Source organism: Salmonella sp. 32031103-2018-00083-FB-01-SM-01, from assembly GCF_017571995.1.
GTDB classification, from domain to species: Bacteria; Pseudomonadota; Gammaproteobacteria; order Enterobacterales; family Enterobacteriaceae; genus Salmonella; species Salmonella enterica.
Genome location: NZ_JAGEQL010000002.1, coordinates 1 through 57,671, shown reverse-complemented (window position 1 = coordinate 57,671; position 57,671 = coordinate 1). Strand labels below are relative to the sequence as shown.

The following is a 57,671-nucleotide window of genomic DNA, read 5'->3' as shown; positions in this document are numbered from 1 at the left end:
GGTGAAACCAACTTTTGGGGCAGTACGGCGGTCAGCATCGATCGGCTGGCGATGTATAAAGAAGCGGATGTGATCTGCTTCGATCACGGGAATAGCACCGATATGAACGCGCTGATGGCAACGCCGCTGTGGCAGGCCATGCCGTTTGTCCGCGCCGGGCGCTTTCACCGGGTGCCCGCCGTTTGGTTCTATGGCGCGACCCTCTCCACGATGCATTTTGTCCGCATCCTGGATAACGTGTTGGGAGGCAAAGCGTGAGCAGAAAACGTGAAATGCCGGATGGCGGCTTCGCCTTATCCGACCTACGGTTCGGGTGCTTTGTAGGCCGGATAAGGCGAAGCCGCCATCCGGCGTTGCTGTTATTGGCGCTGTTTGTTGCCGCCTGCTGGCTGACATGGGGTAACTTCTCCGTTGCGCTACCGCGCAGTCAGTGGCAACAGGCTATCTGGTCACCGGATATCGACATCATTGAGCAGATGATTTTTCATTACAGCCTGCTGCCAAGACTGGCGATTTCGCTGCTGGTGGGCGCGGGGCTTGGGCTGGTAGGCGTCCTGTTCCAGCAAGTATTGCGTAACCCGCTGGCGGAACCGACCACGCTGGGCGTGGCGACCGGCGCGCAATTGGGGATCACGGTGACTACGCTATGGGCGATTCCCGGCGCGCTGGCGACGCAGTTTGCCGCCCTGACGGGAGCCTGTATCGTCGGCGCGCTGGTGTTCGGCGTGGCGTGGGGCAAACGTCTGTCGCCAGTGACCCTGATCCTCGCCGGGCTGGTGGTTAGCCTCTATTGTGGCGCCATCAACCAGTTACTGGTGATTTTCCACCACGATCAGTTGCAAAGCATGTTTTTATGGAGCACCGGAACGCTGACGCAAACCGACTGGAGCGGCGTGCAGCGTCTGTGGCCGCAGTTGCTGGGCGGTGTGATGCTCACATTATTGTTGCTACGTCCTATGACGCTGATGGGGCTGGATGACGGCGTTGCGCGTAATCTGGGTCTGGCGCTGTCGTTAGCGCGTCTGGCGGCGCTGTCGCTGGCGATTGTGTTGAGCGCGCTGCTAGTCAACGCGGTGGGCATTATCGGTTTTATCGGCCTGTTTGCGCCGCTGCTGGCGAAAATGCTTGGCGCAAGACGTCTGCTGGCGCGCCTGATGCTGGCGCCGCTCATTGGGGCGCTTATTTTGTGGCTATCCGATCAGATTATCCTTTGGCTCACCCGCGTATGGATGGAGGTCTCCACCGGTTCAGTGACGGCGTTAATCGGCGCGCCGCTGCTCCTGTGGCTGCTGCCGCGGCTTAAAAGCATGAGCGCGCCGGATATGAACGCCAGCGATCGTGTGGCGGCGGAACGTCGGCATGTCCTCGCTTTTGCCGTTGCCGGTGGCGTGCTCCTGCTGCTGGCAACATGGGGCGCGCTCTCTTTTGGTCGCGATGCGCACGGCTGGACGTGGGCGAGCGGAACGCTGCTTGAAGAACTGATGCCGTGGCGCTGGCCGCGGATACTGGCGGCGTTAATGGCGGGCGTTATGCTGGCGGTGGCGGGCTGCATTATTCAGCGTCTGACCGGTAATCCAATGGCCAGTCCGGAAGTGCTGGGGATCAGTTCCGGAGCCGCGTTTGGCGTGGTGTTGATGCTGTTTTTGGTGCCGGGGAATGCCTTCGGTTGGCTACTGCCCGCCGGAAGCCTGGGCGCGGCGGCGACACTGCTGATTATTATGTTAGCCGCCGGACGCGGCGGTTTCTCGCCACAACGGATGTTGCTGGCGGGGATGGCGCTCAGCACCGCGTTTACCATGCTGCTAATGATGCTCCAGGCGAGCGGCGACCCGCGGATGGCGGAAGTGTTGACCTGGATCGCAGGATCTACCTATAACGCCACTGGCGGGCAGGTTACGCGAACCGCGATCGTGATGGTAATTTTGCTGGCAATTGTGCCATTGTGTCGCCGCTGGTTAACGATTTTGCCACTGGGCGGCGATGCCGCGCGCGCGGTGGGCATGGCGCTTACGCCGTCGCGTATCGCGCTGCTGGCGCTGGCGGCTTGTTTGACGGCAACTGCGACGATGACCATTGGGCCGCTGAGTTTCGTTGGACTGATGGCGCCGCATATTGCGCGGATGCTCGGTTTTCGCCGGACGATGCCGCATATGGTCATCTCGGCGCTGGCAGGGGGCGTTTTACTGGTCTTTGCCGACTGGTGCGGCAGGATGGCGCTATTTCCGTATCAGATCCCGGCGGGACTGCTTTCAAGCTTTATTGGCGCGCCGTACTTTATCTATTTGCTACGTAAACAGAGCCGCTGAGTTTGCCGGATGGCGGCATAAATGCCTTATCCGGCCTACGGCGTAGAATGTAGGCCGGGTAATCGTCACCCGGCAATTCATCCTTTACAATTTCGCAAACACCCGGCGCGCGGCGTCAATAGTACTATTAATGTCGTCCATGCTGTGTGCGACCGACATAAAACCCGCCTCAAACGCCGATGGCGCCAGATACACGCCTTCCTCCAGCATCAGGTGGAAGAAACGCTTAAAGCGTTCAACGTCGCACGCCATCACGTCCTGATAGCAGGTTACGCTCTCAGCGTCGGTGAAGAAAATCCCGAACATGCCGCCGACGTGGTTGACGACCAGCGGAATATTCGCTTCTTCGGCAGCTTCCAGCAAACCTTCCGCCAGACGGGTGGTGAGCTCATCCAGCGTTTCATGAATGCCGGGCTGGGCGACTTCATTCAGGCAGGCGAAACCGGCCGCCATCGCAATCGGGTTGCCGGAAAGGGTGCCCGCCTGGTAAACCGGGCCCGTCGGCGCCAGCGCATCCATTACATCGCGACGACCGCCAAACGCGCCTACCGGCATCCCGCCGCCGATGATTTTACCCAGACAGGTCAGGTCCGGCACGACGCCGTAGTAATCCTGGGCTCCGGCCAGCGCTACGCGAAAACCGGTCATCACTTCGTCGATAATCAGCAGCGCGCCGAACTCATCGCACAAGGCGCGCAGACCTGGCAGGAATTCCGGCAGCGGCGGGACGCAGTTCATATTGCCCGCCACCGGCTCGACGATGATACAGGCGATTTCCTGCGGATATTGTTCAAACGCCGCGCGCACTGACGCCAGATCGTTATAAGTGCAGGTCAGCGTATGTTTCGCGAAATCTGCCGGCACGCCCGGCGAGTTCGGCTGACCGAGCGTCAGCGCGCCAGAACCGGCTTTGACCAGCAGACAGTCTGCGTGGCCGTGGTAGCAGCCTTCGAATTTGATAATCTTATCGCGGCCAGTAAAACCACGCGCCAGGCGAATAGCGCTCATCGTCGCTTCGGTACCGGAGTTCACCATGCGCACCATGTCCATGGTCGGCACCAGGTTGGTGACCAGTTCCGCCATTTTCACTTCCATTTCGGTTGGCGCGCCGAAGCTTAAACCGCGCTCCGCAGCTTCGATCACCGCATTGCGGATAGCCGGATGGTTATGCCCCAGTACCATTGGCCCCCAGGAACCGACATAGTCGATATACGCTTTGCCATCGACATCGTACAGATACGCGCCGTCCGCTTTTTCGATAAACAGCGGGGTGCCGCCCACGCCAGTGAAGGCGCGAACAGGGGAGTTCACACCGCCGGGGATCAGCTCGCGGGCCGCGCTATAGAGATTTTCAGACTTACTCATGGAAAGATTCCTGGTTCGTAGAAAAAGTGAATACCCGCTATTCTAAGTTATTCAGAGAAGGTTATGAAAGTTTTACGCATTTGAAACAATACGATTTGCAGGGGATTTTCGCGGCGTTGGCGAGTAGAATGCCGACTTTAGATTTGTATTACCAATTAATGATCTTCTGATGAAAACAGACACTTCCACCTTTTTAGCTCAGCAAATTGTGCGTTTACGGCGCAGAGATCAGATTCGCCGGTTAATGCAGCGGGATAAAACGCCGCTGGCCATCCTGTTCATGGCGGCCGTTGTCGGCACGCTTACCGGACTGGTTGGCGTCGCCTTTGAAAAGGCGGTTTCCTGGGTACAAAACATGCGCATTGGTGCGCTGGTTCAGGTCGCGGACCATGCGTTTTTGCTTTGGCCGCTGGCCTTTATCCTTTCGGCGTTACTGGCGATGGTCGGCTACTTTTTGGTGCGAAAATTTGCGCCGGAAGCCGGCGGCTCGGGTATCCCGGAAATTGAAGGCGCGCTGGAGGAGTTACGTCCGGTGCGCTGGTGGCGCGTGTTGCCGGTGAAGTTTATCGGCGGGATGGGAACGTTGGGCGCAGGAATGGTGTTAGGGCGCGAAGGGCCAACGGTACAAATCGGGGGCAACCTGGGGCGCATGGTGCTGGATGTTTTTCGTATGCGCAGCGCCGAAGCGCGGCATACGTTGCTGGCGACCGGCGCGGCGGCGGGGCTCTCTGCGGCGTTTAACGCGCCGCTGGCGGGTATCCTGTTTATTATTGAAGAGATGCGCCCGCAGTTTCGCTACAACCTGATTTCGATTAAAGCGGTGTTTACCGGCGTCATCATGTCGAGCATTGTGTTCCGCATATTTAACGGCGAAGCGCCGATTATTGAAGTCGGCAAACTGTCTGATGCGCCGGTTAACACGCTGTGGTTATACCTTATCCTCGGTATTATTTTTGGCTGCGTCGGGCCGGTATTTAATTCGTTGGTGCTGCGTACCCAGGATATGTTTCAGCGCTTTCATGGCGGCGAAATTAAAAAATGGGTGCTTATGGGCGGCGCGATCGGCGGCCTGTGCGGTATTCTGGGGTTGATTGAGCCGGAAGCGGCAGGCGGCGGATTTAACCTTATTCCTATCGCCGCGGCAGGTAATTTTAGCGTCGGGCTACTGCTGTTCATCTTTATTACCCGGGTGGTCACGACGCTGCTTTGCTTTTCTTCCGGCGCGCCGGGGGGCATTTTCGCCCCGATGCTGGCGCTGGGAACGCTGCTTGGTACGGCCTTCGGTATGGCGGCGGCAGTGCTTTTCCCGCAGTATCACCTGGAGGCCGGTACCTTTGCGATTGCCGGGATGGGGGCGCTGATGGCGGCGTCGGTGCGCGCCCCGTTGACGGGGATTGTGCTGGTGCTGGAGATGACCGATAACTATCAGCTCATTTTGCCAATGATTATCACCTGTCTTGGCGCGACACTATTAGCCCAGTTTTTGGGCGGGAAACCGTTATACTCAACCATCCTGGCGCGCACTCTGGCGAAGCAGGATGCGGAACAGGCGGCGAAAAACCAGAATGCGCCTGCGGGCGAGAATACTTGAACGAATTACCAGGGTATTAGATAATGACTGCCAATATTGGGTGAAAATTTATCCAATTACCGATGTCGTTTGGAGCAAAATATGAGTGATGACGTAGCGCTGCCGCTGCAGTTTACCGACGCAGCAGCGAATAAAGTAAAAAGTCTTATCGCTGACGAAGATAACCCGAATCTGAAACTGCGCGTGTATATCACCGGCGGTGGTTGCAGCGGCTTCCAGTATGGTTTTACCTTTGACGATCAGGTGAACGAAGGGGATATGACCATCGAAAAACAGGGCGTTGGCCTGGTGGTTGACCCGATGAGTTTGCAGTATCTGGTGGGTGGTTCGGTGGATTATACCGAAGGTCTGGAAGGTTCCCGCTTCATTGTAACCAACCCGAATGCGAAAAGTACCTGCGGGTGTGGCTCTTCCTTCAGCATTTGATTGCTGTTCGTTGTGCCGGATGGCGACGCGAGCGTCTTATCCGGCCTACAACATCTTTCCTGTAGGCCCGATAAGCGTAGCGCCATCGGGCAAAACAATATCAACGTCCGTTTTCATCCAGTGCAAACGTCGGCAATTTCAAATGCCAGCGAATGGCCGCCAGCCGAATGAACAGCGTGACGACCATACCCATCATGCTGGCGCTTTCCAGCGGTACTGAAAACGTATAAAACGCGGTGGCGTGAACAATCCCGCCGATAATACAGGCCGTGGCATAGATTTCGGTGCGTAGGATCATGGGAATCTCGCGTGCCAGAACATCGCGAATAATCCCGCCGCCGACGCCGGTAATCACGCCCATACAGACTGCCACTAATGGCCCCGTTTCAGCGAGGAAGGCTTTATTCACCCCAATGCCGACAAACACCGCCAGCCCGACCGCATCCAGTACCGGCAACATCCATTTCGGCAGACGTCTTGGCTGGCGAACCAGCAGGATGGTCAGCATACTGGTGACCATGGCGACGACCAAATCGGTAGGATCTTTAACCCAGAATACCGGGCCGTTATCCAGCGCCATATCGCGGATTGTCCCGCCGCCGACGGCAGTAACGACGCCGAGCACCAGGACGCCGAACGGGTCCATACGTAATTTCCCGGCCAGCAACACGCCAGAGATAGCAAATACAGCCGTGCCTACAATATCCAGCCAATAGACGAGCATTGTCGAATCCCCACTGGGAGCCTGGTAAGACAGGCTCTAATTCACCTGTGAAAGCGCATTACAGAGTTGTTTTGCGGCGAGGATAATACGCGGGCTTGCGCGTTCAAACCAGTCGCTGTTAAGCGGAATAACCGGAATTTTTAGCAGGTTTCCCCAGTATTGTTCAATTTTGAGAATTTCGCCCGCTTTTCCGGCCACGATAATAGCCTGGGGATGCCTTGCCAGCACCTGCTCACGGCTGACTTGCGGCCACGGCACGCGGCTGTCAGCAAAGACGTTTTCTCCGCCGCAGGTCGTCAAAACCTGATGTTGAATAGACCCTTTACCACTGGTAAACAGAGGATTCATGCCAAACTGAAGAAAGACGCGCTTTTTAGCTTTACCGGCATACTCGGCGTTGAGCGCGGCGTACTCGTTTAGCAATGTCTGCGCTGCCTGCTGAGCCTTTTCCGGCTGCGGGCTCCAGGCGGCCAGTTGACGGAGCGTGTCGGCGATCTGTTCGATGGTTACCGCGTCCACCCACATGACCTTAATACCTAATGACGTCAGTTGGTTTACCTGGCGTTCCGCATTACCGCCGCGCCAGGCGACGACCAGATCCGGCTTCAGCGCCACAATGCGTTCCAGATTCATTCCCTGCCAGGTAGAGACCTGTTCTATTTTTTGCGCTTCGGGCGGGTAGTCGGAATAGCTGCTGACGCCAACGGGCGTAATCCCGGCGGCAAAAGCGAGCTCCGTATTGGCGGGAGAGAGGGTAATGACGCGCGGCGTAGCGTAAAGCCACACCGGGAGCGTAAGCAGCAGGGCGACCAGCGCCCTGAACATTTGCTTAGCCATGCGCCAGTTTCTGTACCAGCGTCTCGACCATCAGAGTCGACTGTTTCGCCGCCACCGCGAGGAATTCGTCAAAGCTGAGGTGCGATTGCTGATCGGCCACGTCAGAAATAGCGCGTACCACCACGAACGGCACGTTGAAGTTATAGCAGACGTGTGCGATAGCGGTGGCTTCCATCTCTACGGCGACCGCGTCGGGGAAGTTATGCCGAATTTTTGCCAGCCCGACGGAGCCGTTAATAAACGCGTCGCCGCTAACAATAAGGCCGCGTACCGCGTTCAGATTCAGCTCTCTGATGCAGGATTCTGCGGCGGCGATCAGTTTATCATCGGCCTTAAATCCGGCCGGACAGCCCGGTAATTGCCCGTATTCATAGCCGAAAGCGGTCACATCAGCGTCGTGGTAACGCGCTTCGTCAGAGACGACGATATCGCCGACCTTCAGCGTGGACGCCAGACCGCCTGCGGAACCGGTATTGATGATCACGTCCGGTTTGCAGTGCTCCAGAAGCAACGTTGCGCCCAGCGCCGCCGCGACTTTACCGATACCAGATTTCAGCAACGCCACTTCGGTGCCGTTCAACTGGCCGGTGTAAATTTCGCAGCCGCCCAGCGTAATCGTCTGACGGTTGTTAATTTTGTCACGCAGCAGCGTAACTTCTTCTTCCATTGCGCCAATGATGCCGATTTTCATAGATTTACTCGCGATAAGTCAGTTTTGAGGGCATAGTTTATCATGCGCTTATGGGGAAGCGCATTTCTCAGGCGGGGAGAGAATATGGCATCGATCGATTTCCGAAATAAAATTAACTGGCATCGTCGTTATCGTTCACCGCAGGGCGTAAAGACGGAACATGAGATCCTGCGGATTTTTGAAAGCGATCGCGGGCGGATTATCAACTCTCCGGCTATACGCCGTTTGCAGCAAAAAACGCAGGTTTTCCCGCTGGAGCGCAATGCCGCAGTACGTACTCGCCTGACGCATTCGATGGAGGTGCAGCAGGTGGGGCGTTATATCGCGAAAGAGATTTTAAGCCGCCTGAAAGAGCAAAACCGACTGGAGGAGTACGGTCTGGATGCGCTGACCGGTCCCTTTGAAAGTATTGTGGAAATGGCCTGCCTGATGCACGACATCGGTAATCCGCCGTTCGGTCATTTTGGCGAGGCGGCGATCAATGACTGGTTTCGTCAGCGGCTGCATCCGGAAGATGCGGAAAGTCAGCCGCTCACGCATGATCGCTGTGTGGTTTCCTCGCTACGGTTACAGGAAGGCGAAGAAAATCTGAACGATATTCGCCGCAAGGTACGTCAGGATATCTGCCATTTTGAAGGCAATGCACAGGGAATTCGTCTGGTACATACGCTCATGCGGATGAATCTTACCTGGGCGCAGGTTGGCGGAATTTTAAAATATACCCGTCCGGCATGGTGGCGAGGGCCGGTGCCGGATTCCCATCGCTATTTAATGAAGAAACCGGGCTATTATCTTTCTGAAGAGAAGTATATTGCGAGGTTACGTAAAGAACTGCAGTTAGCGCCTTACAGTCGCTTTCCATTAACGTGGATTATGGAAGCCGCAGATGATATTTCTTATTGTGTTGCCGATCTTGAAGACGCGGTAGAGAAAAGAATCTTTAGCGTTGAGCAGCTTTACCACCATTTATATCACGCGTGGGGCCACCATGAGAAGGATTCGCTGTTTGAGCTGGTGGTAGGAAATGCGTGGGAAAAATCACGCGCCAATACATTAAGCCGCAGTACCGAAGATCAGTTTTTTATGTATTTACGGGTAAATACATTAAATAAACTGGTGCCCTATGCCGCTCAGCGTTTTATTGATAATTTGCCGCAGATTTTTGCCGGTACCTTCAATCAGGCGTTGCTGGAAGATGCCAGCGGTTTTAGCCGCCTGCTTGAACTCTATAAGAATGTGGCGGTTGAACATGTGTTTAGCCATCCGGATGTAGAACAGCTTGAACTACAGGGATACCGGGTGATCAGCGGGTTATTAGATATCTATCAGCCGCTATTAAGTTTGTCGCTTAACGACTTTCGCGAGCTGGTGGAAAAAGAACGGTTGAAACGCTTCCCCATAGAATCGCGCTTATTTCAGAAACTTTCTACGCGCCATCGTTTGGCCTACGTGGAAGTCGTCAGTAAATTACCTACGGATTCGGCGGAGTACCCGGTACTGGAATATTATTATCGCTGTCGGTTGATTCAGGATTATATCAGCGGGATGACTGACCTTTACGCATGGGATGAATATCGGCGTTTGATGGCGGTCGAACAGTAAATGGACTTTTGTAAAGATGGACAATAAATTTTTACTTTTTCCAGAAACTTTGTTCCGGAACTTCGCGTTATAAAATGAATCTGACGTACACAGCAATTTTGCGTTACCTGTTAATCGAGATTGAAACACATGAAAAAAACCACATTAGCAATGAGTGCACTGGCTCTGAGTTTAGGTTTGGCATTGTCGCCTCTGTCTGCCACGGCGGCTGAAACGTCCTCTTCAGCAATGACTGCCCAGCAGATGCCAAGCCTGGCACCGATGCTCGAAAAAGTGATGCCATCGGTGGTCAGTATTAATGTAGAAGGTAGCACCACGGTGAATACGCCGCGTATGCCGCGTAATTTCCAGCAGTTCTTTGGCGATGACTCCCCGTTCTGCCAGGACGGTTCTCCGTTCCAGAATTCTCCGTTCTGCCAGGGCGGCGGTAACGGCGGCAACGGCGGTCAACAACAGAAATTCATGGCGCTGGGCTCCGGCGTAATTATTGACGCCGCGAAGGGCTACGTCGTTACCAACAACCACGTGGTTGATAACGCCAGCGTGATTAAAGTACAGCTTAGCGATGGACGTAAATTCGATGCTAAAGTGGTGGGCAAAGATCCACGTTCTGATATCGCGCTGATTCAAATTCAGAATCCGAAGAACCTGACGGCGATTAAGCTGGCGGACTCCGACGCGCTGCGCGTGGGGGATTATACCGTCGCTATTGGTAACCCGTTTGGTCTGGGCGAAACGGTGACGTCAGGTATCGTTTCGGCGCTGGGGCGTAGCGGCCTGAACGTAGAAAATTACGAGAACTTTATTCAGACCGACGCCGCGATTAACCGCGGTAACTCCGGCGGCGCGCTGGTGAACCTGAACGGTGAGCTGATCGGTATTAACACCGCGATTCTGGCGCCGGACGGCGGCAACATCGGTATCGGCTTCGCTATCCCCAGTAACATGGTGAAAAACCTGACGTCGCAGATGGTGGAATACGGCCAGGTGAAACGCGGCGAACTGGGGATCATGGGGACTGAGCTGAATTCCGAATTGGCGAAAGCGATGAAAGTCGACGCCCAGCGTGGCGCGTTCGTCAGCCAGGTGATGCCGAATTCGTCCGCGGCGAAAGCGGGTATCAAAGCCGGGGATGTCATTACCTCGCTGAACGGTAAACCGATCAGCAGCTTTGCGGCGCTGCGCGCTCAGGTCGGTACTATGCCGGTCGGCAGCAAAATCAGCCTCGGTCTGCTGCGTGAAGGTAAAGCGATTACGGTTAATCTGGAACTGCAGCAGAGCAGCCAGAGTCAGGTTGATTCCAGCACCATCTTCAGCGGGATTGAAGGCGCTGAAATGAGCAATAAAGGCCAGGATAAAGGCGTTGTGGTGAGCAGCGTGAAAGCGAATTCACCCGCCGCGCAAATTGGCCTCAAAAAAGGCGATGTCATTATCGGCGCTAACCAGCAGCCGGTGAAAAATATCGCCGAGCTGCGTAAGATTCTCGACAGCAAGCCGTCGGTGCTGGCGCTGAATATTCAGCGTGGTGATAGTTCTATTTATTTACTGATGCAGTAATCACCTTTGTCCCCCTTCCGCCATGGAAGGGGGCAACACTTTTCTGTGAAACCCCCCACAACTCCATACTTCTTTGCACTGTTTTGTGCATTTGCACAATGTCGAGACTTGTCATCTTCCTTATGCTTGTGCTCTGCTCACAGGAGGGATTTATGGCTGGCTGGCATCTTGATACCAAAATGGCGCAGGATATCGTGGCGCGCACTATGCGCATCATCGATACCAATATCAACGTAATGGATGCCCGCGGGCGCATTATCGGCAGCGGCGATCGGGAACGTATTGGTGAATTGCACGAAGGCGCGCTGTTAGTGCTGTCGCAGGGCCGGGTTGTGGATATCGACGACGCCGTGGCGCGACACCTGCACGGGGTGCGTCAGGGGATTAATCTTCCCTTACGCCTTGAGGGCGAAATTGTCGGCGTGATCGGCCTCACCGGCGAACCAGAGCATCTGCGTAAATATGGCGAACTGGTGTGTATGACTGCCGAAATGATGCTGGAGCAGTCGCGGTTAATGCACCTTTTGGCGCAGGATAGCCGTTTGCGCGAAGAGCTGGTGATGAACCTGATTCAGGCCGAAGAAAATACGCCGGCGCTGGTGGAATGGGCGCAGCGTTTGGGGATCGATTTGAACCAGCCACGTGTGGCGGCGGTGGTGGAAGTCGATAGCGGCCAGCTTGGCGTCGATAGCGCAATGGCGGAACTTCAGCAGTTGCAGAATGCGCTTACCACGCCGGAGCGTAACAACCTGATAGCCATTGTGTCTCTCACCGAGATGGTGGTGCTCAAACCCGCTTTAAACTCGTTTGGTCGTTGGGATGCTGAAGATCATCGTAAGCGCGTAGAGCAGCTTATCTCGCGAATGAAAGAGAATGGTCAGCTACGTTTTCGCGTGGCGCTGGGCAATTACTTTACCGGGCCGGGCAGTATTGCACGCTCATACCGCACGGCGCGCACCACGATGATGGTCGGCAAACAGCGGATGCCAGAAAGCCGCAGCTATTTTTATCAGGATTTGATGCTGCCGGTTCTGTTAGATAGCCTGCGTGGCGGCTGGCAGGCCAATGAGCTGGCGCGCCCGCTGGTAAAACTCAAAGCGATGGATAACAACGGATTATTACGTCGGACGCTGACGGCGTGGTTTCGCCATAATGTCCAGCCGCTGGCGACCTCTAAGGCGCTGTTTATTCATCGTAACACGCTGGAATATCGGCTAAATCGTATTTCGGAACTGACCGGGCTGGATTTGGGAAATTTTGACGATCGGCTGTTGCTGTATGTGGCGCTACAACTGGATGAACAGCGTTAAGTCCGGCGGCGCTTCGCTGACCAGAGCAGGGAACTTGGGCGAAGTAGTAGGCCGGATTAGGCAAAACCGCCATTCGACAACGTAATCTCACAGCGCCCGAAGACGCTGTGATGGGGTGGGGTTAATTCGTGGTCAGGCGCTGCAATCCCCGCGCCGTGACCTGCCAGATCACGTGTTGCGGCTGCGGCCAGCTTTCGCCATTGAGCGGGTTGCGGATAACCGACTGGTCTGCGCCCTCGGCATGAAAGACCTCAATCGTATAATCCTCATCCAGCCCGCAGACGTCAGTATAGCCGCCAAGCTGCACTGAACCTTTTATCGACTGACGGTAAACCACCGTACCGCGCGTATTATAAATCGTCACTGCCGCATATTCCGTTGCGAAGTCGCTATGTGGCACAATTGGGTATGCGGTAAAGATAAATTGTTGCGCACGGATGTCTATTTCCATACTGGCAAAACCATTTTCTTCCTTGCCAATAAGCTGCCAGCTGAATTTATCGCCATATAATGCGGCAGCATCGGAGGTATTTTTCTCTTCCGTTTGTTCCGGTGAGTCGACCTCCAGCCCATCGCTCACCACGCGCCAGCGGTTGTGTTTTTTCAGCGTGACGTTTTGCCCGGTCGTTTCATTGATGGCGTTGCAACGGTAAGGTTCGTCATGGAAGAGCTCAATGTACATTCCCGCTTGCAAAACAACCGTATCGCTATCGGCTGAATAGTGGGTGGTGCCATCATAATGACGGCTATAGATAACCTCGCCGGACTCCTCCTTCACCGTGAGCGTGCTGTATGTCGCGGTATAGTAGGGATGAGGCTGCCCGGCCAGTGTTTCTATTGTCATACGCTGTTGCCGATTATCGTAAGCAAGCTGGCAAAACGTTCTGTCGCCTTGTCCGCGTAACTGCAACGTCACGCCTTTACCGATGCCTTCGCCCGGCTCGCTGTTATCCGTCGGCAGCACATCAACGCTGTCGCGCATTAACGCGCTACGGGTCGGCTCTTCAATGTGGGAGAGCATCAGCCAGAGATCGTTTTTGCAAGCGGCATAAGGTTGCGCCATCAATGAAGGGCAGGCGCGGATAGCATCTGCGCGATGGATAAACATAGCCTGGAGATCTGCGGCAGGATCGTTGTTGAGCGAAAAATGATAAAGCCCTTCGCTATCAAGACGCAGTAACTGATATTTCGTCGACGAGACCAATGTCAGATAGCCCGGCGAGGCTTTCAGGCGGCCAGGCTCGGCATGATAAAGATAAAGGTGGTAGTGGTCGCTAAACGGTACCACAATTTTTTCGGTGGCGCAGTTTGTTCCGTTCATCTTACGTTCAAAAACCTTTTCGCCGCTGGCGGTTAACACCGTTATGCTGGCGTATAACGTATTCGCGAAGTAGCTGTGCGGCGTGGCTTTCGTGATGTCCAGAACTAATTGTCTGGCCTCATGATCCACGGCTAAACGGGCGAAGGGCATGTCGCCGTAGCCGAGGAAAATCAACTGCTCATTATGCGCGGCGCTGTCCTGCAAGGCGGTGAAATTAACGGTAAGCGCGTTTTCCCCTTCGCGGATAACCACATAGTCCGTGTCTGGGCGGTATTTCTGCGATCGCCCTTTGGGCAGGGTGAGATGGTAAATGCCAATGGGCAGGGGAGTTAACGTGAGCGTACTGTCGTTGACGGGCAATGTATACGTGTTGCCGGCGTTGTCGTGTAGCGTTAAGGCGCGTCCATAAAGTTGCTCCGGCTGATCGATATTCAGCGTTAGCGTGAGCGTTCCCGTTTTGTTCAGCGCCGCCAGCTCGGCGTTTTCAACCAGCCAGACAAAAGAGTCCAGTCCCAACTGCTGGCGCACGCTTTCCCATTCGCGCTCCGGCAGCAGATCGTAAAGCGGCCAGACGGGTTTTACCGCCTGTGCGGCGATCTGCTCGCGGGTGAACGCATCGACCGGTAAGCCGCACAGCTGAATAAACGGCGCGACGTCATAACCTGAGGCTGTGGCGATGGCGTCCGCCAGCAGATCGGTCAGGCGATGCTCGCAGGGCAAAAAGTTTTCGCCAGCACCCAGCGCGCGGTAGTTCTGGTTAAACACCCGGAAGGCTTCTGTTCCGCCTTTAAATAACATCAGCATCAGAAATTGCAGACGGGGTCGGACGCCCCAGGCGCTAATCGGCGTGCGATTCCGCAGATGGGTAATGAATTGCAATTCCTGCTCAGACTGCCGCCCGTAATCATAGAGCCAGCCGTCGGTATAAAGATGGTTCCCCTGGTTCAGGTTAAGCTGCTGGAAAAACGCGGCGTAAATGTTGTTCCACACCTCACCGACTGGCAGGTCGACGTCATTCATAAAGACGCCCTGATAGCCGTGACCGATTTCATGCAGAATCGTCCACTGCGTGACGACATTATCGATCCACCCCTGGCTTAATGTTGCAGCCGTTTGCGCGCACCACCAGGGGAGATAATAAGCCGCGCCGACGCCGTGTTTATCCGCTTTAATAAAATAGCGGTTAGCGACATTTTGATTAAGCGGCGAAGCAGGGTTATCGCTGAGACCAGTCCAGTCATTATAGGCGTCGATCACTCGCGTATAGTACGCATCCAGCGCGGTGATACCGGCGTTGATGACATTAGCGCGATCCGCCCAGGGCAGCAGAAAACGCACGCGGTCCAGTTCCAGTAGGGCAAAAGGCGACGCCTGTTCTTCCCAGGTCTGGAAAAAAGCGTCTTCGGATTGCCCCTTACGCCAGTGTGGCAAATTTTTATTGCTGGTTGGCTGTCGGTAGATCACCGAAAACTCGCCGCCCTGCGCAAAAAAGAGGGTATCAATAAAGGGAACGGAATCGACCGTTGTGCTGATCGTTTGCCAGTTGCCGTTCAGCGTAAGCGATTTCTCACACGCTGAGTCATTGCACAGCAGACGGAGTCTGGCGTTACCGGCGTTGTTATTTGGCTGGCGGATTTGCAGCTGCGTATTCGCTGGCAGAATAAATCCCAGCGCCTGGCGGTCGTGCTCGCGCCCCTTTTCAAATTTGATGTTATCCAGTCCGGGGGCCGCAGGCAACGAATAACATGTTAGCGTGATTTCCTGAGTCATATAACCTCCATAAATAGGGAGGATGAACATAGCTTTTTATTTTTATTAATAAATACAGCAGGATAACGAAATGATATGTATTGAGCCGCTGTGAGGCATAGTGATGAAAAATGGTGGTAGCCGTGAGGCGGATGAGAGGGAGCAGCAGCGTGAGAGGGGCCCGAAATGAAGCCCCGGCAGCTTTTTTATTTGCGGGTAAGCTTGTCCAGATCGGCTTCGATTTCACTGATCTTATTCGCGACGACGCTTTCCAGGTGGCGCAAGTCGTCGAGGATCTTACGTTTGAGATCGAGTTCTGAGCGGTCGCGCTGGCAGATTTGGTCCAGCTCGTCAATCACATAGCGTAGGTTAGGGCTAATCTCCTGTACTTCTTTATAACCCTGACCGATGCCATCGGCCACCACCGTTTTACGCTGGCGTGGATACTTAAACTTCACGCTTTTAGCAAAGAATTCACCTCTATCCTTTTGAAAATAGATTTTCAGGATATCGTTATTGGCTTCTTGCCGCAGGCTGTAACGATCGATTTCCTCAGGATTGGTAATGCCCAGACTTTTTAGATTGTCATACATAGCGGTATCCTTCATCACACTATAACTTTTGAATAATTAACGAAAAGTTGGTTTTTCGCCACCAATGGATACAAAAAAAGCGCGGTTGATCGCAGAAGACGTCTCGGCAACGTCATGAGTAAAAGGGCGGTGGTTATTGATAGTTTAAGTAATTCAACGCGATATTCCGTTTATAGAGAAAGCGTTTGAGGTCAGTGTGGAAAATTGACCGGAGGTAGTGGTCGATAACCTTGAGAGGCGGAGTCTATGTCCGGAACGTATAATGCTACTATTCGCCGGGTGGTGATTTCCGCCTGGATAGGAAACTCCATTGAATATTATGATTTTCTATTATACGGCCTGGCAAGCGCGCTGGTATTTGGCCCGCTTTTTTTCCCTGGCGCCAGCCCATTGACTGCAACGTTATCTTCTTTTGCCAGTTTCGGCGTGGGATTTATTTCCCGGCCGCTGGGCGCGCTATTTTTTGGCAACAGGGGAGATACGCTTGGGCGTAAAAATACGTTATTAATCACGTTAGGGGGGATGGGCGCGGTCACGTTTCTCATCGGTTGCCTGCCTTCTTACGCCAGTATTGGCGCGCTGGCGCCTGCCTTACTGGTTATTCTGCGCTTTCTGCAGGGATTTATGGTTGGAGGCGAATGGGGAGGCGCCATGTTAATGGTCGTGGAATATGCTGCTGGAAAGCACCGGGGGCGGTTAAGCGCGCTATCGCAAACAGGAGGACTCACGGGACAATTATTGGCGACAGGCGTATTTATAGTCGTGACCCAATTACCGAAGGAGGCGTTGTTATTGTGGGGATGGCGTATTCCTTTTCTGCTCAGTGCGCTTTTGGTGCTGCCTGGATTATATATGCGTCATCGTCTGGATGAGACGCCTGTCTTCCGTGCGTTTAAAAAGCAGCAGGCCATTAAGCATATGCAGCAAAAAGAAGAAAGGCCGGTGGTCAAAGTGGTACGAGAACAATGGCGCAGCATTTTGCTGATTATAATTCTGCGTTTTGCGGAAAGCGTTCCCTTTTTTCTTGCTACCGTCTTCGCGGTTTCCTGGGCGACGACGCAGCTTGGGATTGCCAGCCTGACTATTCTGTACATTGTAATGTTCACCTGTCTGCTGGCGTATCCCATGCACGTGCTATTTGGCATCATGTCGGATCGGCGTGGCTGCCGTCAGGTGTATATTTTCGGCGCGCTTTTTGTCGCGGCAATGGCTTTTCCCTTTTTCTGGCTGCTGGAAAGCCGTTCGCTCATACTGATGACAATGGGCTACGTTCTGCTTATTAACATTGGTCATAATTCACTGAATGCCGTGCAACCTTCTTTTTTCGCCGGACTGTTTCATCCGCCTGTACGCTACAGCGGTTCATCAATTGGCGCTCAGTTGGGGGCGGTTGTGGCAGGGGGATTCACGCCGTTTATCGCTAAAGCGTTAAGCGCAGTCTATGATAACAGTTGGACTTTGGTTGCCGGTTATGTCGTTTTGACTGCGCTGGCCTCGGCGTTTGCGGCAAAGATTGCGCCGGAAACCGTGTTACCGCATTCGCCGTAATGCAAAGGGGGGCTGTCGCCCCCGCTTTTCACTCGCTTAATCAATAGTGCGCAATAATTCGTTAATGCCCACTTTGCCACGCGTTTTGGCGTCGACTTTTTTCACGATTACCGCGCAGTACAAACTGTACTTGCCGTCTTTTGACGGCAGGTTGCCGGAAACGACCACGGAGCCCGCCGGTACGCGGCCATAGTGAACTTCACCGGTTTCGCGATCGTAGATTTTGGTGCTCTGGCCGAGGTATACCCCCATGGAAATGACGGAACCTTCTTCGACAATGACGCCTTCCACGACTTCAGAACGCGCGCCAATAAAGCAGTTGTCTTCAATGATGGTCGGGTTAGCCTGCAGCGGCTCCAGTACGCCGCCGATACCCACGCCGCCGGAAAGGTGAACATTTTTACCAATCTGCGCGCAGGAACCCACCGTCGCCCAGGTGTCAACCATGGTGCCTTCGTCAACGTAGGCGCCGATGTTAACGTAAGACGGCATCAGCACGGTGTTGCGGGCGATAAATGCGCCCTGACGAACGGCCGCAGGCGGAACGACGCGGAAGCCTTCTTTTTGAAAACGCGCTTCGTCGTAATCAGCGAATTTCATCGGGACTTTATCGAAGTAGCGGCTTTCCGCACCGTCGATAACCTGGTTATCGTTAATACGGAAAGAGAGCAGAACCGCTTTCTTCAACCACTGGTGAGTGACCCACTGACCGTCGATTTTTTCTGCGACACGCAGCGCGCCGGAATCAAGTAGAGAAATGACCTGGTTTACCGCCTCTCGGGTCACGGTATCTACATTAGCCGGCGTAATATCGGCGCGGCGCTCAAAAGCGGTCTCAATAACGTTCTGTAACTGCTGCATTGTTAAACTCTTTCATATAAATAAACACACTACCCTTTATCGTTTGGATTGAGGGCCGCTGTCAACCGTTGTTGCACCTCAAGTTGCAGCACATTATTAAGCGCGCGCCGATCCGCTGTGGCGATTATGAATAAATCTTCTACTCGTTCACCAATGGTTGTAATTCGGGCGCCATGAAGCGAAATTCCCAGATCGGCAAAAATTTGTCCGACCCTGGCCAGCAGACCAGGTTGATCGAGCGCGATCAATTCCATGAATGATTTTCTGTCAGTATGGGTGGGCAGAAAATTGACTTCCGTTTCGACCGTAAAGTGCCGTAACTTTGCCGGTTGCCGACGCGGCTGCGGCGGCTGCCAGCTACGCTGCGTAATGGTTTGTTCAAGACCGGTGCGAATAACGTCATGGCGATCCGCCGCCAGCGGGCTGCCGTCTGGTTCCAGAACGATAAACGTATCCATTGCCATGCCGTCGCGAGTGGTAAAGATCTGCGCGTCATGGACGCTTAAATTACGCCTGTCCAGCTCGGCGCAGACGGCGGCAAACAGATAGGGTCTGTCCGGACTCCAGATAAAAATTTCGGTTCCGCCGCGCGTGGCCTGCGGACTGAGCAACACTAACGGTTGGCGCAGATCGTGCTGCAATAAATGGCGTGCGTGCCAGGCGAGCTGATTTGGACTATGACGAACAAAATAGTTAGCGCGACAGCGGGTCCAGATTTTGTGCAGCGCGGCTTCATCAATATTATCCATTCGCAGCAGCGCCAGCGCCTGAAGCTGATGGTGACGCACGCGCTCACGCATATCCGGCGTATTTTGCATTCCACGTCTGAGCTGTTTTTCAGTGGCGAAGTACAGCTCGCGCAGCAGGCTCTGTTTCCAGCTATTCCACAAGGTTTCGTTGGTCGCGCAGATGTCCGCGACGGTCAGGCAGACCAGAAAACGCAGCCGTGTTTCGGTTTGCACCTCTTCGGCAAACTGCTTGATGACTTCCGGATCCTGGATGTCGCGGCGCTGGGCGGTGACCGACATCAGCAGGTGTTGGCGCACCAGCCAGGCGACCAGTTGCGTTTCGCGTGAGTTCAAACCGTGCAGTTCGGCGAAGGTGAGTACATCCTGCGCGCCCAGTACCGAATGGTCGCCGCCGCGTCCTTTCGCAATATCGTGGAACAGCGCGGCGATCAGGATCAGTTCCGGATGGGGAAGCCGCGGCCAGAGATCGACGCATAGCGGATGGCGCTGGCGCGTCTCTTCTTTCGCGAAGCTCTCCAGTTTGAGCATTACGCGGATGGTGTGTTCATCCACCGTGTATGCGTGGAACAGGTCAAACTGCATTTGTCCGACGATGTGCGACCACTGCGGCATATAAGCCCACAGTACGCTGTGGCGATGCATGGGCAGCAGGCCGCGGCTGACCGCGCCGGGATGGCGCAGCATACTCAGAAACAGAGTGCGCGCCTCCGGGATGTAACACAGCGGTTGGCTCAGGTGGCGGCGGGCGTGGCGCAAATGGCGTAACGTCGTAGAGTAGATGCCGGTGATCGCGCTATTGCGCACCATCATATAAAACATCCGCAGGATCGCTTGCGGTTCGCGGATAAACAGCGTGTCGTCACGCAGATCAATGAGCGTGCCGCGCAGTTGAAACTCATCGTCAACAGGACGTGGTTTTTCATCCGCAGGCAGCGCCAGAATCGCCTCGTCAAATAGCTGAAGCAGCATCTGATTAAGTTCGCTCACCCGACGCGTAACCCGGAAGTAGTCTTTCATCATCCGCTCAACCGGATCATTGCCCTCGCCGCTGTAGTTAAGGCGTTGAGCGACGCTTAACTGGCGGTCGAACAGCAGGCGGTTATCGTAGCGGCTGACCACCAGATGTAGCGCAAAGCGAATGCGCCACAGGATATGCAGGCACTCGTTGAGCTCCGCGCGCTCAGCCGGGGTTAAAAAGCCGAACCCCACCATCTCATCGAGCGAGGTGGCGCCGAAGTGACGTCGGGCGACCCACTGCAATGTATGGATATCGCGCAGGCCGCCGGGGCTGCTTTTAATATCCGGCTCCAGATTATAGCTGGTGCCGTGATAGCGCTGGTGGCGCTGGTTCTGCTCTTCTACTTTGGCGGCGTAAAATTTGTCGGACGGCCAAAAACCTTCGCTGAAAATATGTTTTTGCAGTGCCAGAAACAGAGCGACATCACCGATCAGCAGACGCGTTTCGATGAGGTTTGTCGCAACGGTTAAATCAGACAGACCTTCCAGCAGACACTCTTCCAGCGTACGTACGCTATGTCCGACATCCAGCTTGACGTCCCATAATAAAGTCAGCAGTTCGCCGACCTTTTGCGCCTGTTCATCGGGCAGCTTTTTGCGGCTTAAAATGAGCAGATCAATATCGGAAAGCGGATGCAGTTCGCCGCGTCCATAGCCGCCGACGGCGACCAGCGCCAGATCGGCAATCTGACCGAAACCGGCCTCAATCCACAGGCGTTGCAACAACTGGTCGATAAATTCGGTACGAGCTTCAATAAGCTGTTCAGCACAAATGCCGCTGTCAAATGCCTCGCCCAGCCAGTGTTGAAAGATGTCGATGCGGGCTTTGATACCAGCGACGGTCAGTTCAGCGCGCGGCCAGACGCCAGGGTTTTGCGGCTGGTCCGGGAGGGTGGGGAGTGCGGTATTCGCGTGCTGTTCAGGAAGAGTATTCATATGCGCCACCCATTAAAAAGCCGGATAATGGCGTGAACGCCTTATCCGGCCTACGTATTTACTCTTCATCCTTCAAGTTGCTTCTACGTTGGCTGCGCTCGTTCACTCCAGTCACGTACTTATGTACGCTCCTGAAGATTCACTCTCTTGCCGCCTTGAGGCAACTCGAATGATTTTGAGTAAAGGAGTAATTTGTAGGCCTGATAAGATGCGAAGGCATCGCCATCAGGCAAAACATTATTCGTCGTGTGTGATGATCGCCGGGATGGTGTCATCTTTACGCAGCGTCAGAATTTCACAGCCGTTTTCCGTTACCACAATAGTATGCTCGTACTGAGCAGACAAGCTGCGGTCTTTGGTTTTTACCGTCCAGCCGTCTTTCATGGTGCGGATACGGTAATCCCCGGCGTTCAGCATCGGTTCAATGGTAAAGGTCATGCCAGGCTGCAACACGACGCCGCCATCGTCTGCATCATAATGCAGCACCTGCGGTTCTTCATGGAAGCCGCGACCAATACCGTGTCCGCAGTATTCACGTACCACGGAGAAACCTTCGCCTTCGGCATATTTCTGGATGGCGGCACCAATGGTGCGCAGGCGAATGCCCGGTTTCACCATTTTGATGCCCAGATACAGGCTCTCTTGCGTGACGCGGCACAGACGCTCGCCCAGAATGGTCGGTTTGCCGACGATAAACATCTTCGAGGTATCGCCGTGGAATTCATCTTTAATCACGGTCACGTCGATGTTGACGATATCACCATCTTTCAAATGTTTAGCGTCATCCGGAATGCCGTGGCACACCACTTCATTAATAGAGATACAGACGGATTTCGGATAGCCGTGGTAGCCGAGGCAGGCGGAGATCGCGTGTTGTTCGTTAACGATGTAATCGTTACAGATACGGTCCAGTTCGCCAGTGGTGACGCCCGGTTTGATATACGGTTCGATCATTTCCAGCACTTCGGCTGCCAGACGGCCCGCGACGCGCATTTTTTCGATGTCTTCAGATGTCTTGATTGAGATAGCCATGAATTCTGTCCATCAGTGCCGATGATTTCGGCAATAATTGTGTAAGTGCTGACAATGGTATCAGTCAGGGGTGTACCCTGCCAAATTGAGAATCATTCTGAACTTCGCCTTTCGTGCCACAGGTGCGTTGGCGACATTTTTTCACCCCAGTCACTTACTGGTCGTAAGCTCCCGGGGATTCAGAAATTTGCCGCCTGCCTGTAACACGAAATTCATCGTTCAATTCAGCACTGAGTGCCAACAATTATTGGTGTCGGTGGCGTATTTGTGGTATAAAGCGCGCCGGACTTCCGATCCATTCGAAGACTACACACGATGGACGGGAGCGACAAATCTCACTTTGTGTAACAACACACACGTATCGGCACATATTCCGGGGTGCCCTTTGGGGTCGGTAATATGGGATACGTGGAGGCATAACCCCAACTTAATCTATAGAGGTTTTAAATCATGGCAACTGTTTCCATGCGCGACATGCTCAAGGCTGGTGTTCACTTTGGTCACCAGACCCGTTACTGGAACCCGAAAATGAAGCCTTTCATCTTCGGCGCGCGTAACAAAGTTCACATCATCAACCTTGAGAAAACTGTACCGATGTTCAACGAAGCTCTGGCTGAACTGAACAAGATCTCTGCTCGTAAAGGTAAAATCCTTTTCGTTGGTACTAAACGCGCTGCAAGCGAAGCGGTGAAAGAAGCTGCTAACAGCTGCGACCAGTTCTTCGTGAACCATCGCTGGCTGGGCGGTATGCTGACTAACTGGAAAACAGTTCGTCAGTCCATCAAACGTCTGAAAGACCTGGAAACTCAGTCTCAGGACGGTACTTTCGAAAAGCTGACCAAGAAAGAAGCGCTGATGCGTACTCGTGAGCTTGAGAAACTGGAAAACAGCCTGGGCGGTATCAAAGACATGGGCGGTCTGCCGGACGCTCTGTTCGTTATCGATGCTGACCACGAGCACATTGCTATCAAAGAAGCGAACAACCTGGGTATCCCGGTATTTGCTATCGTTGATACCAACTCTGATCCGGACGGCGTTGACTTCGTTATCCCGGGTAACGATGACGCAATCCGTGCTGTTAGCCTGTACCTGGGCGCTGTCGCTGCAACCGTTCGTGAAGGCCGTTCTCAGGATCTGGCTTCCCAGGCGGAAGAAAGCTTCGTAGAAGCCGAGTAATAAGGCTTGATAACTCCCTAAAATAGTTCGAGTTGCAGGAAGGCGGCAAGCTCGAGAATTCCCGGGAGCTTACATCAGTAAGTGACCGGGATGAGCGAGTGAAGGCAACGCACCTGCGGCTCGAAATATGAAGGGGAGAGCCCTTATAGACCAGGTAGTATCACGTTTGGTTAGGGGGCCTGTATATGGCCCCCTTTTTCACTTTTATATCTGTGCGGTTTGATGCCGGGCAGATCAAATCTTTCGAGGATTTTAGAATGGCTGAAATTACCGCATCCCTGGTAAAAGAGCTGCGTGAGCGTACTGGCGCAGGCATGATGGATTGCAAAAAAGCGCTGACTGAAGCGAATGGCGACATTGAGCTGGCAATCGAAAACATGCGTAAGTCCGGCGCTATCAAAGCGGCGAAAAAAGCAGGCAACGTGGCTGCTGACGGCGTAATCAAAACCAAAATCGACGGCAACGTCGCTTTCATTCTGGAAGTTAACTGCCAGACTGACTTCGTGGCTAAAGATGCTGGCTTCCAGGCATTTGCTGACAAAGTGCTGGACGCCGCTGTTGCTGGCAAAATCACTGACGTAGAAGTCCTGAAAGCGCAGTTCGAAGAAGAGCGCGTTGCTCTGGTAGCGAAAATTGGCGAGAACATCAACATTCGTCGCGTAGCTTCCCTGGAAGGCGACGTTCTGGGTTCTTACCAGCACGGTGCGCGCATCGGCGTTCTGGTTGCTGCTAAAGGCGCTGACGAAGAGCTGGTTAAACAGCTGGCGATGCACGTTGCGGCAAGCAAGCCGGAATTCGTTAAGCCGGAAGACGTGTCTGCTGACGTGGTAGAGAAAGAGTACCAGGTACAGCTGGACATCGCGATGCAGTCCGGTAAGCCGAAAGAAATCGCAGAGAAAATGGTTGAAGGCCGCATGAAGAAATTCACCGGCGAAGTTTCTCTGACTGGTCAGCCTTTCGTCATGGAACCGAGCAAATCTGTTGGCCAACTGCTGAAAGAGCACAACGCTGACGTGACTGGCTTCATCCGCTTTGAAGTGGGCGAAGGCATTGAGAAAGTCGAGACTGACTTTGCAGCAGAAGTTGCTGCGATGTCTAAGCAGTCCTGATTTTCCTGAGGAGCCGCCTGAGGGCGGCTTCTTTTTGCGCCTCTCTTGTAAAATCAGCCGACGCCTGGCGTCTGCGCTGAAATGCGACGTACAATGTCGCCGGAATTAACTCATATCAATCGTTGACAGTCTCAGGAAAGAAACATGGCTACCAATGCAAAACCCGTCTATAAACGCATTCTGCTTAAATTAAGCGGCGAAGCTCTGCAGGGTACGGAAGGCTTCGGTATTGATGCAAGCATACTGGATCGTATGGCTCAGGAGATCAAAGAACTGGTTGAACTGGGTATTCAGGTTGGTGTGGTGATTGGCGGTGGTAACCTGTTCCGTGGCGCAGGTCTGGCAAAAGCGGGGATGAACCGCGTTGTGGGCGACCACATGGGCATGTTGGCCACCGTCATGAACGGCCTGGCAATGCGTGATGCGCTTCACCGCGCCTATGTGAACGCCCGCCTGATGTCGGCAATTCCTTTAAACGGCGTATGCGACAACTACAGTTGGGCCGAGGCTATTAGCCTGCTGCGTAATAACCGTGTTGTGATTCTGTCTGCAGGTACGGGTAACCCGTTCTTCACTACCGACTCTGCGGCCTGTCTGCGCGGGATCGAAATTGAAGCGGATGTCGTACTGAAAGCGACCAAAGTGGATGGCGTATTCACTGCCGATCCGGCAAAAGATCCTTCCGCGACCATGTACGATCAGCTGACCTACAGCGAAGTGCTGGATAAAGAGCTGAAAGTGATGGATCTGGCGGCGTTCACGCTGGCTCGTGACCACAAACTGCCGATTCGTGTTTTCAACATGAACAAACCGGGCGCGCTGCGTCGTGTGGTGATGGGCGAAAAAGAAGGGACGTTAATCACGGAATAATTCCCGTGAGCGCCAAATACGGGTAAGATTCTGTTCTATTGACGGGTCTTATTACCTGGCAGAAATTAAACGAGACTATACTTAGCACATCTTTGTATTGTGTGACCGTCTGGTCTGACTGAGACTAGTTTTCAAGGATTCGTAACGTGATTAGCGATATCAGAAAAGATGCTGAAGTACGCATGGAAAAATGCGTTGAAGCGTTCAAAACCCAAATCAGCAAAGTGCGCACGGGTCGTGCTTCTCCCAGCCTGCTGGATGGTATTGTCGTAGAATACTATGGCACTCCGACCCCGCTGCGTCAGTTGGCAAGCGTAACGGTAGAAGACTCCCGTACCTTAAAAATTAACGTGTTTGACCGTTCTATGGGGCCAGCCGTTGAAAAAGCGATCATGGCGTCAGACCTCGGTTTGAATCCAAGCTCTGCGGGCACCGACATTCGCGTTCCGCTGCCGCCGCTGACCGAAGAACGTCGTAAAGATCTGACGAAAATTGTCCGTGGCGAAGCGGAGCAGGCGCGTGTCGCCGTACGTAACGTCCGCCGTGATGCGAACGATAAAGTAAAAGCTCTGCTGAAAGATAAAGCGATCAGTGAAGATGACGATCGTCGCTCTCAGGAAGAAGTACAGAAAATGACCGACGCGGCGATTAAGAAAGTTGATGCGGCGTTGGCAGATAAAGAAGCAGAACTGATGCAGTTCTGATTGATCTGTACGCAGATATAAACTCATTCCACCGCTAAACCTGGCGGATGAGTGGTGTACAAAGCGCCGCGCAGAAGACATTATCAGGTCTCCTGTGCGGCGTTTTGCTTTTTATTCCGTTTCAACACTTCTGGACGTTTCATGAAGCAATTAACCATTCTGGGCTCGACCGGCTCTATTGGTTGCAGCACACTGGACGTGGTGCGCCATAATCCTGATAGCTTCCGCGTTATCGCGCTGGTGGCGGGTAAAAATGTCGCCCGCATGGCGGAGCAGTGCCTGGAGTTCTCGCCGCGTTATGCCGTGATGGACGATACGTCGAGCGCAGAACAGCTCAAAATAATGCTTCAGCAGCATGGCAGCCGCACCGAGGTTCTGAGCGGTCAGCAGGCTGCCTGTGAGATGGCGGCGCTTGATGAGGTCGGGCATGTGATGGCGGCCATTGTGGGCGCGGCTGGTTTACTGCCGACCCTGGCAGCGATTCGCGCAGGGAAGACGATTCTGCTGGCGAATAAAGAATCGCTGGTGACCTGCGGGCGGCTGTTTATGGACGAAGTAAAACGCAGCAACGCCCGGCTTTTACCCGTCGATAGCGAACATAACGCGATTTTTCAGAGTTTGCCGCAATCTATTCAGCATAATCTGGGATACGCTGACCTTGAGCAAAATGGCGTAACGTCGATTTTGCTTACCGGGTCTGGTGGCCCGTTTCGTGAAACGCCAATGTGCGATCTGGCAGCGATGACGCCGGATCAGGCATGTCGTCATCCGAACTGGTCGATGGGGCGAAAAATCTCCGTCGACTCCGCCACCATGATGAATAAAGGTCTGGAATACATTGAAGCGCGTTGGTTATTTAATGCCAGCGCACGTCAGATGGAAGTGTTGATCCATCCGCAATCGGTCATTCATTCGATGGTGCGTTATCAGGACGGCAGCGTCCTGGCGCAGCTTGGAGAACCTGACATGCGTACGCCTATTGCGCATACGATGGCATGGCCGAATCGCGTCACGTCCGGCGCGCAGCCGCTCGATTTTTGCAAACTCAGCGCGCTGACGTTTAGCGCGCCAGATTATCAGCGTTATCCGTGCCTGAAGCTGGCTATGGAGGCGTTTGAGCAAGGTCAGGCGGCAACGACGGCGCTCAATGCGGCAAACGAAATCACCGTTGCCGCGTTTCTGGCGCAACAGATTCGTTTTACCGATATCGCCGGGCTCAATTTAGCGGTGCTGGAGAGGATGGATTTACAGGAACCGGCAAGCGTTAAGGACGTATTGCAGGTTGACGCCATCGCGCGTGAAGTAGCCAGAAAACAAGTGATACGGCTCTCACGCTGACGATTATCCCGCGACAGAAGATCGTGCTATTTGTTAGCGTTGGGCTTCGGTGATATAGTCTGCGCCACCTGATCGCAGGTTTTTGGCTTTTTTCGGTCAGGTTAGCCGTGGTTTTACACGGCTTTTTTGTGGATACACAAAATCATTCAGGACGCATCGGGACGGCAGGCGAGTACGTTCCCGGCGTGCGCAGACAGCGCATGACAGGGGCGATGACGCGCAGCCATCCGTGAAGCGAACCGAAGAGAATGTGTATAAAGGCTTCAGTATTCCTGAGTACCGCTAAATCCTTTCAGGGACAAAAAACGCGTTATGTTGTCTGCAACTCAACCAGTAAGCGAAAATTTGCCAGCGCATGGCTGCCGTCATGTTGCAATAATTATGGATGGCAATGGTCGCTGGGCGAAAAAGCAAGGGAAGATCCGGGCCTTTGGGCATAAAGCCGGGGCGAAGTCCGTCCGGCGAGCGGTCTCTTTTGCTGCCAATAACGGTATTGATGCGTTAACGCTGTATGCCTTTAGTAGTGAAAACTGGAACCGACCGGCGCAGGAAGTGAGCGCGTTAATGGAGCTGTTTGTGTGGGCGCTGGATAGCGAAGTCAAAAGCCTGCACCGCCATAACGTTCGCCTGCGTATTATCGGCGATATCAGCCGATTCAACTCACGTTTACAAGAACGTATTCGCAAATCAGAAGCGCTTACCGCCCATAATACGGGTCTAACGCTGAATATCGCTGCGAATTACGGCGGACGTTGGGATATTGTCCAGGGAGTCCGACAACTGGCGGAACAGGTGCAGGCTGGAGTGCTGCGCCCCGATCAGATTGATGAAGAGAGACTAGGCCAGCAAATCTGTATGCATGAGCTGGCGCCTGTGGATTTAGTAATTAGGACTGGGGGAGAGCATCGCATTAGTAACTTTTTGCTTTGGCAAATTGCCTATGCCGAACTTTACTTTACGGATGTTCTTTGGCCCGATTTCGATGAACAAGACTTTGAAGGTGCGCTGCATGCCTTTGCTAATCGAGAGCGTCGTTTCGGCGGTACCGAGCCTGGTGATGACAAAGCCTGATGGGGGTTGCTTTTGCTGAAGTATCGCCTGATTTCTGCTTTTGTGTTAATACCCGCGGTCATCGCTGCGCTTTTTTTATTGCCGCCGGTGGGGTTCGCCATTATTACGCTGGTTGTCTGTATGCTGGCCGCGTGGGAATGGGGACAGTTAAGCGGTTTCGCCGCGCGTTCACAGCGGGTTTGGCTGGCGGTGCTGTGTGGTCTGTTATTGGCGCTGATGCTATTTTTGTTGCCTGAGTATCATCACAACATTCGTCAACCACTGGTTGAGATGTCGCTTTGGGCATCGTTAGGATGGTGGGTTGTCGCGCTACTGCTGGTGCTATTTTATCCCGGTTCGGCGGCAATCTGGCGCAACTCAAAAACATTGCGTCTCATTTTCGGTTTGTTGACTATTGTGCCATTTTTCTGGGGCATGCTGGCGCTGCGTGCCTGGCACTATGACGAGAATCATTACAGTGGCGCAATATGGCTACTCTATGTCATGATCCTGGTCTGGGGAGCGGACTCTGGCGCGTACATGTTTGGTAAATTATTTGGCAAACATAAGCTGGCGCCGAAGGTTTCCCCGGGTAAAACCTGGCAAGGGTTTATCGGCGGGCTTGCTACGGCTGCCGTGATCTCATGGGGTTACGGTATGTGGGCGAATCTGAATGTTGCGCCTGTTATCTTGCTGATTTGCTCTGTGGTGGCGGCTCTGGCTTCTGTACTGGGCGACCTCACCGAGAGTATGTTTAAGCGCGAAGCAGGAATTAAGGATAGCGGCCACTTGATTCCAGGCCATGGCGGCATTCTGGACCGAATTGACAGCCTGACGGCTGCCGTACCGGTCTTTGCTTGCCTGTTGTTACTGGTGTTCAGGACGCTCTAACGGAAGGTTTTATGCTGAGTATTCTCTGGAATCTGGCTGCATTCATCATCGCACTGGGCGTGCTGATCACTGTGCATGAATTTGGTCATTTCTGGGTTGCCCGGCGCTGCGGTGTGCGAGTTGAGCGCTTTTCCATCGGCTTTGGCAAAGCGCTCTGGCGTCGTACCGATCGGTACGGCACCGAGTATGTCATCGCCCTGATCCCGCTGGGCGGCTACGTCAAAATGCTGGATGAACGCGCCGAACCGGTAGCGCCGGAATTGCGTCGTCACGCCTTCAATAACAAAACGGTGGGCCAGCGCGCCGCAATTATTGCCGCAGGTCCGGTTGCGAACTTCATTTTTGCTATCTTTGCTTACTGGCTGGTCTTTATCATCGGCGTCCCTGGCGTTCGTCCGGTCATTGGCGAAATAACGCCCAACTCGATTGCTGCGCAGGCGCAAATTGCGCCTGGTACGGAACTTAAAGCTGTTGATGGTATCGAAACCCCTGATTGGGATGCCGTGCGTTTACAACTGGTGTCCAAAATTGGCGATCAGCAGACGACGGTGAGCGTCGCGCCGTTTGGCAGCGACCAGCGGCAGGACAAAACGCTTGATTTACGTCACTGGGCATTTGAGCCTGATAAGCAAGATCCTGTATCTTCTTTAGGGATTCGGCCCCGCGGGCCACAGATTGAACCGGTACTGTCAGAAGTGCAGGCGAATTCCGCAGCCAGTAAAGCGGGTTTGCAAGCGGGCGACAGGATCGTTAAAGTCGATGGTCAGCCGTTAACGCAGTGGATGAAATTCGTGACGTTTGTACGCGATAATCCCGGTAAGCCGTTAGCGTTAGAGATTGAAAGGCAGGGGAGCGCCTTGTCGTTGACGTTAACGCCGGATACGAAATCGGTTAACGGAAAGGCGGAAGGGTTTGCAGGCGTGGTGCCTAAAATTATTCCTCTGCCGGAAGAGTACAAGACTATACGCCAGTATGGGCCTTTTAGCGCCATCCTCGAAGCCACGGATAAGACGTGGCAGTTGATGAAGCTGACGGTCAGTATGCTGGGTAAATTGATAACCGGTGATGTGAAACTGAACAACCTCAGTGGGCCGATTTCTATCGCTCAGGGGGCTGGGATGTCAGCGGAGTTCGGGGTGATTTATTACCTGATGTTCCTTGCGCTAATCAGCGTGAACTTAGGGATAATCAACCTGTTTCCGCTGCCCGTTCTTGACGGGGGTCATCTGCTGTTCCTGGCGATTGAAAAGCTTAAGGGCGGGCCGGTATCCGAGCGGGTTCAAGACTTTAGTTATCGCATTGGCTCGATTTTGCTGGTGTTGTTAATGGGGCTTGCACTTTTCAATGATTTCTCTCGGTTGTAAGAGAGTTAGTTAGGAAGAACGCATAATAACGATGGCGATGAAAAAGTTGCTCATAGCGTCGCTGCTGTTCAGCAGCGCCACCGTATACGGTGCTGAAGGGTTCGTAGTGAAGGACATTCATTTCGAAGGCCTGCAGCGAGTCGCCGTTGGTGCGGCTCTCCTCAGTATGCCGGTGCGCACAGGCGACACGGTTAATGATGAAGATATCAGTAACACCATTCGCGCTCTGTTCGCCACCGGCAACTTTGAGGACGTCCGCGTCCTGCGCGATGGTAATACCCTTCTGGTTCAGGTAAAAGAACGTCCGACCATTGCCAGCATCACTTTCTCCGGGAACAAGTCGGTGAAAGATGACATGCTCAAGCAAAACCTCGAAGCGTCTGGCGTACGTGTTGGCGAGTCTCTGGATCGCACCACGCTGTCTGATATCGAAAAAGGTCTGGAAGACTTTTACTATAGCGTAGGTAAATACAGCGCCAGCGTTAAGGCGGTCGTCACGCCGCTGCCGCGCAACCGTGTTGATCTTAAACTGGTGTTCCAGGAGGGCGTATCGGCGAAGATCCAACAGATCAACATCGTCGGTAACCATGCCTTTAGCACCGAAGAACTCATTTCTCATTTCCAGTTGCGTGACGAAGTGCCGTGGTGGAACGTCGTCGGCGATCGTAAATACCAGAAACAGAAGCTGGCGGGCGACCTTGAAACCTTGCGCAGCTACTATCTGGATCGCGGCTACGCGCGTTTCAATATTGACTCCACGCAAGTGAGTCTGACGCCGGATAAGAAAGGGATCTACATCACCGTCAATATCACCGAAGGCGATCAGTACAAGCTTTCCGGGGTTCAGGTAAGCGGTAACCTGGCCGGACATTCCGCTGAAATTGAGAACCTGACGAAAATTGAACCGGGCGAGCTCTATAACGGCACCAAAGTGACCAAAATGGAAGATGACATCAAAAAGCTTCTGGGTCGCTATGGTTACGCCTATCCGCGCGTGCAGTCACAGCCTGAAATTAACGATGCTGACAAAACCGTAAAACTGCGCGTGAACGTCGATGCGGGCAACCGTTTCTACGTGCGTAAGATCCGCTTTGAAGGCAACGATACCTCAAAAGATTCCGTTCTGCGCCGTGAAATGCGCCAGATGGAAGGGGCGTGGCTGGGCAGCGACCTGGTTGACCAGGGTAAAGAGCGTCTGAACCGTCTCGGCTTCTTTGAAACCGTCGACACCGACACGCAGCGCGTTCCGGGTAGCCCGGATCAGGTTGATGTGGTGTACAAGGTGAAAGAGCGTAATACCGGTAGCTTCAACTTCGGTATCGGTTACGGTACAGAAAGCGGCGTGAGCTTCCAGGCCGGCGTTCAGCAGGACAACTGGTTAGGTACCGGTTATTCCGTGGGGATTAACGGCACCAAAAACGACTACCAGACCTACAGCGAACTGTCCGTTACTAACCCATACTTTACCGTTGACGGCGTGAGCCTCGGTGGTCGTATCTTCTATAACGACTTCCAGGCGGACGATGCGGATCTATCCGACTATACCAACAAGAGTTACGGTACGGATGTGACGCTTGGCTTCCCCATCAACGAGTACAACACGTTGCGTGCTGGTTTAGGGTATGTGCATAACTCCCTGTCCAATATGGAACCGCAGGTTGCAATGTGGCGTTATCTGGCATCAATGGGTCAGTATCCGAGTACTAATGATCAGGATAATAGTTTTAGCACTGATGACTTCACCTTTAACTACGGCTGGACCTACAACAAACTAGACCGTGGTTACTTCCCGACGGAAGGTACGCGTATCAACCTGACGGGTAAGGTGACGATTCCGGGATCGGATAACGAATACTATAAAGCGACGTTGGATACCGCGACCTATGTACCGATCGATAACGATCATAAGTGGGTCATTCTGGGCCGTACCCGCTTTGGTTATGGCGATGGTTTAGGCGGTAAAGAAATGCCGTTCTATGAGAACTTCTATGCCGGTGGTTCCAGTACCGTTCGTGGCTTCCAGTCCAATACCATTGGTCCTAAGGCGGTCTATTATCCCTATAACCCTAAAAATTACGATGCTGATGAAGACTACGATTGCGCGACGCAGGACGGCGCAAAAGATATGTGTAAGTCGGATGATGCGGTAGGGGGGAACGCGATGGCGGTCGCCAGCCTGGAATTTATCACGCCGACGCCGTTTATCAGCGAGAAATATGCTAATTCGGTCCGTACTTCTTTCTTCTGGGATATGGGGACCGTCTGGGATACTAACTGGGATTCCAGCCAGTATTCTGGTTATCCGGACTACAGCGATCCGAGCAACATCCGTATGTCCGCGGGTATCGCATTACAATGGATGTCCCCATTGGGGCCGTTGGTCTTCTCCTACGCCCAGCCGTTTAAAAAGTACGATGGAGACAAAGCCGAGCAGTTCCAGTTTAACATTGGTAAAACCTGGTAATTGTTCACTGCAAAGGAATGCATTGGTAGTGTAGCGATGACTTTTGGCGATGCCCCCAGGGATCGCCAGGCCACGCAAAGAGCTGTACCTTCGGGTGCAAATGGGATGGTAAGGAGTTTATTGTGAAAAAGTGGTTATTAGCTGCAGGTCTTGGTTTGGCGATGGTAACGTCCGCACAGGCTGCTGACAAAATTGCAATCGTCAACATGGGTAATCTGTTCCAACAGGTTGCGCAGAAGACGGGTGTATCCAATACACTGGAAAACGAATTTAAAGGCCGTGCGGCTGAACTGCAAAAAATGGAAACTGATCTGCAATCTAAAATGCAGCGTCTGCAATCCATGAAAGCAGGTAGCGATCGTACTAAGCTGGAAAAAGACGTGATGTCTCAGCGCCAGACTTTCGCGCAAAAAGCGCAGGCTTTTGAGAAAGATCGCGCTCGTCGTTCCAACGAAGAACGCAACAAACTGGTGACTCGTATCCAGACTGCAGTGAAAAAAGTGGCTAACGACCAGAGTATAGATCTGGTGGTAGACGCAAACACCGTTGCTTACAACAGCAGCGATGTGAAAGACATCACCGCTGACGTACTGAAACAGGTTAAATAAGTAATGCCTTCAATTCGACTGGCTGACTTAGCAGAACAGTTGGATGCAGAATTACACGGTGATGGCGATATCGTCATCACCGGCGTTGCGTCCATGCAATCTGCAACAACAGGCCACATTACGTTTATGGTAAATCCTAAGTACCGTGAACACTTAGGTTTATGCCAGGCTTCTGCGGTTGTCATGACGCAGGACGATCTTCCTTTTGCTAAGAGCGCGGCGCTGGTAGTTAAAAATCCCTACCTGACCTACGCGCGCATGGCGCAAATTTTAGATACTACGCCGCAGCCCGCGCAGAATATCGCGCCAAGCGCCGTGATTGATGCGACGGCAACGCTGGGTAGCAATGTTTCAGTCGGCGCGAATGCGGTGATTGAATCTGGCGTACAACTGGGCGATAACGTGGTTATCGGCGCAGGCTGTTTCGTCGGAAAAAATAGCAAAATCGGGGCGGGTTCACGCTTGTGGGCGAACGTAACGATTTACCACGACATTCAGATCGGTGAGAATTGCCTGATCCAGTCCAGTACGGTGATCGGCGCGGACGGTTTTGGCTACGCTAACGATCGTGGCAACTGGGTGAAGATCCCACAACTGGGCCGGGTCATTATTGGCGATCGTGTCGAGATCGGCGCTTGTACCACCATTGACCGTGGCGCGTTGGATGATACTGTTATTGGCAATGGCGTGATTATTGATAATCAGTGCCAGATTGCACATAACGTCGTGATTGGCGACAATACGGCAGTTGCCGGTGGCGTCATTATGGCGGGTAGCCTGAAGATTGGCCGTTACTGCATGATTGGCGGCGCCAGCGTGATCAATGGGCATATGGAAATATGCGACAAAGTCACGGTAACTGGCATGGGTATGGTGATGCGTCCCATCACGGAGCCGGGCGTCTACTCCTCAGGCATTCCGCTGCAACCTAACAAAGTATGGCGTAAAACTGCTGCACTGGTGATGAACATTGATGATATGAGCAAGCGTCTCAAAGCGATTGAGCGCAAGGTTAATCAACAAGACTAACGTTCCGCCTTGTAGTTGCCATTCTTTTCCGGCCTGTCACATTCATACGATTGCGGCAGGCCGTGTTATTATTGCCTTTTTGTATATTTGGACAGGAAGAGTATTTTGACTACTAACACTCATACTCTGCAGATTGAAGAGATTTTAGAGCTTCTGCCGCACCGTTTTCCGTTTTTACTGGTCGATCGCGTGCTGGACTTTGAAGAAGGTCGTTTTCTGCGTGCGGTGAAAAATGTCTCCGTCAACGAGCCGTTTTTCCAGGGACACTTCCCGGGCAAACCGATTTTGCCAGGCGTGCTGATTCTGGAAGCGATGGCGCAGGCAACCGGTATTCTGGCGTTTAAAAGCGTTGGTAAACTGGAACCTGGCGAACTGTATTATTTCGCGGGTATTGATGAAGCGCGCTTTAAGCGTCCGGTGGTGCCAGGCGATCAGATGATCATGGAAGTCACTTTCGAGAAAACGCGCCGTGGCCTGACCCGCTTTAAAGGGGTTGCGCTGGTCGACGGTAAAGTTGTGTGCGAAGCAACCATGATGTGTGCTCGTAGCCGGGAGGCCTGATTCGTGATTGATAAATCCGCCTTTATTCATCCTACCGCCATTGTGGAAGACGGCGCTGTAATTGGCGCTAATGCCCACATTGGTCCCTTTTGTATTGTTGGGCCGCAGGTCGAAATTGGTGAGGGAACCGTACTGAAGTCTCATGTGGTCGTGAATGGTCAAACCAAAATCGGCCGCGACAACGAGATTTATCAGTTTGCCTCTATCGGTGAAGTGAACCAGGATCTGAAATATGCGGGTGAGCCGACCCGTGTGGAAATTGGCGATCGTAACCGCATCCGCGAAAGCGTCACCATTCATCGTGGAACAGTGCAGGGCGGTGGGTTGACGAAGGTGGGTAGCGATAACCTGCTGATGATCAATGCGCATGTCGCACATGATTGTACGGTAGGTAATCGCTGTATCCTCGCCAACAACGCCACGCTGGCGGGGCACGTATCAGTCGATGATTTTGCGATCATCGGCGGTATGACGGCAGTTCATCAATTCTGCATTATCGGTGCGCATGTGATGGTCGGCGGCTGCTCCGGCGTGGCTCAGGATGTCCCTCCGTATGTGATTGCGCAGGGTAACCATGCGACGCCGTTCGGGGTAAATATCGAAGGGCTGAAGCGTCGCGGCTTTAGCCGTGAAGGGCTGGTGGCGATTCGTAATGCCTACAAACTGTTGTACCGCAGTGGTAAAACGCTCGACGAAGCGAAGCTGGAAATCGCTGAACTTGCTGAAAAGCATCCGGAAGTGAAGGCGTTTACCGAGTTCTTTGAGCGTTCAACGCGCGGTCCGATTCGTTAATGGCGGCACAGCGTCCTTTAACGATTGCCCTGGTCGCCGGTGAAACGTCCGGCGATATTCTTGGCGCAGGCTTAATTCGTGCGCTGAAAGCGCGCGTACCCAACGCCCGCTTTGTGGGCGTTGCGGGGCCGCGTATGCAGGCCGAAGGGTGTGAAGCCTGGTACGAAATGGAAGAGCTGGCGGTCATGGGCATTGTTGAAGTGCTCGGTCGTTTACGCCGTTTGTTGCATATCCGCGCCGATCTGACCCGCCGTTTTACCGAACTCAAGCCCGATGTCTTTGTCGGGATTGATGCCCCTGACTTCAACATTACCCTCGAAGGTAATCTGAAAAAGCAAGGGATTAAGACCATTCATTATGTCAGCCCGTCTGTTTGGGCCTGGCGACAGAAACGCGTTTTCAAAATAGGCAGATCCACCCATATGGTGTTGGCTTTTCTGCCTTTCGAAAAAGCGTTTTACGATAAATTTAACGTCCCGTGCCGCTTTATCGGTCACACCATGGCGGATGCAATGCCGCTGGACCCGGATAAAAATGCGGCGCGCGACGTGCTGGGTATCCCGCATGACGCCCATTGTCTGGCGCTACTGCCAGGCAGCCGTGGCGCGGAAGTGGAAATGCTCAGCGCCGACTTCCTGAAAACCGCACAATTGCTGCGACAGCGCTATCCCGATCTGGAAGTGGTCGTGCCGCTGGTGAACGCGAAACGCCGCGAGCAGTTTGAAAAAATTAAAGCGGAGGTTGCGCCGGATCTCGCCGTTCATTTGCTGGACGGCATGGCGCGCGAGGCGATGATCGCCAGCGACGCGGCTCTGCTGGCCTCGGGTACGGCGGCACTGGAGTGTATGCTGGCAAAATGCCCGATGGTAGTGGGGTATCGTATGAAGCCCTTCACTTTCTGGCTGGCGAAACGTCTGGTAAAAACGGAGTATGTGTCTTTGCCTAACCTGCTGGCGGGAAGAGAATTAGTCAAAGAGCTGTTGCAGGAAGAGTGCGAACCGCAAAAACTCGCCGAAGCGCTGTTGCCGCTACTGGCGAACGGTAAAACCAGCCATGCGATGCACGACACCTTCCGTGAATTGCATCAGCAGATCCGCTGTAATGCCGATGAGCAGGCGGCAGATGCCGTCCTGGAGTTAGCACAATGATCGAATTTGTTTATCCACACACCCATTTAGTGGCGGGTGTGGATGAAGTGGGCCGTGGCCCGCTGGTGGGCGCCGTAGTGACCGCCGCCGTGATCCTCGATCCGGCTCGTCCGATCGTCGGTCTGAATGATTCCAAAAAATTGTCTGAAAAGCGTCGTCTGTCATTGTATGACGAGATTAAAGAAAAGGCGTTAAGCTGGAGTCTGGGACGCGCGGAAGCGCATGAAATTGATGAGCTGAATATTTTGCATGCCACCATGCTCGCCATGCAGCGCGCTGTCGCTGGTCTGCATATTGCGCCAGAATATGTGCTGATCGACGGCAATCGCTGTCCGGCGCTGCCTGTGCCGTCAATGGCCGTGGTGAAAGGCGACAGCCGCGTGGCGGAGATTAGTGCGGCGTCTATTCTGGCGAAAGTCACCCGCGACGCAGAAATGGCGGCGCTGGATATCGTTTTTCCTCAGTATGGCTTTGCGCAGCACAAAGGCTATCCAACCGCTTTTCATCTGGAAAAGTTGGCACAGTATGGCGCGACGGCGCACCACCGACGCAGTTTTGCGCCTGTTAAACGCGCTCTGGGACTTGTGTCCTGATTCTTGTATCGAGAAATCTGAAGATGTCTGAACCACGTTTCGTTCACCTGCGGGTGCACAGCGACTACTCTATGATCGATGGGCTGGCGAAGACCGGGCCGCTGGTGAAAAAGGCGGCCTCATTAGGTATGCCTGCGCTGGCGATCACCGATTTTACCAACCTCTGCGGTCTGGTGAAGTTCTACGGAGCGGGTCATGGCGCGGGCATTAAACCCATCGTCGGGGCGGACTTTAACGTTCACAACGAACTGCTGGGAGATGAGCTGACTCATCTGACGGTACTGGCGGCGAATAATACGGGATACCAGAACTTGACGTTGCTGATCTCGAAAGCGTATCAGCGCGGCTACGGCGCGGCAGGCCCGATTATTGAGCGCGACTGGCTGGTAGAGCTTAAAGAAGGTTTGATCCTGCTTTCCGGCGGGCGCATGGGCGACGTAGGCCGCTGTCTGCTACGCGGCAACCAGGCGCTGGTGGAGGAGTGCGTTGCTTTCTATGAAGCGCATTTTCCCGATCGCTACTTCCTGGAACTGATCCGTACCGGCAGACAGGATGAAGAGACCTATCTCCATGCTGCGGTTGAACTGGCTGAGGCACGTGGTTTGCCGGTTGTCGCGACAAACGATGTCCGTTTTCTTGAAAGCGATGATTTTGACGCCCATGAAATTCGTGTCGCGATCCACGACGGTTTCACGCTTGACGATCCTAAGCGTCCGCGCAATTACTCGCCGCAGCAATATATGCGCAGCATCGATGAGATGTGCGAACTGTTCGCCGATATTCCGGAGGCGCTGGAAAATACGGTGGAGATTGCCAAACGCTGCAACGTAACGGTGCGTCTGGGTGAATATTTCCTGCCGCAGTTCCCGACCGGCGATATGACCACCGAAGATTATCTGGTCAAAAAATCGAAAGAGGGGCTGGAAGAGCGTCTGGCTTTCCTGTTTCCGGACGAAGAAGAGCGCAAAAAGCGTCGCCCGGAATATGACGAGCGTCTGGATATTGAACTACAGGTTATCAACCAGATGGGGTTCCCTGGCTACTTCCTCATCGTGATGGAGTTTATCCAGTGGTCAAAAGATAACGGCGTGCCGGTAGGGCCGGGACGTGGCTCCGGGGCCGGTTCGCTGGTGGCCTACGCGCTGAAAATTACCGACCTTGATCCGCTGGAATTTGACCTGCTGTTCGAACGTTTCCTGAACCCGGAACGTGTCTCGATGCCTGACTTCGACGTTGACTTCTGTATGGAGAAACGCGACCAGGTGATTGAGCACGTCGCAGACATGTACGGGCGTGATGCGGTATCGCAAATTATCACCTTCGGTACGATGGCGGCGAAAGCCGTTATCCGCGATGTGGGACGCGTGCTGGGGCATCCGTACGGTTTTGTCGATCGTATCTCGAAGCTGGTGCCGCCCGATCCGGGCATGACGCTGGCAAAAGCCTTTGAAGCGGAACCGCAACTGCCGGAAATTTACGAGGCGGATGAAGAGGTCAGAGCGCTGATCGATATGGCGCGTAAGCTTGAAGGCGTCACGCGTAACGCCGGTAAACACGCTGGCGGCGTGGTCATCGCGCCGACCAAAATTACCGACTTTGCGCCGCTGTACTGCGATGAAGAGGGCAAGCATCCGGTTACCCAGTTTGATAAAAGCGACGTGGAATATGCCGGGCTGGTGAAGTTCGACTTCCTCGGTTTGCGTACGCTGACCATCATCAACTGGGCGCTGGAGATGATCAACAAGCGGCGCGAGAAAAACGGCGAGCCGCCGCTGGATATCGCCGCCATTCCGCTGGACGATAAAAAAAGCTTCGACATGCTGCAGCGCTCGGAAACCACGGCGGTCTTCCAGCTTGAATCGCGCGGCATGAAAGATCTGATCAAACGTCTGCAGCCGGACTGCTTTGAAGATATGATCGCGCTTGTGGCCCTGTTCCGTCCCGGCCCGTTGCAGTCAGGGATGGTAGATAACTTTATCGACCGTAAGCACGGTCGTGAAGAACTCTCTTACCCGGACGTTCAGTGGCAGCATGAAAGCCTGAAGCCGGTACTGGAGCCGACTTACGGCATCATTCTGTATCAGGAACAGGTGATGCAGATTGCCCAGGTACTTTCCGGGTATACTCTCGGCGGCGCGGATATGCTGCGTCGTGCGATGGGTAAGAAAAAGCCGGAAGAGATGGCCAAACAGCGTTCCGTTTTTGAAGAGGGCGCGAAAAAGAACGGTATCGACGGCGAACTGGCGATGAAAATCTTTGACCTGGTGGAGAAATTCGCCGGTTACGGGTTTAACAAATCGCACTCCGCCGCTTATGCGCTGGTTTCTTATCAGACGCTATGGCTAAAGGCGCACTATCCGGCTGAATTTATGGCGGCGGTGATGACTGCCGATATGGACAACACCGAGAAGGTCGTCGGCCTGGTGGACGAGTGCTGGCGGATGGGACTGAAAATTCTGCCGCCGGATATTAACTCCGGATTGTACCATTTCCACGTTAACGATGAGGGCGAGATCGTCTACGGCATCGGCGCGATCAAAGGCGTCGGCGAAGGGCCGATCGAAGCGATCATCGACGCGCGTAATCAGGGCGGCTATTTCCGCGAACTGTTTGATCTGTGCGCGCGGACCGACACGAAAAAGCTCAACCGCCGGGTGCTGGAAAAGCTGATCATGTCCGGGGCGTTCGACCGCCTGGGGCCGCACCGCGCCGCGCTGATGAACTCATTGGGCGATGCGCTGAAAGCCGCCGACCAGCACGCCAAAGCGGAAGCTATCGGTCAGGCGGATATGTTCGGCGTACTGGCGGAAGAGCCGGAGCAAATCGAGCAATCCTATGCCAGCTGCCAGCCGTGGCCGGAGCAGGTGGTGTTAGATGGGGAACGTGAAACGTTGGGGCTGTACCTGACGGGCCACCCCATCAATCAGTATTTAAAAGAAATTGAGCGCTATGTCGGCGGGGTAAGGCTCAAAGACATGCATCCGACAGAACGTGGTAAAGTCACCACGGCTGCGGGGCTCGTGATTGCCGCAAGGGTTATGGTCACCAAGCGCGGCAATCGTATCGGCATCTGTACGCTGGATGACCGTTCCGGGCGTCTGGAAGTGATGTTATTTACCGACGCGCTGGATAAATACCAGCAGTTGCTGGAAAAAGACCGCATACTTATCGTCAGCGGACAGGTCAGCTTTGATGACTTCAGCGGGGGGCTTAAAATGACCGCCCGCGAAGTGATGGATATTGACGAAGCTCGCGAAAAATACGCTCGCGGGCTTGCTATCTCGCTGACGGACAGGCAAATTGATGACCAGCTTTTAAACCGACTCCGTCAGTCTCTGGAACCCCACCGCTCGGGGACCATTCCAGTACATCTCTACTATCAGAGGGCGGATGCGCGTGCGCGGCTGCGTTTTGGCGCAACGTGGCGTGTCTCTCCGAGCGATCGTTTACTTAACGATCTGCGTGGCCTCATTGGTTCGGAGCAGGTGGAACTGGAGTTTGACTAATACAGGAATACTATGAGTCTGAATTTCCTTGATTTTGAACAGCCGATAGCAGAGCTGGAAGCGAAAATCGATTCTCTGACTGCGGTAAGCCGCCAGGATGAGAAACTGGATATTAATATCGATGAAGAAGTCCATCGCCTGCGCGAAAAAAGCGTAGAACTGACGCGCAAAATCTTCGCCGATCTCGGCGCATGGCAGGTAGCCCAACTGGCGCGCCATCCGCAGCGTCCGTACACCCTGGATTATGTCCGTCTGGCGTTTGATGAGTTTGATGAGCTGGCGGGCGATCGCGCCTATGCGGATGACAAAGCCATCGTCGGCGGTATCGCGCGTCTGGAAGGGCGACCGGTGATGATCATTGGTCATCAGAAGGGTCGTGAAACCAAAGAAAAAATTCGTCGTAACTTTGGCATGCCTGCGCCGGAAGGCTACCGCAAAGCGCTGCGCCTGATGGAAATGGCTGAACGCTTCAACATGCCGATTATCACCTTCATCGACACCCCGGGCGCTTACCCTGGCGTGGGCGCGGAAGAGCGTGGTCAGTCTGAAGCTATCGCCCGCAACCTGCGTGAGATGTCTCGTCTGAACGTACCGGTCATCTGCACCGTGATTGGCGAAGGCGGCTCCGGCGGCGCATTGGCGATTGGCGTGGGTGATAAAGTGAATATGCTGCAATACAGCACCTATTCCGTTATCTCCCCGGAAGGTTGCGCCTCTATTTTGTGGAAGAGCGCCGACAAAGCGCCATTGGCTGCTGAAGCGATGGGCATCATCGCGCCGCGTCTGAAAGAGCTGAAGCTAATCGATTCCATCATTCCGGAGCCGCTGGGCGGCGCGCACCGTAATCCGGAAGCGATGGCGGCGTCGCTAAAAGCGCAACTGCTGGAAGATTTAGCCGATCTCGATGTGTTAAGCACCGATGATTTAAAAAACCGTCGTTACCAGCGTTTGATGAGCTACGGTTACGCCTAATCATTTACCTCATTTTTCCCAGGAGGCCGGATAATCCGGCCTCTTTTTTTTGGACGAGGAAAAATGAGACGCCGATGAGTTGATGTGATTAAACGCAACGGCATGTTCTCCCTGACACTGTAGCAACTGCCAGGCGTGTGGCCAGGGCAGGCAGTGAACTACCCTTCAAGGAGAAAATTATGGGATTGCAAAAAACACTGGCGCTCAGCGCCGTGGCGGCAGGGATCATGTTGAGCTTATCCGGTGCGCAGGCCGCGCCGCTGCTTAGCAGTAGTGAGCCAATGACCATCAACGCCAGCGATCTGGCGGCGAAAGAGAAAGCGCTGACGGATTTTCCGTTAATGGAGGCAGTGAAATCCTCTATCCAGACGTTGGATAACAGCGCGGTCGAACAAATCGAACCGGGGCGCGCCGCTAACCCGGCAAACGTAAAACGCGTTGAAAGTATTCTGAAAGAGGCCGACTGGGATTATCTGTTCCCGATGCGCGCACCGGAATACACTTACTCTAACTTCCTGAAAGCGATAGGTAAATTCCCGGCGGTTTGTGGTACCTACACCGATGGACGCGATAGCGACGCTATCTGCCGTAAAACCCTGGCTACTATGTTTGCGCATTTTGCCCAGGAGACGGGCGGTCACGAAAGCTGGCGTGACATTCCGGAATGGCGTCAGGCGCTGGTCTATCTGCGCGAAGTCGGCTGGACAGAAGGGCAGAAAGGCGGCTACAACGGCGAATGTAACCCGGATGTATGGCAGGGCCAGACCTGGCCGTGCGGTAAAGATAAGGACGGCGATTTCCTCAGCTATTTTGGTCGCGGGGCAAAACAGCTTTCTTATAACTACAACTATGGGCCTTTCTCTGACGCGATGTATGGTGACGTTCGCCCTCTGCTGGATAAACCCGAGCTGGTGGCGGATACCTGGATGAACCTGGCGAGCGCCGTCTTCTTCTTTGTGTATCCGCAGCCGCCGAAGCCGTCTATGCTACATGTGATTGACGGTACCTGGCAGCCAAACGATCGCGATAAAACAAACGGCCTGGTATCAGGTTTCGGCGTCACCATTCAGATCATCAATGGCGGCGTGGAGTGCGGCGGCGCAGATGAGAATGCGCAGTCGCTTAACCGTATCGCCTACTACAAAGAGTTTGCCAACTACCTGAAAGTGCCGGTGCCGGCTGACGAAGTGTTGGGCTGTAAAAAGATGAAGCAATTCGATGAAGGCGGCGCTGGCGCGTTACCGATCTATTGGGAACAAGACTGGGGCTGGAGCGCCGATACTGCGGACGGTAAAACCTATTCCTGCCAGTTAGTGGGATATCAGACGCCGTATACCGCCTTTAAAGAGGGCGACTACACGAAATGTGTACAGCATTATTTCAACGTTAATGTCGTCGATGATAACGGAACCACTGAACCGGATGTCACGCCAACTCCAGCGCCAGTGACGGATGAAAACGTGGCGCCAGTCGCGCGTATTGCCGGGCCGGTCGGGGCGGTGGAAGCCGGTAGCCCGGTTTCACTCAGCGCGGAAGGATCGACCGACGCGAATGGCGACAAGCTCACCTATACCTGGATGTCGCAGGATGGCAAAACGCTGAGCGGCCAGGATAAAGCCGTTGTGATTTTCAACGCGCCGGATGTCACTCAGAACACCCAGTATGTGGTGAATCTGACCGTTAGCGACGGTACGCTCTCCAGCACTGCGGTTTATACGCTGAATGTGAAAGCGAAGGCCGCCGCTGCGGATGACGAAGATAAGACCACCAGCTACCCTGCCTGGAGCAGCAGCCAGAAATGGAATCCGGGCGACATCGTCAACAATAATGGCGCATTGTACCAGTGCAAACCGTTCCCGGAAGGCTCATGGTGTAATGTTGCGCCTGCCTACTATGAGCCCGGCGTAGGGATTGCCTGGGCCGATGCATGGAACGCATTGTAATAAGATAAATCCTGTCGGTGCTTTGCATCGGCAGGATTGTTACTATGCTTATCTCAGGTTTTTTCAGGAGAAAGCATGAACATCATCGCCATTATGGGGCCGCACGGGGTTTATTATAAAGATGAACCCATCAAGGAGCTTGAGCGTGCATTACAATCCCTGGGATTTCAAATTATCTGGCCGCAAAATAGCGTTGACTTGTTGAAGTTTATTGAACATAACCCGCGCATCTGCGGCGTTATTTTTGACTGGGATGAATACAGTCTCGACCTTTGTAGCGAAATCAACCAGCTAAATGAATACCTTCCTCTCTACGCCTTTATCAATACCAACTCCACGCTGGACGTTAGCGTTCACGATATGCGCATGGCGCTGTGGTTTTTTGAGTATGCATTGGGGCTGGCTGAAGATATCGCGACACGCATTCATCAATATACAAACGAATATCTCGATAATATTACGCCGCCGTTTACCAAAGCGCTGTTTACCTACGCCAAAGAAGGAAAATATACCTTTTGTACGCCGGGTCATATGGCGGGAACGGCGTATCAGAAAAGCCCGCCAGGCTGTCTGTTTTATGACTTTTTTGGCGGCAATACCTTAAAGGCCGATGTGTCGATTTCGGTGACTGAACTGGGATCGCTGCTGGATCACACCGGGCCGCATCTGGAAGCGGAAGAGTATATCGCCCGTACTTTTGGCGCCGAGCAGAGTTATATGGTGACGAACGGTACGTCGACCTCGAATAAAATTGTCGGTATGTATGCCGCGCCTGCGGGAAGTACGCTACTTATTGATCGTAATTGCCATAAATCGCTGGCGCATTTGCTGATGATGAGCGATGTGGTGCCTCTCTGGTTGAAGCCGACGCGCAATGCGCTCGGTATTCTCGGCGGTATTCCTAAGCGTGAATTTACCCGCGACAGCATTGCGCGTAAGGTGGCGGAAACCGCGCAGGCGCAATGGCCAGTTCATGCGGTTATCACCAATTCGACTTACGATGGTCTGCTGTATAACACTAACTGGATCAAGCAGATGCTGGACGTTCCCTCGATCCATTTTGATTCCGCCTGGGTACCCTATACCCATTTCCATCCGATCTACCAGGGGAAAAGCGGGATGAGCGGCGATCGGGTGCCCGGAAAAGTGATTTTCGAAACGCAATCCACCCATAAAATGCTGGCGGCTTTTTCGCAGGCGTCGCTTATTCATATCAAAGGGGAATATGACGAAGAGACGTTTAACGAAGCGTTTATGATGCACACTTCCACATCGCCGAGCTATCCCATTGTCGCCTCTATCGAGACCGCAGCGGCGATGCTGCGCGGCAATCCAGGGAAAAGATTGATTAATCGTTCGGTGGAGCGGGCGCTCCATTTTCGTAAAGAGGTACAGCGGCTACGTGAAGAGTCCGATAGCTGGTTCTTTGATATCTGGCAGCCGGAAGAGGTTGATGAGGCCGAATGCTGGCCGGTCACGCCGGGAGAAACCTGGCATGGCTTCGCCGATGCCGATGACGATCATATGTTCCTCGATCCGGTTAAGGTGACAATCCTGACGCCGGGGATGGATGAACAGGGCAACATGAGCGAAGAGGGGATACCCGCCGCGCTGGTGGCGAAGTTCCTCGATGAGCGAGGCGTGGTGGTGGAAAAAACCGGGCCGTATAATCTGCTGTTTTTGTTCAGCATAGGGATTGATAAGACCCGTGCGATGGGGCTGCTGCGCGGACTGACGGAATTTAAACGGGCCTACGATCTTAACCTGCGCGTCAAAAATATGTTGCCGGATCTGTATGCGGAAGATCCGGATTTTTATCGCAATATGCGCATTCAGGATCTGGCGCAGGGGATCCATAAACTGATCCGCCAGCACGATCTTCCGGGGCTGATGCTGCGGGCGTTCGAGGTTTTACCGGAGATGATCATGACCCCGCACCAGGCCTGGCAGCGTCAGATCAAAGGCGAGGTGGAAACCGTGGCGCTCGATCAACTGCCAGGGCGCGTTTCCGCGAATATGATCCTGCCTTATCCGCCAGGCGTTCCGCTGTTGATGCCCGGCGAGAGGATCACGCAACAGAGTCGGGCCGTGCTCGATTTTCTGCTGATGCTCTGCTCGATTGGCCAGCATTATCCCGGTTTTGAAACGGATATTCACGGCGCGAAACGGAATGAAGACGGGGTGTACCAGGTACGAGTCTTAAAACACGCCTGTTAGCTTGCCTGACGGGAATGTGACGAGTAACGTACTGATAATCAATAAAGGAGACGCTATGCTGGGATTAAAACAGGTTCATCACATCGCGATCATTGCGACAGACTATGCGGTGAGCAAGGCGTTTTACTGCAATATTCTGGGGTTCGATCTGCTAAGCGAAGCCTGGCGGGAAGAACGTGACTCGTGGAAGGGCGATTTGGCGCTAAACGGGCAGTATGTAATTGAGCTTTTCTCTTTTCCCTTCCCTCCGGCGCGTCCAAGCCGACCTGAAGCCTGCGGCCTGCGCCATCTGGCTTTCAGCGTAGAAAATGTGGAAAACGCCGTTGCGCATCTGGAAAAGCATCAGGTTAAGTGCGAACCGATACGCATCGATCCGTATACCGGGAAGCGCTTTACTTTTTTCAACGATCCGGACGGTTTACCGCTTGAGCTGTATGAGCAGTAAGGCTTGTCATTAAGACGCTCGCCAGGTAACGTTGCCGGGCTAAGTCACTATAAGCATGGATCATGACCACTCTCACGTTGAATACCTCGTTACTCTCTTCTCGCCGTATTCTGGCTGCCTTTAGCGGCGGCCTGGATTCTACGGTGCTTCTGCATCAACTGGTGTTGTGGCGAGAACGCCATCCTGACGTTACGCTGCGTGCTATCCATATTCATCACGGTTTAAGCCCTCATGCTGATAGCTGGGTGCGGCATTGCGAAACCGTATGCGAACGCTGGCTGGTTCCGCTGGTAGTGGAGCGGGTGACGCTGGCGGATAATGGCCTGGGTATCGAGGCCCATGCGCGTGAAGCGCGCTACCGGGCGTTCGCACAGACGCTATTGCCTGGCGAAGTGCTGGCAACCGCGCAGCACCTTGACGATCAATGTGAAACATTCCTGCTGGCGTTAAAGCGCGGCAGCGGTCCGGCCGGACTTTCCGCGATGGGAGAACGCTCGCCTTTTGCCGGAACTCTGCTTCTTCGCCCGCTGTTGAGAGAAACGCGGAAGACGCTGGAACAGTGGGCTGTGCGGCATGGCTTATGCTGGATCGAAGATGAAAGCAATCAGGATGACGCCTACGATCGCAATTTTTTACGCCTGCGCGTGCTTCCGCTCTTGCAGCAGCGCTGGCCGCATTTTCCTGCGGCGGTAGCCCGTAGCGCGACGCTCTGCGCCGAGCAAGAAAGGCTGCTGGACGAACTTCTGGCCGGCGATCTTACGGACTGTATCACGGCGGAGGGAACATTGCGGCTCTCTCCATTAATGTCGATGAGCGATGTCCGGCGGGCGGCGATTTTGCGTCGCTGGCTGGCGATGCGTAATGCGCCGATGCCCTCTCGCGACGCGCTGGAACGTATCTGGCAGGAGGTGGCGCTGGCGCGCGACGATGCCTCTCCCTGTTTACGCTTTGGCGATCACGAGATTCGCCGTTATCAGTCGCAACTGTGGTGGATTAAATCCGTGGCCGGACAACACGAAACGACGGTCGCCTGGCCCTTTTGGCAAACACCGCTGGCGCTGCCTGCCGGCTTAGGGACGGTACAGCTCGTTCCTGGCGGCGAACTGCGCCGACCGCGAGAGGAAGAATCCGTCAGCATTCGGTTTAAGGCGCCAGGGTTGCTACACATTGTGGGACGTCACGGTGGACGTAAATTAAAGAAAATCTGGCAGGAGCAGGGGATCCCGCCCTGGCGACGAGACACCACGCCGCTGTTGTTTTACGGCGAAACGCTGATTGCGGCTGCGGGTGTTTTTGTGACGCGTGAGGGAGCAGCAGAAGATAAAGAAGGGGTGAGTCTGGTTTGGCATGCCTGATGGCGCTGCGCTTATCAGGCCTACGTATCGCATGGAACGTAGGCCGGATAAGGTGCTTGCACCGCCATCCGGCAACAAAATACTCAGGATTCGCTAACTACCACGGTACCAATTTCCGGGTGGCTGAAACTGGCGATTTTATCGAGACGAAGTTCACAAGACTCGCCGGAAATCTCGGCAAGCAGATACTCTACGTTTTTACGTAAGATCAAATCGTTCGCTTTTGCCTGCAAAACCTCGCCATCTTTTAACGTTAGCGTCAGTATTAAATGATGCATGCAGGCAAGCTCAAGACTATCGTAGTCATCGCAATTAATGGGTTGATACGTTTCATTCATTGACATAATCGCTCACCAGTAAGTTCGCGGCAGCATAAGCTGCCTTTTCCCTGACCGACTCTGAAAGGGCGCTATCTGCCGCCACTTCATTAAGCACTTTCAATACACAACCCAGCGCATCCGGGACATACCCTAAGTCTCCGCTGGCGATTTCCGCATACCGCTTGCGTACTAACTCACAATATTTTTCCACATGCCCTCCTGTCAGCATTCTGACTTAACCGTGGATGCAAGTCTAAGCCTACGAAGTTAAATCTTGTTTAGCAAGGTGACTATACCATACTCATTTGCGCAATATCAGCGCCTGACGCGAGTGGGTAAAAGATTCGTTAACAGCCTTTTAGCGCGGTTTTCGCTACAATGGGCGCCTGATTCGAAAGGAGTTTTCTCATGGCGCTTAAAGCGACAATTTATAAAGCCGTCGTCAATGTGGCTGACCTTGATCGCAACCGGTTTCTGGATGCGGCATTGACGCTGGCGCGTCACCCTTCTGAAACGCAGGAGCGCATGATGCTGCGCCTGTTGGCATGGATAAAATATGCTGATGAACGGTTGCAGTTTACACGCGGGCTCAGCGCGGAAGATGAGCCGGAGGCCTGGCTGCGCAACGATCATCTGGGCATCGATCTCTGGATAGAGCTGGGGCTGCCGGATGAGCGCCGTATTAAGAAAGCCTGTACTCAGGCGAGCGACGTCGCGCTCTTTGCTTATAACTCCCGGGCGGCGCAAATCTGGTGGCAGCAGCATCAAAGCAAGTGCGCGCAGTTCGCTAACCTGTCCGTCTGGTATCTGGATGACGGGCAACTGGCGCAGCTCAGTGAATTTGCCGATCGTACCATGACGCTACAGGCGACGATTCAGGACGGCGCAATCTGGCTTTCTGATGCTCGGAATAATCTGGAAATACAGCTAACCGCCTGGCAACAGCCCTCATGATTGCCATCTCCCGGACGGTCTCCATAGCCGATAATGAGCTGGAAATTACGGCCATTCGCGCGCAGGGCGCGGGTGGTCAGCACGTAAATAAGACCTCTAGCGCGATTCATTTGCGCTTTGACATTCGGGCCTCTGGCCTGCCAGAGTATTATAAACAGCGTTTGCTGACGGCCAGCCACCATCTGATAAGCGATGATGGCGTCATTATCATTAAGGCGCAGGAGTTCCGGAGCCAGGAGCTCAACCGGGAAGCGGCTATCGCCAGGCTGGTTGCCGTCATAAAAGAATTAACCGCGGAGCAGAAAAGCCGTCGCGCAACCCGTCCGACGCGTGCCTCGAAAGAGCGCCGTTTGTCCTCAAAGGCGCAAAAATCTTCTGTAAAGGCGCTTCGCGGCAAAGTTCGTCGTCCACTGGATTGACGGGCAGGAATAGCAATTTCATAAGGATTTTATGGTGAGAACAGCAATATTGTCAGTAGCGGCAGCCTGTACGCTATTTGCATTGATAGGGTGTAATAACCGTGCGGAAGTTGACGCCCTGCAACCTGCGCAGGCGGCGGAATTAAAACCCATGCAGCAAAGCTGGCGCGGCGTGCTGCCCTGTGCGGATTGTGAAGGTATTGAAACGTCACTATTTCTGGAAAAAGACGGCACATGGGTGATGAACGAGCGTTATCAGGGCGTGCGCGAAGAACCTTCCTCTTTTGCGTCATACGGTACCTGGGCGCGGACGGCGGATAAACTGGTGTTAACCGACAGCAATGGCGAGAAATCGTATTATCGCGCGAAGGGCAATGCGCTGGAGATGCTCGACAGAGAAGGCAATCCGGTGGCTTCGCAGCTTAATTATACGCTGGTGCCTGTTACCGCCAGCCTGCCGGTAACGCCAATGCCGCTGCGTGGTATGTATGTATACAGGGCCGATGCGGCGACCTTTACCGATTGCGCGACCGGAAAACGGCTGCCGGTCGCCAGTAACGCCCAGCTTGAGCGCGGCTATCTGGCGGCGAAAGGTGAAGCGGAAAAACCGGTGCTGCTGACGGTAGAAGGGCATTTTGTGTTTGCCGCGAACCCGGACACGGGCGAGCCGGTAAAAACGCTAATAGCCGATAAAAATGCGAAGTTTGCGCCGGGTAAAGATTGCACTCACTAATAAAAGGCCTCGCAGGGTGCGAGGCCTTTACATATCTGCCGGATGGCGCCGGGCAACCCCAACAAAATGTCGTTTAGCCTTTAATCGCCTTGACCAGATAATCAACGATATCGCCGGTTTTAATCAGCGATTTTTCACCGCTACGACGGTATTTATACTCAATATCGTCGTTATCCAGGTTGCGATCGCCAATCACGATAGTATGTGGAATACCAATCAGCTCCATATCGGCAAACATCACGCCCGGGCGCTCTTTACGGTCGTCCATCAGCACTTCAATGCCCTGCGCGCGCAATTCGCTGTACAGCTTTTCCGCCAGCTCCTGCACACGGAAGGATTTGTGCATATTCATCGGCAGAATAGCGACCTGGAAAGGCGCAATGGCGTCAGGCCATACAATGCCGCGCTCGTCAAAGTTCTGCTCGATAGCCGCGGCAACGACACGTGTTACGCCGATACCGTAGCAGCCCATTGTCAGGATCTGGTTACGGCCATCTTCACCCTGAACGGAGGCTTTCAGCGCTTCTGAGTACTTGGTACCTAACTGGAAGATGTGACCCACTTCGATACCGCGTTTGATAAGCAACGTTCCCTGACCATCCGGACTCGGATCGCCGGCGACTACGTTACGGATGTCGGCAACAACAGGCGTCGCCACATCGCGATCCCAGTTAATACCAAAGTAGTGTTTACCGTCGATGTTGGCGCCAGCGGCAAAATCGCTCATGGCGGCAACGGTACGATCGATGATGACCGGAATCGACATATTGACCGGGCCGAGGGAGCCAGGGCCGGCATTAATTACGGCGCGAATCTCTTCTTCGGTAGCGAAGGTCAGCGGGCTGGCAACGTGTGGCAGTTTTTCCGCTTTAACTTCATTCAGTTCATGATCGCCGCGAACCAGCAGAGCCACCAGCGGAGACTTGCTGTCTTTCGCCGCTTTCACCAGCAGCGTTTTTACCGTTTTTTCAATTGGCAGGTTGAACTGTTCCACCAGCTCCGCGATGGTTTTGGCATTTGGCGTATCGACCAGAGTCATTTCCTGCGTCGCCGCTGCGCGCGGCGTTTGCGGCGCGATAGCTTCTGCCAGTTCAATGTTAGCCGCGTAATCAGAAACATCAGAGAAAACGATATCGTCTTCGCCGCTTTGCGCCAGCACCTGGAATTCATGCGAGGCGTTGCCGCCGATAGAACCGGTATCGGCCTGTACCGCGCGGAAATCCAGCCCCATACGGCTGAAGATACGGCTATACGCGGCGTACATGGCGTCATAGGTTTCCTGCAACGACTCCTGAGAGGTGTGGAAAGAGTAAGCATCTTTCATCAGGAATTCGCGCGAACGCATCACGCCAAAGCGCGGACGGACTTCATCACGGAATTTGGTCTGGATTTGGAAGAAGTTCAGCGGCAACTGCTTATAAGAGCTGAGTTCATTACGCACCAGATCGGTGATAACTTCTTCGTGGGTCGGGCCGAGTACGAACGGACGCTCGCCACGGTCGACAAAACGCAGCAGTTCCGGACCGTACTGTTCCCAACGACCACTCTCTTGCCACAGGTCGGCTGGCTGAACGACTGGCATCGACACCTCGATAGCACCGGCGTTGTTCATCTCTTCACGCACGATGTTTTCGACTTTTTTCAGGACGCGCAGGCCGGTCGGCAGCCAGGTATATAACCCGGAGGCGAGCTTGCGGATCATCCCGGCGCGCAGCATCAGCTGGTGGCTGATAACCTCGGCGTCGGCAGGTGTCTCCTTCAGAGTGGAGAGCAGGTATTGGCTAGTACGCATGTTGTTACGGTTCCAGTTGAACGATCGAACAGGCTCAATGTGAGCCTGATACAAAAAAAGTGATTTAGTTTACCAGCGTGCAAGAGATGTCAAAAGAGAAGGGCGTGAAATTACCGTGGTTCCAGCGCAAACACTTCAAATCCCGAGTTAACCACACGCCAGCGCACGTTAAAATCATGCAGCCAGACGGCATAGGTTTTGCCCGTCTCTTCACCTTTACGATAAGCCGGGCGAGGATCTTGCGCCAGCACATCGCAAATAAATGTCCGTAGCTGCGGATAACGCCTTTCCAGCGTCGTAAGCTGTTGAGCCACCTCAGCGGTAAAACTCACGGGCATTTCAGCTATCGGCGCCTGTTGCGCATAGCTGGCGGCGGCGTCCGGTAAGGCCTCGGCAAACGGTAAATACGGTTTAATATCCACCACCGGCGTGCCATCCACCAGATCCAGACTGCCTAATTTCAGAATTACGCTCTCTTTCCGGCACTCGATACCTTTTAGCGCAACGAGCGACATGCCAATCGGATTGGGGCGGAACGTGGAGCGCGTGGCAAAAACGCCCATTCTGGCGTTACCGCCAAGACGGGGCGGACGAACTGTTGGCCGCCAGCCGCCGTCCATCGTCTGATGAAAAACGAAAAGCACCCACAAATGGCTGAACGCCTCCAGGCCGCGAACGGCATCGGCCTGGTTGTAAGGCGCTATCAGATGCAGTTCGCCGCAGGCGCTTTTGACCAGACCAGGCTGGCGCGGAACGGCGAATTTTTCTTTATAGGGGGAGCGAATAACGCCGATTTGTTCAAACTGAAAGCTGCTCATTTCGCCGAAATATTCAGGGCGGACCCGATACAAACCGCCTGACGGTAGCAGCCTGGCGTGCCGCTGGTAATTTCACAGCTGTGCAGCAGGACGGCGTTGGCTTTCATTTTAGATGCATTAATCTGCATACGCTTGCGCGCAGTTGGAATGTTAGGCGGAGAGTCTTGATTTGTCGCCTGGCAGGATTCGCCGCTAACTTCGCCAAGATCGCGGAAAGGTTTGCCGACTAAGTCTTCAGCATTGGTGTAAATCCTGACGGGAGCGGCACGCGGCGCTTTAGGTTTCTCCGGCTCCGCTTTTGGCGGGGTTGCGGTGCTTTGAACGGGTTCAACAGGGGATCTGCTTAGCATGGAACAACCGCCCAGCATGAGTGCCAATAAACAGATCGGTAAAGCACGCATAATATTTCCTCAATGAATGTTCTAATTGCCAGATATTGAATCAGGAGCTTGCATAAATGACAAGACGGGCAATAGCCCGTCCTGAATAATATTACAGATTGTGGAATCAGCCTAAAACTTACCAGCCTTTCACCGCGCCGCCATTAAAAACTTTATTTGCGGCTTCGTACACTTCATCAGACTGGTAAGCCTGAACGAATTTTTTCACATTCTCGGCGTCTTTGTTATCTTCACGCGTCACGATAAGGTTAACGTACGGAGAATCTTTATCTTCAACGAAGATACCGTCTTTCGCTGGCGTCAGGCCAATCTGGCTGGCGTAAGTCGTATTGATGACCGCTAACGCGATCTGCGCGTCATCCAGCGAACGCGGCAACTGCGGCGCTTCCAGCTCAACAATTTTCAGATTTTTCGGGTTTTCCACGATATCCAGCGAGGTAGGAAGCAGACCGACGCCGTCTTTCAGTTTAATCAGCCCTACTTTTTGCAGCAGCAACAGGGAACGACCAAGGTTGGTCGGGTCGTTAGGCACAGCGACCTGGGAACCGTCCTTGAGCTCATCCAGTGATTTGATTTTTTTGGAATATCCTGCAATGGGATAGACAAAAGTCTTACCTACAGAAACCAGTTTGTAGCCGCGATCTTTGATTTGCTGATCCAGATACGGTTTGTGCTGGAAGGCATTGGCATCGATATCGCCTTTGCTCAGCGCTTCATTAGGCAGAACATAATCATTAAAGGTCACCAATTCCACGTCCAGGCCGTATTTTTCTTTCGCGACTTTCTGCGCGACTTCGGCAACTTGCTGCTCTGCGCCAACGATTACGCCGACTTTAATATGGTTCGGATCTTTTTCATCCTGACCGCAACCCGCAAGTGCCAGAGAACCAATCAGAGCACCCACTGCCGCAAAGGTTTTGAATTTGAACGCCATGCTTATTTCCTTAATGAGTATTTGTGTTGTGTTTAACGTTACTTATGCGTGACAGCCCTGACGATGCGATCGCCGGATAACTGAATTAAATAAACCAGAACGACAAGTAATACCAGCACCGTATTCATCACGGTAGCATTGTATCCAATATAACCGTACTGATAGCCGATTTGACCGAGGCCGCCTGCGCCGACGGCGCCGCCCATTGCGGAGTAACCGACCAGGGTGATCAGTGTAATGGTTGCCGCATTCACCAGACCAGGCAGCGCTTCCGGTAAAAGGATTTTACGTACAATTTGCAGCGGCGTGGCGCCCATCGCTCGCGAGGCCTCAATCAGCCCGGCAGGGATCTCTAACAACGCATTTTCCACCATACGGGCGATAAAAGGCGCGGCGCCGACGGTCAGCGGTACAATCGCGGCCTGCAAACCAATGGAGGTGCCGACAATTATTCGGGTAAAAGGAATCATCCACACCAGCAGGATGATAAAGGGAATCGAGCGGAAAATATTGACCACCGCAGAGAGGGAGCGATACAGCCTGGCGTTCTCCATAATCTGCCCCGGGCGCGTAACATACAGCAATACGCCAACCGGCAGGCCAATCACGAAACCGAAGAAACCGGAGACAAAGGTCATCGCCAACGTTTCCCAAACGCCACGAACCAGTAACCACATCATTGCCTCAGACATAACCCAGTACCTCTACTTTCACATGGTGATCCTGCAGCCAGGCAATTGCGGCTTGCGTCTCTTCTTGTGTGCCGTGCATTTCCGTTAGCATAATACCGAACTTCACACCGCCCGCGTAATCCATCTGCGCGCTGATAATATTATTGTTCACGTTGAAACGACGCGCGGTTTCAGAAAGCAGCGGGGCATCCACAGACTGCCCGGTGAACTCCATGCGCAGCATCGGCACGCTGTCAGTTTCCGGCGACGCTTTCAAACGCGCCTGGTAATCTTCCGGAATGTCCAGATGCAGAGTGGACTGAATAAACTTCTGCGCCAGCGGCGTTTTAGGATGCGAGAAGACTTCGCTGACCGTATCCTGCTCAATAAGCTCGCCATTACTGATAACGGCAACGCAGTCGCAGATACGTTTCACGACATCCATTTCATGAGTGATAAGCAGAATCGTCAACCCCAAACGACGGTTGATATCTTTCAGCAATTCCAGAATCGAACGGGTCGTCGCAGGATCAAGCGCGCTGGTGGCTTCATCGCACAGCAATACTTTTGGATTACTGGCTAACGCGCGGGCAATCGCGACACGCTGTTTCTGACCGCCGGAAAGATTTGCCGGATAGCTGTCGTGCTTGTCGCCAAGACCGACTAAATCCAGCAGCTCTGTGACACGGCGTTTGATCTCTTCCTTTGGTGTGTTATCCAGTTCCAGCGGCAACGCGACGTTGCCAAACACGGTACGGGAAGAGAGCAGGTTAAAATGTTGGAAAATCATGCCGATTTGACGGCGAGCTTTGGTCAACTCAGACTCTGAAAGCGTTGTCAGCTCCTGACCGCCGACCTGAACGCTACCTTCGGTTGGGCGTTCAAGTAAGTTAACGCAGCGGATAAGCGTACTTTTACCGGCGCCGGAGGCGCCAATGACGCCATAAATCTGCCCGGCAGGGACGTGCAGGCTGACATTATTTAGCGCCTGAATGGTGCGCGTCCCCTGCTGGAACACTTTGGTAATATTCGAAAGTTTAATCATTGGTTATTTATTATCGTAATTAAGTTAGCCGTGGCATTTTCGTCTGTCTAATACGGTCAACGCCGTCAACAGAATGGATGTTAAGGCATCCAGACGTCTAAATCAATCAGGCTTTATACGATGAGCACTTTCTTGCCTGCTGAAACATGCGATACTAGCGTCACTTGCTTTACTCAGGAGCTATAAAAGGTGGCAAAGTCTGTACCCGCAATTTTTCTCGACCGTGACGGCACCATTAATGTGGATCACGGCTACGTACATGAAATCGATGCATTTGAGTTTATAGACGGTGTTATTGACGCGATGCGCGAGCTAAAAAAAATGGGCTATGCGCTGGTGGTGGTGACGAACCAGTCCGGAATCGCGCGCGGCAAATTCACCGAGGCGCAGTTTGAAACGTTAACCGAATGGATGGACTGGTCGTTGGCGGATCGCGATGTTGATTTGGACGGCATCTATTATTGTCCTCACCATCCGCAGGGCAGCATAGAAGAGTTCCGTCAGGTATGTGATTGCCGCAAGCCGCATCCAGGAATGCTTATCTCAGCGCGTGATTTCCTGCATATCGATATGGCGGCCTCTTATATGGTGGGAGACAAGCTGGAAGATATGCAGGCGGCTGCGGCGGCAAATGTCGGGACAAAAGTGCTGGTGCGTACGGGCAAACCGATCACGGCAGAAGCAGAAAACGCGGCGGACTGGGTGTTAAACAGCCTTGCCGATCTGCCATCGGCGATAAAAAAGCAGCAAAAATAAGCGTTATGGATAAAAGGTGAGCGGTTAAAACAAAAATGCATTTTTCCGCTTGTCTTCCTGAACCGACTCCCTATAATGCGCCTCCATCGACACGGCGGATGTGAATTACTTCACACAAACAGCCGGTCGGTTGAAGAGAAAAATCCTGAAGTTCAGGGTTGACTCTGAAAGAGGAAAGCGTAATATACGCCACCTCGCGACGGTGAGCGAAAGCCGCGTTGCACTGCTCTTTAACAATTTATCAGACAATCTGTGTGGGCACTCGAAGATACGGATTCTTGACGTCCTAGGACGAAAAATGAATACCAAGTCTCAAGAGTGAACACGTAATTCATTACGAAGTTTAATTCATTGAGCATCAAACTTTTAAATTGAAGAGTTTGATCATGGCTCAGATTGAACGCTGGCGGCAGGCCTAACACATGCAAGTCGAACGGTAACAGGAAGCAGCTTGCTGCTTTGCTGACGAGTGGCGGAC

50 protein-coding genes and 1 rRNA gene (1 of these 51 running past the window's edge) are annotated in these 57,671 nt (G+C 53.6%); 34 read left to right on the top strand and 17 right to left on the bottom strand.

The features are described 5' to 3' along the window. Both fhuD and fhuB read left to right on the top strand, forming a co-directional pair. Nucleotides 1-258 carry the final stretch of a Fe(3+)-hydroxamate ABC transporter substrate-binding protein FhuD gene (gene fhuD / locus J4614_RS06645; RefSeq protein WP_001205358.1) on the top strand. 633 nt of this gene lie to the left of the window's left edge, so the window shows 258 of its 891 coding nt (coding positions 634-891); its start codon lies off the left edge, out of view; it ends in the stop codon at nt 256-258. Nucleotides 259-272: 14 nt separating this feature from the next. Next, complete coding sequence (gene fhuB, locus J4614_RS06640) at nt 273-2,306, top strand: Fe(3+)-hydroxamate ABC transporter permease FhuB (RefSeq protein ID WP_208293152.1); 2,034 nt, start codon at nt 273-275, stop codon at nt 2,304-2,306. An 84-nt stretch (nt 2,307-2,390) separates the two neighbouring features. On the opposite strand, the gene hemL is transcribed toward fhuB, so the two are convergent. Beyond that, nucleotides 2,391-3,671 (bottom strand): glutamate-1-semialdehyde 2,1-aminomutase, encoded by a 1,281-nt coding sequence (gene hemL / locus J4614_RS06635; RefSeq protein WP_000045251.1) that lies wholly within the window; start codon nt 3,669-3,671, stop codon nt 2,391-2,393. Nucleotides 3,672-3,840: 169 nt separating this feature from the next. Here hemL and clcA point away from each other — a divergent pair, with 169 nt between their 5' ends. Further along, nucleotides 3,841-5,262 carry a H(+)/Cl(-) exchange transporter ClcA gene (gene clcA, locus J4614_RS06630; protein ID WP_000845430.1) on the top strand — a complete coding sequence of 474 codons (1,422 nt, stop codon included), beginning with the start codon at nt 3,841-3,843 and terminating at the stop codon, nt 5,260-5,262. Nucleotides 5,263-5,343: 81 nt separating this feature from the next. Beyond that, the gene (gene erpA, locus J4614_RS06625) at nt 5,344-5,688 is read left to right on the top strand and encodes an iron-sulfur cluster insertion protein ErpA (protein ID WP_001278668.1); all 345 of its coding nucleotides are present in this window, start codon (nt 5,344-5,346) and stop codon (nt 5,686-5,688) included. 100 nt (nt 5,689-5,788) lie between these two features. On the opposite strand, the gene J4614_RS06620 is transcribed toward erpA, so the two are convergent. From J4614_RS06620 to mtnN, 3 genes are read right to left on the bottom strand one after another with little or no spacing between them, the layout of a single operon-like run. Further along, on the bottom strand, nt 5,789-6,412 hold the full coding sequence (locus J4614_RS06620; RefSeq protein WP_000964234.1) for a TRIC cation channel family protein: 624 nt from the start codon (nt 6,410-6,412) through the stop codon (nt 5,789-5,791). A 36-nt stretch (nt 6,413-6,448) separates the two neighbouring features. Beyond that, the gene (gene btuF, locus J4614_RS06615) at nt 6,449-7,249 is read right to left on the bottom strand and encodes a vitamin B12 ABC transporter substrate-binding protein BtuF (RefSeq protein WP_001118847.1); all 801 of its coding nucleotides are present in this window, start codon (nt 7,247-7,249) and stop codon (nt 6,449-6,451) included. After that, on the bottom strand, nt 7,242-7,940 hold the full coding sequence (mtnN, locus tag J4614_RS06610) for a 5'-methylthioadenosine/S-adenosylhomocysteine nucleosidase (RefSeq protein ID WP_000689861.1): 699 nt from the start codon (nt 7,938-7,940) through the stop codon (nt 7,242-7,244). Before mtnN ends, btuF begins: the two co-directional genes overlap by 8 nt. 84 nt (nt 7,941-8,024) lie before the next feature. On the opposite strand from mtnN, the gene dgt reads away from it, so the two are divergent. The 3 genes from dgt to cdaR all read left to right on the top strand — a co-directional run bounded on the left by dgt (nt 8,025) and on the right by cdaR (nt 12,409). After that, the gene (gene dgt, locus J4614_RS06605; protein ID WP_000146450.1) at nt 8,025-9,542 is read left to right on the top strand and encodes a dGTPase; all 1,518 of its coding nucleotides are present in this window, start codon (nt 8,025-8,027) and stop codon (nt 9,540-9,542) included. 129 nt (nt 9,543-9,671) lie between these two features. After that, nucleotides 9,672-11,099, top strand: a complete 1,428-nt coding sequence (gene degP, locus J4614_RS06600; RefSeq protein ID WP_000753958.1) for a serine endoprotease DegP — start codon at nt 9,672-9,674, stop codon at nt 11,097-11,099. A gap of 152 nt (nt 11,100-11,251) precedes the next feature. Next, nucleotides 11,252-12,409 (top strand): DNA-binding transcriptional regulator CdaR, encoded by a 1,158-nt coding sequence (cdaR, locus tag J4614_RS06595; protein ID WP_000929420.1) that lies wholly within the window; start codon nt 11,252-11,254, stop codon nt 12,407-12,409. A gap of 121 nt (nt 12,410-12,530) precedes the next feature. Here cdaR and J4614_RS06590 read toward each other — a convergent pair whose 3' ends face one another. Both J4614_RS06590 and J4614_RS06585 read right to left on the bottom strand, forming a co-directional pair. Beyond that, nucleotides 12,531-15,500, bottom strand: a complete 2,970-nt coding sequence (locus tag J4614_RS06590; protein WP_208293099.1) for a putative mucin/carbohydrate-binding domain-containing protein — start codon at nt 15,498-15,500, stop codon at nt 12,531-12,533. A 185-nt stretch (nt 15,501-15,685) separates the two neighbouring features. Beyond that, nucleotides 15,686-16,072 (bottom strand): DUF3461 family protein, encoded by a 387-nt coding sequence (locus J4614_RS06585; protein ID WP_000272193.1) that lies wholly within the window; start codon nt 16,070-16,072, stop codon nt 15,686-15,688. Between the two features lie 246 nt (nt 16,073-16,318). Between J4614_RS06585 and J4614_RS06580 the strand changes: the two genes are divergently transcribed. Next, nucleotides 16,319-17,620, top strand: coding sequence for an MFS transporter (locus tag J4614_RS06580; protein WP_076934780.1), 1,302 nt, complete (start codon nt 16,319-16,321; stop codon nt 17,618-17,620). Nucleotides 17,621-17,656: 36 nt separating this feature from the next. Here J4614_RS06580 and dapD read toward each other — a convergent pair whose 3' ends face one another. The 3 genes from dapD to map form a co-directional block, all read right to left on the bottom strand. Next, entirely contained in the window at nt 17,657-18,481 is an 825-nt protein-coding gene (dapD, locus tag J4614_RS06575; RefSeq protein ID WP_001186673.1) for a 2,3,4,5-tetrahydropyridine-2,6-dicarboxylate N-succinyltransferase, read from the bottom strand. Nucleotides 18,482-18,510: 29 nt separating this feature from the next. Next, nucleotides 18,511-21,183, bottom strand: coding sequence for a bifunctional uridylyltransferase/uridylyl-removing protein GlnD (glnD, locus tag J4614_RS06570; protein WP_001094519.1), 2,673 nt, complete (start codon nt 21,181-21,183; stop codon nt 18,511-18,513). 237 nt (nt 21,184-21,420) lie between these two features. After that, entirely contained in the window at nt 21,421-22,215 is a 795-nt protein-coding gene (gene map, locus J4614_RS06565) for a type I methionyl aminopeptidase (protein WP_001018214.1), read from the bottom strand. 450 nt (nt 22,216-22,665) lie between these two features. On the opposite strand from map, the gene rpsB reads away from it, so the two are divergent. From rpsB to tilS, 21 genes are all read left to right on the top strand, one after another. After that, complete coding sequence (gene rpsB / locus J4614_RS06560; protein WP_000246886.1) at nt 22,666-23,391, top strand: 30S ribosomal protein S2; 726 nt, start codon at nt 22,666-22,668, stop codon at nt 23,389-23,391. A 257-nt stretch (nt 23,392-23,648) separates the two neighbouring features. Next, entirely contained in the window at nt 23,649-24,500 is an 852-nt protein-coding gene (gene tsf, locus J4614_RS06555; RefSeq protein WP_000808106.1) for a translation elongation factor Ts, read from the top strand. Between the two features lie 144 nt (nt 24,501-24,644). Further along, complete coding sequence (gene pyrH / locus J4614_RS06550) at nt 24,645-25,370, top strand: UMP kinase (protein ID WP_000224567.1); 726 nt, start codon at nt 24,645-24,647, stop codon at nt 25,368-25,370. A 146-nt stretch (nt 25,371-25,516) separates the two neighbouring features. After that, nucleotides 25,517-26,074, top strand: coding sequence for a ribosome recycling factor (gene frr, locus J4614_RS06545; protein ID WP_000622423.1), 558 nt, complete (start codon nt 25,517-25,519; stop codon nt 26,072-26,074). A 141-nt stretch (nt 26,075-26,215) separates the two neighbouring features. After that, complete coding sequence (ispC, locus tag J4614_RS06540; RefSeq protein ID WP_131046587.1) at nt 26,216-27,412, top strand: 1-deoxy-D-xylulose-5-phosphate reductoisomerase; 1,197 nt, start codon at nt 26,216-26,218, stop codon at nt 27,410-27,412. A 312-nt stretch (nt 27,413-27,724) separates the two neighbouring features. Further along, nucleotides 27,725-28,483, top strand: a complete 759-nt coding sequence (gene ispU / locus J4614_RS06535; RefSeq protein ID WP_000947413.1) for a (2E,6E)-farnesyl-diphosphate-specific ditrans,polycis-undecaprenyl-diphosphate synthase — start codon at nt 27,725-27,727, stop codon at nt 28,481-28,483. 12 nt (nt 28,484-28,495) lie between these two features. Next, nucleotides 28,496-29,353 carry a phosphatidate cytidylyltransferase gene (gene cdsA / locus J4614_RS06530; RefSeq protein ID WP_000922422.1) on the top strand — a complete coding sequence of 286 codons (858 nt, stop codon included), beginning with the start codon at nt 28,496-28,498 and terminating at the stop codon, nt 29,351-29,353. Between the two features lie 11 nt (nt 29,354-29,364). After that, complete coding sequence (gene rseP, locus J4614_RS06525; RefSeq protein ID WP_000949017.1) at nt 29,365-30,717, top strand: sigma E protease regulator RseP; 1,353 nt, start codon at nt 29,365-29,367, stop codon at nt 30,715-30,717. 31 nt (nt 30,718-30,748) lie between these two features. Next, nucleotides 30,749-33,181, top strand: a complete 2,433-nt coding sequence (bamA, locus tag J4614_RS06520) for an outer membrane protein assembly factor BamA (protein ID WP_001240936.1) — start codon at nt 30,749-30,751, stop codon at nt 33,179-33,181. Between the two features lie 122 nt (nt 33,182-33,303). Further along, on the top strand, nt 33,304-33,789 hold the full coding sequence (skp, locus tag J4614_RS06515) for a molecular chaperone Skp (RefSeq protein WP_000758966.1): 486 nt from the start codon (nt 33,304-33,306) through the stop codon (nt 33,787-33,789). A 3-nt stretch (nt 33,790-33,792) separates the two neighbouring features. Next, nucleotides 33,793-34,818, top strand: a complete 1,026-nt coding sequence (gene lpxD, locus J4614_RS06510; RefSeq protein WP_001139265.1) for a UDP-3-O-(3-hydroxymyristoyl)glucosamine N-acyltransferase — start codon at nt 33,793-33,795, stop codon at nt 34,816-34,818. Nucleotides 34,819-34,923: 105 nt separating this feature from the next. Beyond that, nucleotides 34,924-35,379 carry a 3-hydroxyacyl-ACP dehydratase FabZ gene (gene fabZ / locus J4614_RS06505; RefSeq protein ID WP_000210741.1) on the top strand — a complete coding sequence of 152 codons (456 nt, stop codon included), beginning with the start codon at nt 34,924-34,926 and terminating at the stop codon, nt 35,377-35,379. A 3-nt stretch (nt 35,380-35,382) separates the two neighbouring features. After that, on the top strand, nt 35,383-36,171 hold the full coding sequence (gene lpxA / locus J4614_RS06500) for an acyl-ACP--UDP-N-acetylglucosamine O-acyltransferase (RefSeq protein ID WP_000565950.1): 789 nt from the start codon (nt 35,383-35,385) through the stop codon (nt 36,169-36,171). Continuing rightward, on the top strand, nt 36,171-37,319 hold the full coding sequence (gene lpxB, locus J4614_RS06495) for a lipid-A-disaccharide synthase (RefSeq protein ID WP_000741216.1): 1,149 nt from the start codon (nt 36,171-36,173) through the stop codon (nt 37,317-37,319). Before lpxA ends, lpxB begins: the two co-directional genes overlap by 1 nt. Next, on the top strand, nt 37,316-37,912 hold the full coding sequence (gene rnhB, locus J4614_RS06490; RefSeq protein WP_000569411.1) for a ribonuclease HII: 597 nt from the start codon (nt 37,316-37,318) through the stop codon (nt 37,910-37,912). Before lpxB ends, rnhB begins: the two co-directional genes overlap by 4 nt. A 23-nt stretch (nt 37,913-37,935) precedes the next feature. Next, complete coding sequence (dnaE, locus tag J4614_RS06485) at nt 37,936-41,418, top strand: DNA polymerase III subunit alpha (RefSeq protein ID WP_001294832.1); 3,483 nt, start codon at nt 37,936-37,938, stop codon at nt 41,416-41,418. 12 nt (nt 41,419-41,430) lie between these two features. Beyond that, nucleotides 41,431-42,390 carry an acetyl-CoA carboxylase carboxyl transferase subunit alpha gene (gene accA / locus J4614_RS06480; RefSeq protein ID WP_000055753.1) on the top strand — a complete coding sequence of 320 codons (960 nt, stop codon included), beginning with the start codon at nt 41,431-41,433 and terminating at the stop codon, nt 42,388-42,390. Nucleotides 42,391-42,569: 179 nt separating this feature from the next. Beyond that, nucleotides 42,570-44,333 (top strand): chitinase, encoded by a 1,764-nt coding sequence (locus tag J4614_RS06475; protein WP_000524173.1) that lies wholly within the window; start codon nt 42,570-42,572, stop codon nt 44,331-44,333. Nucleotides 44,334-44,408: 75 nt separating this feature from the next. Continuing rightward, nucleotides 44,409-46,550, top strand: coding sequence for a lysine decarboxylase LdcC (gene ldcC / locus J4614_RS06470; protein ID WP_001021042.1), 2,142 nt, complete (start codon nt 44,409-44,411; stop codon nt 46,548-46,550). Nucleotides 46,551-46,605: 55 nt separating this feature from the next. Continuing rightward, on the top strand, nt 46,606-46,995 hold the full coding sequence (locus tag J4614_RS06465; protein ID WP_000901108.1) for a VOC family protein: 390 nt from the start codon (nt 46,606-46,608) through the stop codon (nt 46,993-46,995). 62 nt (nt 46,996-47,057) lie between these two features. Continuing rightward, nucleotides 47,058-48,350 carry a tRNA lysidine(34) synthetase TilS gene (gene tilS / locus J4614_RS06460; RefSeq protein ID WP_208293098.1) on the top strand — a complete coding sequence of 431 codons (1,293 nt, stop codon included), beginning with the start codon at nt 47,058-47,060 and terminating at the stop codon, nt 48,348-48,350. Nucleotides 48,351-48,433: 83 nt separating this feature from the next. Here tilS and rof read toward each other — a convergent pair whose 3' ends face one another. Beyond that, nucleotides 48,434-48,694, bottom strand: a complete 261-nt coding sequence (gene rof, locus J4614_RS06455; RefSeq protein ID WP_000062329.1) for a Rho-binding antiterminator — start codon at nt 48,692-48,694, stop codon at nt 48,434-48,436. Continuing rightward, nucleotides 48,681-48,881: a YaeP family protein gene (locus J4614_RS06450; RefSeq protein ID WP_001518678.1), complete on the bottom strand. Its 201-nt coding sequence runs from the start codon at nt 48,879-48,881 to the stop codon at nt 48,681-48,683. Before J4614_RS06450 ends, rof begins: the two co-directional genes overlap by 14 nt. Nucleotides 48,882-49,078: 197 nt before the next feature. Here J4614_RS06450 and J4614_RS06445 point away from each other — a divergent pair, with 197 nt between their 5' ends. The 3 genes from J4614_RS06445 to nlpE are packed head-to-tail and all read left to right on the top strand — an operon-like array spanning nt 49,079 to nt 50,776. Next, nucleotides 49,079-49,624, top strand: coding sequence for a YaeQ family protein (locus tag J4614_RS06445; protein ID WP_001185319.1), 546 nt, complete (start codon nt 49,079-49,081; stop codon nt 49,622-49,624). After that, complete coding sequence (gene arfB, locus J4614_RS06440; protein WP_000560527.1) at nt 49,621-50,043, top strand: alternative ribosome rescue aminoacyl-tRNA hydrolase ArfB; 423 nt, start codon at nt 49,621-49,623, stop codon at nt 50,041-50,043. Before J4614_RS06445 ends, arfB begins: the two co-directional genes overlap by 4 nt. Before the next feature lie 31 nt (nt 50,044-50,074). Further along, a complete protein-coding gene (gene nlpE / locus J4614_RS06435) occupies nt 50,075-50,776 on the top strand; it encodes an envelope stress response activation lipoprotein NlpE (RefSeq protein ID WP_000252573.1) in 702 nt (233 codons plus the stop codon). 73 nt (nt 50,777-50,849) lie between these two features. Here the strand turns inward: nlpE and proS are convergent, their stop codons facing one another. From proS to metN, 6 genes are all read right to left on the bottom strand, one after another. After that, nucleotides 50,850-52,568: a proline--tRNA ligase gene (gene proS, locus J4614_RS06430; RefSeq protein ID WP_001260675.1), complete on the bottom strand. Its 1,719-nt coding sequence runs from the start codon at nt 52,566-52,568 to the stop codon at nt 50,850-50,852. A gap of 110 nt (nt 52,569-52,678) precedes the next feature. Further along, nucleotides 52,679-53,386, bottom strand: coding sequence for a tRNA (N6-threonylcarbamoyladenosine(37)-N6)-methyltransferase TrmO (gene tsaA, locus J4614_RS06425; RefSeq protein WP_000093986.1), 708 nt, complete (start codon nt 53,384-53,386; stop codon nt 52,679-52,681). Next, nucleotides 53,383-53,787, bottom strand: a complete 405-nt coding sequence (gene rcsF, locus J4614_RS06420; RefSeq protein WP_001202315.1) for an Rcs stress response system protein RcsF — start codon at nt 53,785-53,787, stop codon at nt 53,383-53,385. The genes tsaA and rcsF overlap by 4 nt, the downstream gene beginning before the upstream one ends. 118 nt (nt 53,788-53,905) lie before the next feature. Further along, on the bottom strand, nt 53,906-54,721 hold the full coding sequence (metQ, locus tag J4614_RS06415) for a methionine ABC transporter substrate-binding lipoprotein MetQ (protein WP_000874215.1): 816 nt from the start codon (nt 54,719-54,721) through the stop codon (nt 53,906-53,908). 38 nt (nt 54,722-54,759) lie between these two features. Further along, on the bottom strand, nt 54,760-55,413 hold the full coding sequence (locus tag J4614_RS06410) for a methionine ABC transporter permease MetI (RefSeq protein WP_001287486.1): 654 nt from the start codon (nt 55,411-55,413) through the stop codon (nt 54,760-54,762). After that, nucleotides 55,406-56,437 (bottom strand): methionine ABC transporter ATP-binding protein MetN, encoded by a 1,032-nt coding sequence (gene metN / locus J4614_RS06405; RefSeq protein ID WP_000594021.1) that lies wholly within the window; start codon nt 56,435-56,437, stop codon nt 55,406-55,408. The genes J4614_RS06410 and metN overlap by 8 nt, the downstream gene beginning before the upstream one ends. A gap of 189 nt (nt 56,438-56,626) precedes the next feature. On the opposite strand from metN, the gene gmhB reads away from it, so the two are divergent. Further along, entirely contained in the window at nt 56,627-57,193 is a 567-nt protein-coding gene (gmhB, locus tag J4614_RS06400) for a D-glycero-beta-D-manno-heptose 1,7-bisphosphate 7-phosphatase (protein WP_001140156.1), read from the top strand. A gap of 368 nt (nt 57,194-57,561) precedes the next feature. After that, nucleotides 57,562-57,671, top strand: a 16S ribosomal RNA gene (locus J4614_RS06395); the annotation flags it as partial.

Coding starts and splice junctions, on each gene's coding strand:
- J4614_RS06445 (WP_001185319.1), top strand. CDS start 49,079: ATGGCGCTTAAAGCGACAATTTATAAAGCCGTCGTCAATGTGGCTGAC.
- degP (WP_000753958.1), top strand. CDS start 9,672: ATGAAAAAAACCACATTAGCAATGAGTGCACTGGCTCTGAGTTTAGGT.
- dnaE (WP_001294832.1), top strand. CDS start 37,936: ATGTCTGAACCACGTTTCGTTCACCTGCGGGTGCACAGCGACTACTCT.
- map (WP_001018214.1), bottom strand. CDS start 22,215: ATGGCTATCTCAATCAAGACATCTGAAGACATCGAAAAAATGCGCGTC.
- arfB (WP_000560527.1), top strand. CDS start 49,621: ATGATTGCCATCTCCCGGACGGTCTCCATAGCCGATAATGAGCTGGAA.
- rnhB (WP_000569411.1), top strand. CDS start 37,316: ATGATCGAATTTGTTTATCCACACACCCATTTAGTGGCGGGTGTGGAT.
- btuF (WP_001118847.1), bottom strand. CDS start 7,249: ATGGCTAAGCAAATGTTCAGGGCGCTGGTCGCCCTGCTGCTTACGCTC.
- metN (WP_000594021.1), bottom strand. CDS start 56,437: ATGATTAAACTTTCGAATATTACCAAAGTGTTCCAGCAGGGGACGCGC.
- bamA (WP_001240936.1), top strand. CDS start 30,749: ATGGCGATGAAAAAGTTGCTCATAGCGTCGCTGCTGTTCAGCAGCGCC.
- tsf (WP_000808106.1), top strand. CDS start 23,649: ATGGCTGAAATTACCGCATCCCTGGTAAAAGAGCTGCGTGAGCGTACT.
- lpxD (WP_001139265.1), top strand. CDS start 33,793: ATGCCTTCAATTCGACTGGCTGACTTAGCAGAACAGTTGGATGCAGAA.
- ispC (WP_131046587.1), top strand. CDS start 26,216: ATGAAGCAATTAACCATTCTGGGCTCGACCGGCTCTATTGGTTGCAGC.
- J4614_RS06475 (WP_000524173.1), top strand. CDS start 42,570: ATGGGATTGCAAAAAACACTGGCGCTCAGCGCCGTGGCGGCAGGGATC.
- nlpE (WP_000252573.1), top strand. CDS start 50,075: ATGGTGAGAACAGCAATATTGTCAGTAGCGGCAGCCTGTACGCTATTT.
- clcA (WP_000845430.1), top strand. CDS start 3,841: ATGAAAACAGACACTTCCACCTTTTTAGCTCAGCAAATTGTGCGTTTA.
- rseP (WP_000949017.1), top strand. CDS start 29,365: ATGCTGAGTATTCTCTGGAATCTGGCTGCATTCATCATCGCACTGGGC.
- ispU (WP_000947413.1), top strand. CDS start 27,725: ATGTTGTCTGCAACTCAACCAGTAAGCGAAAATTTGCCAGCGCATGGC.
- hemL (WP_000045251.1), bottom strand. CDS start 3,671: ATGAGTAAGTCTGAAAATCTCTATAGCGCGGCCCGCGAGCTGATCCCC.
- metQ (WP_000874215.1), bottom strand. CDS start 54,721: ATGGCGTTCAAATTCAAAACCTTTGCGGCAGTGGGTGCTCTGATTGGT.
- ldcC (WP_001021042.1), top strand. CDS start 44,409: ATGAACATCATCGCCATTATGGGGCCGCACGGGGTTTATTATAAAGAT.
- lpxB (WP_000741216.1), top strand. CDS start 36,171: ATGGCGGCACAGCGTCCTTTAACGATTGCCCTGGTCGCCGGTGAAACG.
- J4614_RS06410 (WP_001287486.1), bottom strand. CDS start 55,413: ATGTCTGAGGCAATGATGTGGTTACTGGTTCGTGGCGTTTGGGAAACG.
- cdaR (WP_000929420.1), top strand. CDS start 11,252: ATGGCTGGCTGGCATCTTGATACCAAAATGGCGCAGGATATCGTGGCG.
- rpsB (WP_000246886.1), top strand. CDS start 22,666: ATGGCAACTGTTTCCATGCGCGACATGCTCAAGGCTGGTGTTCACTTT.
- rcsF (WP_001202315.1), bottom strand. CDS start 53,787: ATGCGTGCTTTACCGATCTGTTTATTGGCACTCATGCTGGGCGGTTGT.
- rof (WP_000062329.1), bottom strand. CDS start 48,694: ATGTCAATGAATGAAACGTATCAACCCATTAATTGCGATGACTACGAT.
- dapD (WP_001186673.1), bottom strand. CDS start 18,481: ATGCAGCAGTTACAGAACGTTATTGAGACCGCTTTTGAGCGCCGCGCC.
- accA (WP_000055753.1), top strand. CDS start 41,431: ATGAGTCTGAATTTCCTTGATTTTGAACAGCCGATAGCAGAGCTGGAA.
- proS (WP_001260675.1), bottom strand. CDS start 52,568: ATGCGTACTAGCCAATACCTGCTCTCCACTCTGAAGGAGACACCTGCC.
- glnD (WP_001094519.1), bottom strand. CDS start 21,183: ATGAATACTCTTCCTGAACAGCACGCGAATACCGCACTCCCCACCCTC.
- J4614_RS06585 (WP_000272193.1), bottom strand. CDS start 16,072: ATGTATGACAATCTAAAAAGTCTGGGCATTACCAATCCTGAGGAAATC.
- dgt (WP_000146450.1), top strand. CDS start 8,025: ATGGCATCGATCGATTTCCGAAATAAAATTAACTGGCATCGTCGTTAT.
- fhuB (WP_208293152.1), top strand. CDS start 273: ATGCCGGATGGCGGCTTCGCCTTATCCGACCTACGGTTCGGGTGCTTT.
- J4614_RS06620 (WP_000964234.1), bottom strand. CDS start 6,412: ATGCTCGTCTATTGGCTGGATATTGTAGGCACGGCTGTATTTGCTATC.
- pyrH (WP_000224567.1), top strand. CDS start 24,645: ATGGCTACCAATGCAAAACCCGTCTATAAACGCATTCTGCTTAAATTA.
- J4614_RS06465 (WP_000901108.1), top strand. CDS start 46,606: ATGCTGGGATTAAAACAGGTTCATCACATCGCGATCATTGCGACAGAC.
- tilS (WP_208293098.1), top strand. CDS start 47,058: ATGACCACTCTCACGTTGAATACCTCGTTACTCTCTTCTCGCCGTATT.
- J4614_RS06580 (WP_076934780.1), top strand. CDS start 16,319: ATGTCCGGAACGTATAATGCTACTATTCGCCGGGTGGTGATTTCCGCC.
- J4614_RS06590 (WP_208293099.1), bottom strand. CDS start 15,500: ATGACTCAGGAAATCACGCTAACATGTTATTCGTTGCCTGCGGCCCCC.
- mtnN (WP_000689861.1), bottom strand. CDS start 7,940: ATGAAAATCGGCATCATTGGCGCAATGGAAGAAGAAGTTACGCTGCTG.
- erpA (WP_001278668.1), top strand. CDS start 5,344: ATGAGTGATGACGTAGCGCTGCCGCTGCAGTTTACCGACGCAGCAGCG.
- tsaA (WP_000093986.1), bottom strand. CDS start 53,386: ATGAGCAGCTTTCAGTTTGAACAAATCGGCGTTATTCGCTCCCCCTAT.